The sequence below is a fragment of the Streptomyces sp. NPDC018019 genome (assembly GCF_044327805.1).
In the GTDB taxonomy this organism is placed as follows: domain Bacteria; phylum Actinomycetota; class Actinomycetes; order Streptomycetales; family Streptomycetaceae; genus Streptomyces.
Genome location: NZ_JBIRGD010000026.1, coordinates 1 through 57,671, shown reverse-complemented (window position 1 = coordinate 57,671; position 57,671 = coordinate 1). Strand labels below are relative to the sequence as shown.

Sequence of the window (57,671 nt, the reverse complement as noted above, 5' to 3'; positions counted from 1 at the left end):
CGCCGGTGTCGAGGTCGAAGGTGTAGCGGGCCGCGCCGGTGACCACGTCCTCGGCACCGGGCGCGGGGACGTTACGGCCGACCCCGCGGCCCGCCACCGGGTCCTCGGTGTGCCGGACGCCCCGTACGGCGTCCTCGATGGCCCGGTAGCCGGTGCAGCGGCACAGGTTCCCCTTGAACGCACGCGGCAGATCGGCGCGCAGGCCGTCGTCCAGCGCCGCGGTGGTCATCAAGAAGCCCGCGGTGCAGAACCCGCACTGAAATGCCTGCGCCTCCAGGAACTGCCGCTGCACCGGATGCAGTTGCCCGCTCACCGGGTCCGCCAGCCCCTCCACGGTGGTGACCGAACGCCCCTCGGCCCGTACGGCCGGATACACACAGCTGTGCACCGGAACACCGTTCACGTGCACCGTGCACGCCCCGCAATCCCCGGCATCGCACCCCTTCTTGACGCCGAACCAACCGCGCTCCCGCAGGTAGGTGCGCAGACACTGGCCGGGACGGGGCACGGCATCGGTGACGGTCCCGTTGATCTCGGTACGGTACGGAGGAAGGGGCTGTCGTACGGGTGGGGGCGGGGGCGACGACGGGGGCGGGGCAGGCGCCTCGGCGAACGGTTGCCGCGACGGCGGCGGTGACGCGTGCAGGTGCCATTGCAACTCCCCTCTGATCTCCTCCCCCATCCGATACGTCATGTGCCGCCGCCACTCCGGCAGCCCGTGGACATCGTCGAACCAGCCACTGTCCGGCACCGCCCGTCCGATCGCCGCCCGCAGCGCGCGGGCGTCCGGCAGAGCGCGGAACCGCAGCCGGACCGGCCGTACGGTGGAGGCGGTGATCGTCAGGGTGAACGCGCCGTCCACCGGGTCGAGCGTCCCGATCACCAGCGCGGCCGAGCGCCCGAGCCCGTACAGCGACGTCTGCCGGAACGCCGTACGACGGTCCAGCGCGCGAGACGGCAGCGTGACCGAGCGCAGCAGCTCACCCTCCCTCAGGGCAGTGCGCCCGGCGCCGGTGACAAGGTCGACGACCGGCAGCCGCCGGGCGGCCCCGTCCGGCGCCAGCAGCAGGCAACTGCCGTCTAGCGCCGCCGTGAGGGCGATCAGCGGTCCGGCGGGCAGCGCCAGACAGAGGTTCCCGCCGACGGTGGCCGTGTGCCAGATCTTGAACGAGGCCAGGAAGGCGCGGCAGCACTGCTCGAAGAGCGGCCCCGCCGGCCGCCCCAGGCCCTGTCCGAACCGGGACACCTCGGCGACGGTGCACGTCGCCGCGATCTCCAGCGCCCCGTCCGGCAGCCACCGCAGCGGCTCCCAGCCCATCCGGCCGAGGTCCAGCAGCCGCCGCAGCCCGGGCTGCGGCACGGAGAAGAGATACGTGCCGCCGCCGAGCCAGGCGTCGCCCGGCCGCCGTTCCAAACGTCCCCGGGCGTCCCGGACCTCCCGCACCGTATTCAGGTCCATGGACCGAGTGAAGCAAGCGCGGCCCCCGGGCAGCCGTCGCAACGCACGGAAACCGGCCTCGTTCCACCACGCCCCGCAGCCCGTCACCGCAACCTCCTGCACCTGGCAAGAGCGCGACTACACACCCGTTGCCCTGGCATTTACGATGCGATTCCGCACTCTCACCTGGCGAGTGCGCACGGCCAAGCCCCGGGCCCGGCGCCCGGACGGTACGAGGAGCACGTCCCATGCCGCACACCACCCCGCCGACGCCCGGGAAGGGCTCCGCCCCCGCCGGCCTCGCACGGCTGCTGGCCGCCGTACCCGCCGACGTACGTGCCGTCTTCAGCGCCCGCGCCCTGCGCCCGCTCCTCCCCGAACACGACCGGACCGGAACCCTGCTGCACACCCTGGAAACGTTCCTGCACCACGACGCCTCCTGGTCCCGCACCGCCGCCGCCCTCCACCTCCACGTCAACACCGTCCGCTACCGCATCCAGCGCATCGAACACCTCACCGGCCGCGACCTCACCCGCCTCCCCCACCGCCTCGACCTGCACGCGGCCCTGCTGTGCCGGGCGGGGGCGGCGGACGGTGGCGGGTAAGCGCGGATACACGCGGGGGAGTACGGCGCACACGAGAAGGGCGGGACGGCAACCGCCGTCCCGCCCGCCCGATTCCGGCGTACCGCCCGGATCAGATGTGCAGCAGGTACACGTACTTGCCGCCCGCGCCCGCGTTCAGGTCCTTGTCGTAGCGCTCCCAGGGCTTCGGGGGCTGGTAGTCGCGCTGGTCGGTGAGGGCGACGTCCAGCGCGCTGATCGGCGAGCCCTGCTCGGTGCTGCGCGTGTAGGCGGCGTAGATGTACTCGCCGCCCGCGCCGGCGTTCAGGTCCTTGTTGAGCTTGCGGTAGTTGGGCGGCGGGTTCTCGCCCTTGGTCAGGAAGATGATGTCGGTGATCGGACCGAAGGCCGCGTTGGGCGCGGCGCGGTTGCTGTCGGTCTCGTACGCGAAGTACAGGTACTGGCCGCCGGAACCGGCGTTCAGGTCCTTGTTGATCTTGGTCCAGCCCTCGGGCTCCTGCTCGTCACCTTCGAGGACCATGAGGTTGATGACCGCCATTGCGTGCGTTCCTTTCCCGTAGGCGTACTGAGAAGAGGCGGGCTCACGCTAAGGCTGTCCCCCACGGGACCACATCGGGCGCAACCGGCCAGCGATGCGTTCGAATCGGCATCCGGTCACGGCCGCGCTGAGCTGCTGACCATATGGTTCACCCGGCAAGCAGTGTCGAACACCCGCGCCGCGCGGCACGTGGCCCCCTGACCGGTTCCGGCGCCGCTCCCCTCTCGCATCACCCTGGCCCCCCATGAGCGCACGGTCGGCGCGAAAGCCACCGCCACGGTCCGGCCGGGGGCGGCAGGGGTGCGGCCGGGGATGGGGCCGGGACGGGGCCGGTGCCGCGCGGCGCTCCGGCGGCCGGACCCCGTCGAGGACGGAACCGAGAGACACGGCCTAGTCTCGGCCGTATGGTGTTCGATTCCGCTCATTTCGATCTCCAGCCCTATGCCGGTTTCGCCATGGACTCCTACGTCCGGCGCACCCATTGCAGCTGGGAGGACGCGGGCTGGCAGTCGTTGCTCGTCCAGCGGTTCCACCACGTCCCGGTGGTCGAGAACCTGGAGCTGCCGGCCGCCGCGGACCTGCACCTGATCCTGCCCGTTGCAGGCCGGGCCGCGATGGAGACCCGTACCGGCGGGCGCTGGCACCGCCACACCTGGACGCCGGGCCGGCTCGAACTGGGCGTTCCCGACCGGCCCGCCCTGCGCCGCTACCGCGGCGACGGGCCGTTGCGCAGCGTGCAGGTCCACCTCCCGCGCGGCACCCTCGAACGCACCGCGGCGCAGCTCGGATGCCACCCGGTGGACTACGAGGCCATGGCGGCCTCCGTGGCCGCCGGGGACCCGCTGCTGGTGGAGACGGTCCGCGCCGTCGGCTCGGCGCAGGAGAGCGGCGACCTGTACGCCGAATCCGCGGCCGCCTTCCTGGCCGTGCACCTGCTCACCCGCCACTCCCGGGCCCCGGGCCGGCCGGCGCCCGCACGGGAGGACACACGCGTCCGCGCGGCGATCGCGCTGATGCGCGACCGGCTGGCCGAGCCGCTCACTCTGGCCGACATCGCGGACGAGGTGCACCTGAGCGTCTTCCACTTCGTCCGCGTATTCCGCCGCGCAACAGGGGAAACGCCGCACCGCTACCTCACCCGCCTGCGCATCGGAGAAGCCGAACGACTGCTGCGGGACACCGACCTGCCGCTCGCCCGGATCGCGCCGCTGTGCGGGTTCGCCGACCCCAGCACCCTGTCGACGGCGTTCCTGCGGCACACCGGCGCCCGCCCCTCGGCGTACCGCAATTCCTGACACCACCACGGCAATCCCGGCCATGGGCACGGACGGTGACCGTTCCTAGGGTTTCGTCCATGCCCGAGAACACGGTTCCGTCCCTGCCCGAAGACACGGTATCGCCCACGTCTGAACACACGGCTTCGCCCACGTCCGAGAATGCGCGGATCGAGCCCTACCCCATCCATATTCCCGACCGCGAACTGACACTCCTCCGGACCCGTCTCGACGCGGTCCGGCTGCCCGAGCCCGAAACGGTGCCGGACGCGTCCCAGGGCATCGAACTCGACCGGCTCAGGACGCTGCTGGCGGCCTGGCGCCGGCACGACTGGCGGGCCACGGAAGACCGCTGGAACGCCATTCCCCACTACCGCGCCCGTCTCGACGGCCTGAACATCGCCTTCTGGCACGTACGCTCGCCCGAGCCGACGGCGCTTCCCCTGGTGCTGACCCACGGCTGGCCGGGCTCCGTCCTCGAATTCGAGAGCATCCTCGGACCGCTCACCGACCCCGTGGCCCACGGCGGTTCCGCCGCCGACGCCTTCCACGTGGTCGTACCGGCGCTGCCGGGATTCGGGTTCAGCGAGCGTCCGCGCGAGCGCGGCTGGCAGCCCGCCCGTACGGCGCGCGCGTGGGCCCAGTTGATGTCCGCGCTCGGCTACGAGCGGTTCGGCGCGCACGGCGGTGACTGGGGCGCGTTCGTCAGCACCGAACTGGCCCGCCAGGTGCCCGAGCGCGTGGCCGGTCTGCATCTGACGATGCCGCTCGCCTCTCCCCTGCCCGAGGACCGGAACGCGCCCACCCCGGCGGAACAACGCATGCTGGAGCGTCGCGACACCCACCTCGCGGACGGCTACGGCTTCGGCATGATCATGGCGACGCGCCCCCAGACGCTCGGCTACGCCCTGCTCGACTCCCCCGCCGGCCTCGCGGCCTGGCTCGGGGAGAAGTTCGCCGCCTACTCCGACACCCGGCCGGGGTCCGGCGGCGGGGTGAGCGTGGCGCAGCAGGTGGAGAACATCGCTTTGTACTGGCTGACCGGAACCGGCGCCTCCAGCTCGCGCTGGTACTGGGAGACCATGCGCTGGGTACCCCGCAGCGCCGAAGAGGAGAACGCCCAGCCGGTCACGACGCCCACCGCCTGCTCCCTGTTCCCGGCCGAACCCTGGCCCACCGCCCGGCGCTGGGCCGAGCGCCGCTACCACGACCTGCGCTTCTGGCACGAGATGGACCGCGGCGGCCACTTCCCCGGCCTGGAACAGCCGAACCTGCTGGTCAGCGAAATCCGAGCCGCGTTCCGGCATGCGCGTCACGGGGCGGGTGATCAGGTGCGGTGATGGCCGGCGGGTATGGGGTGTTGGCCGGCCGTTAGCGGAGCGGCAGCCGCGCGCCGGCGCCCCCGGGCAGAGTGGATGACGTACCGAAGAGAAACATCACCAACTGCCCCGGGGGGAACCCGAAATGAGCTCCACCGCCACCCGCACCGCCCGTCGCCGCACCCTGCGTCTCGCCGCCGCGGCCCTGACCGCGGCCGCCGGCCTCGCCCTGACCGCCTGCTCCGGCTCGGACGCCTCCGGCACGAAGGCCGCAGGCCAGGAAGATGCGGGCCTGGCCGCCGTGGAAGCCGGCGGCACGGACCCCAGCCGTACGGGCTCCTCCGCCGACGCCCAGGGCTCCGACATCAGGGCGGACTCCGGCGCCAGGAGCAGCACCGGAACCGGATCCGGCTCCACAGGCAAGCAGCCGAGCGGTTCGCAGGCCGCGCGCGGCGGCACGGCGGGCTCCGGCGTCCAGCGCTGCCACACCTCCGGCCTCAAGGCGGCCTTCGCCATGGGCGAGGACGCAAGGCCGGACCCCGACGCGAGCGGCGGAACGACCACCAGCATCGTGCTGACCAACACCAGCGGCCGCACCTGCACGATCGGCGGCTTCGCAGGCGTGGACCTCAAGCCGGACGCCGGCGGCCCCAGCTGGTCGCCGGCCCGCTCCTCGGCCCGGCACGGCTCGATCACCCTGGGCCCCGGCGACAGCACCGACTTCACCATCAGCCTGGGCATGGCCAAGGAGAACGAAGAAGGCTCCTGGAAGCCCGCCACGGTCGCCGTCACCCCGCCCGACGAGACCGCCTCCCTGACCCTCAAGTGGCCCTGGGGCCCCCTCATCCACCAGGACGGCGCCACCCACCCCGCCACCTTCGTCAACCCCATCGGCTGACGCCCCACTCCGAGCAGCCGGCTAGCGGCCTGCAGCACCTCTGCCGGTTCCTCGCGCCGGGCCGGCGCACCCCGGGACGGGAATCAACGTGAGTCAGAGCCTGTTGCCGAGAGACGTCGCTCCGCAGGCGAGCCAAGGAGACCCGAGTGGACTTGCGCATACCCATGGAAACCGTGACGCTCACAGGCCGAATCAGCAAAAACCTCGTCGTTCAGCGATCGGACCACACAACGATCCGGTACACGGCCGCCGGCCCGGCCGACGGGCCGGCTCTGGTCCTCATCCACGGCTGGGCGTGCGACCGCGGCGACTTCGACGCGGTGACCGGCCATCTGCCTGACGGCTACCGGGTCCTCGCGGTCGACCTCGCCGAGCACGGCGAGTCCCGGTCGACGCGAGAGGTGTGGACCATGGAGGAGTTCGCCCGCGACGTGGCGGCCGTACTGGAGGCGGAGTCGGTGACCACGGCCGTCGTGGCCGGGCACTCCCTTGGCGCGGCGGTCGCCGTCGAAGTCGGCCGGCTGCTTCCCGACGCCGTCTCGCACGTGGTCGCGCTCGACGGGCTGCTCCACCTGTCCATGTTCCCGGCGCAGAGCGAGGAACGGATCAGCACCGTGGTGGGCATGTTCCACGACGACTTCCCCGCGGCGGTGCGCGGCCTCGTCGAAGGGGGTTCGCCGGCCGGGACCGACCCGGCTCTCACGGACGCCTACTTCGAGAAGATGGTCGCGGTGCGGCAGCCCGCGGGCCTGCGCGCCATCGAGGGCCTGGTGCGATGGGACATGGACGCGGTGCTGCGCGAGACGAAGCAGCCGATCACCGTGTTCGCCGTTCGCGACTTGGTGACACAGGAGGCGATCGACCGTTACGGAGACCGCCTCGACATCGTGCTCGTCGACCTGGGCAGTCACCACTTCCCGGTGGAGGCCCCCGAAGCCACGGCGAGGCTCCTGTCCGACGTGATGGGCTGAACGACGGCCTTGGTTCCCCCGCCCCCGAGCCCGGCCGTGTTTGCCCGGCCCGTCCTTACTGCTGAAACCGGTTCAGCACTGCTGAAACCGGTTCAGCGGATTGCGCCGGTCGCCCTCAGGCGTGGACAGCCGTGCCGGGCCGCTCGGCAGCGGACAGCCGTTGCGAGCGACGGGCGAGGATGATCATGACGGCGGGGAAGAGCACGTCACAGACCAGGACCCCGCCGCCGTTGCCCGGAGCGTGATTGCCGTTGGCGAACCACTGGTACACGTGGCCGATCACCGCACCCCAGAGGAACATCCCGGCGCCGAGGCCGATGGTGATGCGCTCACGGGCCGTGGCCGAGGGTGAGGCGGCACGAAAGCCCATGACGGCGAGTCCGAGGTTGGCGAAGGCGATCTCGAACTCGAACGGGCTCCGGTTGAAGCCGATCGTGGCGGCCATCCCGTCCGGGATGGTGATGAACGCGATCGTCAGCCACAGGCTGCCGCAGCCGAGCGCGGCGACGGCCCACCACCGCTGCCAGGTTTCCAGCGCCGCTTGGCGGGAGGGGCTGCGCCGGGTGCGGATCAGCGCACCGATGGCCGCGACCAGCACCCAGATCAGAGGAACAGCGGACTGCGCGACGTAAGAGGTCTCACTCATGCCGCGAGTCTTGCATGGTTAATATTAACCTCGCAAGACTCTGGTACGCTCGACCCATGGACGACGGGCTCGCTGATCTGCTGCATCGCGTGGTGTTCCTGCTCGGGGAGGCCGCGCGGCAGCGCGGCGACGGCTCCACCGGCCTGAGCTACAGCCAGATGCGCTTGCTGGGAACACTGGAGGACCTGCAACCGGTGACCCAGCACCGCCTCGCCCAAGCACTGTCGGTGTCCGACCCGGCGATCAGCCGGGCACTGCGCCCACTGGAGGCAGCCGGACTCGTACAGGTCCGCCCCGACCCCGAACACGGACGGCGACGACTGGTCGAACTCACCGCCGCCGGCCGCGAAGCCTTCCACGAAAGCGGAAAACCGCTCTACGACGAGTTGCGCAACGCCCTGCTCAAGGCCGGCTTCCCCTACGAGCGATACCTGTCCGACACCGTCCGCCTGGTACAGATCCTGGAGGACTGAAACGACGACGGGTGCCATGCGCGACCGGCTCCTGCCGGCGCCACCGGCAGGCCGCTCTCCGGCTCCCCCGCTCGTACAGGTCTTGCGGCCGGGGAGAAAACATCGCGGTGGCCAAGCTGGTCAAGAGCGGTGACTGGCCAAGGATTCCCGTTGTGTGGGCCACGGGCCTGCTGGCGGTCGGATACCTGGCGGCCATCTGGTCGCCGGTCCTCTTCGGTCTCGCCGCGATCACCGTGATTCCCCTGACGCTGTTCATCCCGGCTGTCGCGATGGCCGACCTGGAAGGCCGTGACTCTCCTCTACGGGGCCGGACCATGGTCTGGCTGGGCGAAGTGTCCTTCGCCTTCTACCTCGTGCACCAGACCGTCTTGAGGGCCGGGCACGATCTGCTCGGCCACGACAAGTCCTGGGACGCTTGGACGGCATCCCTGCTCGCCCTGGCCTTCGCAGCTATCACCCTTGTGTTCGCCTGGGCCGTCTACCGGTGGTGGGAGATGCCGGCCATGCGCCTGCTGACCACACGCCGGGCCCGGCCCAGGAGCGCTCGAGTGGACGTAGTCGCCGAGCCCGAGTCCTCGGCGCCGCGCCCCGTCGAGCTGGCCGCCGACAGGAACTAAGCGGACTGCACGCACCGCGCAGACCAGTGCGCACAGCGACAGCACACCCACCAACGGGGCCGAAACAGCCCCGCCCGCAGCGACCAAAGGACCATCGGCATGTTGTCCGTCGACGACACCCCGGCTCTCATCCAATGCTCAGAGCCGACCACTGTGCCGGCACCTGCTATCGCGTCCCCGAAGCGACGCGCCGGGGACCGCGCCCGCCCGGCCGAAACCCGGTCCGCGGCCTGCCTGCAGTCCCATCAGTCCGCACTGGAGCAGGTAGGCATCGAAACCGGATGGCACGTGCTCGACGCGGGGTGCGGCAGTGGTGACTTCTTGCCCTGGTTGGCCGAGCTGGTGGGCCCGCAAGGACAGGTGTCGGCCGTCGACCGGGTCGCGGAGAACACAGCTCTCGCAGCCACGCACCTGCGCCAGTACGCTCCCGAGCACGCCGTTGACGTGCGGCAGGCGACCGTCCTCGACCTCCCCCACGCCGACGGCACGTTCGACGCTGTCTGGTGCGCCGACGTCCTCCAGCACTTGGACGACGGACAACTCGTCCGCGCGGTACAGGAGATGAGCAGGGTCGTGCGGCCCGGTGGCCTGGTGGCCGTCCAGGTTCCGGACGTCACAACGGTCACGGTACGACCCGGTGATCCGTTCGTCTTCACCGACTTCCTCCGCGCGACAGCCCCCTCCTGCGCGTACGCACGGCAGTTGCTGCGTAGCCGTGACATTCACCGCTGGCTGCGCGAGGCCGGACTCGCCTCGGTACGCCAGCACACGACGGTGATCGAGCACCTCGCCCCGCTGGAGCCCGCAGCCCTGCGGTTCTGGACGCGGACCTGTTCCCGCCTCGCCCGGCAGGCGCGCGGCATGGGCAGCGGGTGGGAGCACCGGTGGGCGCCGTTCGCGGATGCCGATGCGGCCGACCATCCGCTGCGTTCCCGGCACGGTTATGTCAGTGAAGGAGCCACGCTCGCCGTCGGAACAGTCTCACCGACAAAGAGAGTTAGGGTTACCTAACTAAGGGGTGATGATATGTTCTTTGTGGAGGTGAGCGATATGCGCGCAGTACCCCGTGCGGCGTTGATCGAAGGCACCATCGAACGGCTGAAGACCGAGATCGTCAGCGGAAGGTGGCCGCTGGGCAGCAAGATCCCCGTCGAGGATGAACTCGCGGAGGAACTACAGGTCGGCCGCAGCACGCTGCGGCAAGCGGTACAGGCTCTGGTCCATGTCGGGTTGCTGGAGACCGCACAGGGCCGGGGAACGTTTGTCCGCGGCACTCACGAGGTCGACACGGTGCTGCACCGGTACCTGGCCGACGCCGAGCTCCGGTACGTCCTCGAAACCCGTCGCGGCCTTGAGGTGGAGGCGGCGGGACTCGCCGCCGAACGCCGCAGCCAGGCGGATCTGGACCACCTGACGGCCGTCTACGAGCGCCAGATGGCCGCTCACCGGGAGGGCAGAGGCGGTGAGTTCAACCGGGCAGCCGTGGAATTCCACACGGCCGTCGTCGAAGCGGCAGACAATCCCGTGCTGTCGCGCCTGTACGCCAGCATGCTCGGCTCCGTGCGGGATTCGGTCCACCTCGGTGGGGTGCGCCGCCCGCAGGAGCATCACGGGGACCCCGGGCACACCCTGATCCTGAAGGCGATCAGCGACAGCGACCCGCAGGCCGCGCGGGAAGCGGCAACCGAGCACGTCGCCACCTTCCTCACCGCGCTCGCACCGACGGACAAGGAGCCGCGATGACGGCCGGCCCCACCTCCTCCCCTTCCGGCGGACCGGAGCCTCTGTTCTCCCGTATCGCCGTGGTGGCGTCGTGCCTGGGCATGCTGGTCATCGGCGCGCTGCTCGCCCTGTACGGGCCGGTGGTCCCCGCGCTGCGCGATCGCTTCGGCTTAGCGGAGTCGACCGCCGGCCTGGCCCTGGCCGCCCAGTCGCTCGGCGCCGTGGTGGGAGTCCTCGGCTTCCACTCCATCCACCGCCGCATCGGCAACCGCGCCCTGCTCACCGCGTCGTACCTGACCATGCTGGCGGGCACTGTCACCTTCGGCCTGTGCGGGGTGTGGCCGCTGATGCTGGTGGCGGCATTCGTCACCGGGCTCGGCCTCGGTGGCGTCGACTTCGCCATCAGCCGCCTGTTCCTCATCGGCCTCGGTGCCCGCGGACCGGCCCTTCTGAATGTCGCTCACGGCTGCTTCGGCCTGGGCACCGTCCTTGCCCCCGCCGCCATCGCAGTCATCGGCCCGGACCGCTACGGTCCCGCATTCATCGCCCTCGGACTGCTGAGCCTGATCCCCTTGGCCTGCGTCCGCGGCATCCGCACCCGGCCGACCCCCGCCGAACTCGCCGAAGCCGCGACCGTCCCCGCGCACCGCGCCGGCGGGCGCCGCCTGGCCACGGTGCTCATCGGCTTCGTCGCCATCTACATGCTGCACTTCGCGGTGCAAAGCGGCATCGGCAACTGGGAACCCACCCATCTGCACGTCCTCGGCCACAGCATGACCACCGCGACCGTCGCGACGTCCATGTACTGGCTGGCCATGACCATCGGCCGCTTCCTGGTCGCACCACTCGCCCGCCGCTGGTCGGCGGCCACGATCGTCACCGCGTCGTGCGCCCTGATGACCGTCAGCGTCCTGCTCGCCCTCGTGCCCGGGCTCGCGCCCTGGGCTTATGCCGCAGCCGGTCTGTGCATCGGTCCCATCTTCCCCAACGGCCTGAACTGGCTGAACCGGTCCGCGCCCGCCGCAGGCAACGCCATGGCCTACGTCATCGCCGCGGCCATGCTCGGCTCCGTCGCCTTCCCGCCCGCCCTGGGCGCGGTCATCCAGAGGCACGGCGTCGGCGCCCTGCCGGCCACCCTGGCCGTCCTGTGCCTGCCCACCCTGGCCATCAGCGCGGCACTCGCCATACGGCTGCACACCACCCGCACCGCAACGGTGGTGCACACGGGTGAAGGCGGCGCAACGCACCGTTTTAGCCGCGCGGCAGCAGGAGACACCCCTCACCCCACAGAAGTCACCCCACAGAAGAAAGGCGCATCATGACCAAGCAGTGGGTAGCCGGATTCCGCAGCGCGGTAATCAGCCCGTACGAGAAGGTCCAGCTCAGTGACCCGCGCGGCTTCCACGACCAGACTGTGCGCCAGGTACTGCACATGGCCGGCGGCGGCGAGCAGATACGGATACGACTCTCCAATCGCTACGGCCGCACTCCCCTGACCGTCGCCGAGGCCAGGGTGGCCGAACGCAAGAACGCCGATGAGATCGTTGCCGAGACCGATGCCGTCTTGCGTTTCGCGGGAGCCGGGCACGTGACGGTCCCGGCAGGTGACGAGGTCGTCAGCGACCCCGTCGACCTGCCCGTGCGGGCCGGCACCGACCTGGTGGTCAGCCTCCACCTGCCGCAAGACACTGGTCTCGCCACCTACTCACACATGCCCGCCGAAACCACCTACGTCGCCGGCGGCAACCAAGCCGGTGTCGCGAGCCTTCCCGGGGCCGAGCAGGTTCACGGCCGGTACTACGTGACCGGTGTCGACGTCCTCACGGCCGAGAACGTGGCGGTCGCCGTCGCGTTCGGGGATTCCTGGTTCGAGGGTGTCGGCACCACCCACGGCGCCAACCAGCGCTCGGTCGACGCGCTCAACCGACGCCTGGAGCGGGGCTGGGCCGTCAACCAGGGCATCGCCGGCAACCGGCTGCTCACCGACGAGATCGGCGAACACGCCCTCGCACGCTTCGAGCGGGACGTACTCTCCGTGCCCGGTGCCACCCACGTCCTGGTGAACTTCGGTATCAACGATCTGGGCCTGCCCGGCATGCTCGGCCTGCCGCCCGCCACCGCCGACGAGCTGATCGCCGGTTTCGCCGAACTGGCCCGTCGCGCGCACGACGCCGAACTGGCGATCCACGCGGCGACCATCGGCCCCTTCGCCGGTGCCGTCTATCCCGGCCACAACACTCCCGAGGGCCTCGCCGCGCGACGCCAGGTCAATGAGTGGATCCGTACCAGCGGCACCTTCGATGCCGTCTTCGACGTCGCCCGCGCCGTGGAGGACCCTGCCCGGCCTGACCACATCCATCCCGCTTTCGACAGCGGAGACGGCATGCACCTCAACGACGCCGGAGCCCGGGCCATGGCCGCAGCCGTCGACCTTGACGCCCTCAGCCTCTGACTTCCCAGACCAGCCCGACCCGCCCGAGCAGAGTCCGTCCGTTCCCGGCCGCAACCGCGCTGATCACCGGTGGCATGCGTCCGGCAGCACTGCAGAAGCAGCAAAGCGGTCGGACCGGAATCGTTCGCGGCCCTACTGACGCTCGCCAACCTGATCCAGCGGTCCTTCGCGCCTCCGTCGTGAAGGACCGCTTTGCGTATGTGCGGACCTACCAGAGATATGGGCTCGGCGGCTGCAGCGGCCCGGCAGGACACCAGCATGCTCCGTGGTGGCGAGCCCTGCCGAGCATAGGAGCGGCTCCGGCCCGCTGCTTGAAGACTCGGTGAGGACCAGGCATCCAGAGGCCGCGGCAACGTGCCGGTGGACTGCGCACCGTGCGGCTCGCCAACTGCCGACTCATGGCGTCCTGGTTGAAGCCTCGGTCACGTATCCATCCAGGCGGCCACTGCTCGTCATGGCCTTCCACGAGATCACGGAAGCGCTCGGCTGCGGAGAGACCGTCGAAGACCTCGGACTCCCGTTTGCCGTTGCGGGCTCTGCCTGCGCGCCGGCGGACGACGCGGGGAGCCTCCCCTCAGTCGCCTTCCTTGGCCTCGATGCACGCATGCCTACTGCCGGAAAGGAAGGCAGTGACCCAATTACGCCGGCCAAAACGTAAGAACAGTCCCTCTGGCCCGCGTTTCCACAGGCCAGAGGGCCTCTCGTCGGGCGGAGCCCAGGGAGTCGAACCCCTGGGCTGCGCGCCTCGGCTCCCAGCAGGGCCCCGGCCTCTCTTCTCGATGCCCTCAAGGATGTGGTGCCCTCGCGTGCGGGGCTGCTCCCGTGCCTGATTCGCGGGTGTTGTCCTTGTCGGTGTGGTACCAGCGTGCACGGAGCCGATCCGAACGCCACGGAAGGCCGGACCTCGGTGCACCCTCGCCATCGGCCGACCGATCGTCGCCCACGCGACGGGAAGACCCCGCCGGCCACCTGTTCGCCAGCCGCCCGGCGTCACCGGCGGCCGCTGGGGCTCCGTCGGCGCCGTAGCTTTCCTCCGACGGCCGTGCCGTCATCGCGGACGGCGGCTTCGCCACCTTCCGGCACTCCCCGGGAGGGGGGCGCAGGCCGGGCACGTCACATCGCCGCTCTCGGCGCCGTGACGGTTACGGCCGTGCTTCTGGCCGCGAGATGGGCGGTACAGGTCCGGGCCGCGTGGAGATCGCGACACGCTCTTGTTCGATCCGGGTGGGGAGTCTTCCGTAACGGCCGTGGGAGCATCGACTACGACTCCCACTCCGGCGCCGCTCCGAAACCCCAGGTCACCAGGGGGCCGGGTGCTCGACCGGGCCACACAGGGCCGCGTTTGCCTCAGCGCGCTGAGGCAAACGTCTCGCGCAACCGGCCTCTCCGACCGCGTTTCCGCAGGTCAGATCGATTTTGCTGGTGGGGCGGGTGGGACTCGAACCTAAACGGGTGGCCCATCTCACCTGCGGTTTCGCCGAGCAATCGGACATATGCATCCGATTCGATCCTGCTCCGCCCGCTCCGATCCCGGCCGCCCCGGAGCGGTGAGGCAATTGCCTCACCAGATTTTGAGTTCCATTCGGAGCCCGCAGCGTTCCGGTCAAGGCGACAGGCCCCCCCGAAGCCCACGCCGCACGCCGCCGACCAGACCGCCACAGAACTGCAGGACCGGCTCTCCCAGCAGCTACGCACAGTAGTCACTCACCGGGCCCGGGCCGCGACCCTACACGGCCCCATTCAGGCAGCACACGTCGCCGAACTTTGACTCCCGCACGTAACGATTCTCAACGCACGGGCAGGCGACACTCTGCGGCGAGGTCATCTCGCCGAGCTTTGCCGACGACGCCGAGCACGACCACCGCGGGGCGAAACCGGCCCCAGACCGGCCAAATACACAGTCCGCATGCGGAGCGGTGCGCACCACACCCCCGACTCGATCACCCAAGCCTTCTGCGCCCTTCAACTCCCCCTCACAAAAGACCGACGACATCGACGACACAGGCCCACCGCCTGCGGGTAGTACCGTGATCAGGTCACTAGGCTTCCACCTCAAACATCCTCTTAGGTAGAAATGCCGGAGTTCTCGAAAGTGAGTAAGAACCTGCGCTCCGCCAGATAAAACTGCTGGTCGCGAACTGTGGTCCCCGCGCGTGCGGGGGTGATCCCGTGAGCGCTCCGGTTTCAGGGTCGAACGCGCCGTGGTCCCCGCGCGTGCGGGGGTGATCCGAGTTCGCGGCCGTCCTGGTGGACAACGCCGTTGTGGTCCCCGCGCGTGCGGGGGTGATCCCGGTCCAGGAAGGCCCACCATGACGACACCGCCGTGGTCCCCGCGCGTGCGGGGGTGATCCCCAGCCCCTCCCGAACCAGCACCCCCAGAGCCTGTGGTCCCCGCGCGTGCGGGGGTGATCCCGCGGCGTCACAGCCGTGCAGAGCATCCGCGACGTGGTCCCCGCGCGTGCGGGGGTGATCCCAACCGGTGGCAGCCCCTGTGTGGGGACCACAGGTGGTCCCCGCGCGTGCGGGGGTGATCCCGTTCATGGCACCTCCCATGGAGTGATCGGAGGGTGGTCCCCGCGCGTGCGGGGGTGATCCCTTCTTCGGTCCGTGGGAGCGTGCGGAGGAGTAGTGGTCCCCGCGCGTGCGGGGGTGATCCCCTCCAGCAGTGGGGACGGACGCTGGCGACGTTGTGGTCCCCGCGCGTGCGGGGGTGATCCCTGAGGCCCGATGTCTCCGTGGACGAGCTCGCCGTGGTCCCCGCGCGTGCGGGGGTGATCCCGGCGGCGGGCACTCCTACGCGACGGGCGGTGCGTGGTCCCCGCGCGTGCGGGGGTGATCCCGCAGCATCCTCCGCGTCCTTGACGTACGCCGAGTGGTCCCCGTGCGTGCGGGGGTGATCCCAACGACGAGCGCCAGGACCAGAGCCAGCACGCGTGGTCCCCGCGCGTGCGGGGGTGATCCCTCGTCCGCCTCGATGGCGTTGTCGTACCGCCGGTGGTCCCCGCGCGTGCGGGGGTGATCCCGCCTCCGCCTCACGTTCAGCGGCTCGGGCCCGGTGGTCCCCGCGCGTGCGGGGGTGATCCCGGCCTGGGCCACGGCGCCGTCGGCATGCTCAAGTGGTCCCCGCGCGTGCGGGGGTGATCCCGTTGAGGCGTCCGGCCGTCTCTGCGATCGTCAGTGGTCCCCGCGCGTGCGGGGGTGATCCTGTCGGCGGCTTCAACTTCCGGTACGTGCCGTAGTGGTCCCCGCGCGTGCGGGGGTGATCCCGGGCCGCTGGCGACCAAGAAGTCCAGCGCCGCGTGGTCCCCGCGCGTGCGGGGGTGATCCCCCCCATGACCGCCCGACACGTACGCCCCTCCAGTGGTCCCCGCGCGTGCGGGGGTGATCCCGCCGGTGCTGCTGTTGGGAGTTCCGCCGTCGTGTGGTCCCCGCGCGTGCGGGGGTGATCCCTACGCGGTGCCGACGCCGAACCACGGCGCTCAGTGGTCCCCGCGCGTGCGGGGGTGATCCCTGCACCTCATTGCGGCCGGCCCCGGAACAGGTGTGGTCCCCGCGCGTGCGGGGGTGATCCCCGTCCGTTGTTGGGGTTGCGCGGCGTCACACTGTGGTCCCCGCGCGTGCGGGGGTGATCCCGGCAACGCGCCGGCGCCGCCGCGGCGGAGGGGGTGGTCCCCGCACGTGCGGGGGATGGTCCCGGGCGCTACCTTCGGACCCGTTCGAGCCCTCCATCGAGCGTGCGGGGGTGGTCCCCTTTCGTCTTGATCGCTACGGTGCCGATGTCCGTGGTCCCCGCGCGTGCGGGGGTGACCCCTGGGAACCGCTGGCGTCTGCGTTCTCCCCGCACTTGCGGGGCTCAGGCTGGGCTAGGCAGGCTGCCTGTCTCGCCCAGTGGGTAGCGCGGCCACTTCCTACAACTGGGAACCACTTGATTCTGCAACACCCCAATCCAACTAGGGAGTTGACCCGCCGACGTCGATCGGCCTACTGTCTCGTCTGCAGAAGCTCTTCGGGCTGCATCGCAGCCCTTGCGCAAAAGAGCCGAGTCCGCTGATCCACCTCGGTGCAACGAGGCAGCCGGACTCGGCTCTTCACTAACAGTCACGACAACCGTTAGAACATGGAGATCCTACCTGTGGAGAATGCTTCCGCAAAGCCCTTAGGCCCGCCTCTCGCCCCGAAAGAAGCGCTACTCACGCTGATCGCCGCGTTCCCCGCCACCCCCTCAACCATCGGGCCCTGGGTATGGGGAGCTGCCGTAATCGTGATCGTGGTGGTTTTGCTGGCGTAGCTGTATCTGCCGGTACGGCTCTACACAGCTGAACGATCTACTTGCCCGGCGCCGTTACCCAAAGGCGCCGGGTCTCGGCGACCGATGCAGGACTTCGCGTCTGGGGTCGTACGCACCTTGTAGGTGGCTTCATCACCCTCCCGAGGAAACGCGCTGGAAGTGGGATTAGCCGTGGTCGATAAACTTGTGGGTGCCAGCCGGTCGTCTGACGAAGGTCCGTTTGCGTGCCTGTCCTCTGCTGCCCGCAAGGCCTGGGCCAAGCATGACCAGAAGTCCCAGGGGTGGCTTCCCTTGTGGAGGCACATGGCCGATGCTGGTGCAGTTGCCGGGAAGTTGTGGGATACATGGCTGGCGGGCAACGTCAGACGCCTGGTGTCTGAGGCCCTTCCTGCTGGGGAGACAGACGCGCGACGGCTCGTTGCCTTTCTCGGTAGCGTCCATGACATCGGCAAAGCCACGCCCGCCTTCGCCTGTCAGGTGGAGCCTCTCGCCGACGCCATGCGAACCGCCGGGCTCGATATGCCTTCCGTTGTGGAGTACGGAGAGGATCGGCGGCTGGCGCCGCACGGCCTGGCAGGCCAGTTGCTCCTGCAGGAGTGGATGGCAGAACGGTTCGGCATGAACTCCCGTACCTCCGGCCAGTTCGCGGTGGTGGCGGGCGGGCATCATGGGACACCGCCCGAACATCAGCAGATTCACGACCTCCAGCTTCGTTCGCGACTGTTGCGGCATCCCGGGCCGAGTGATGCGATATGGCGGCGCGTCCACTTCGAGTTGATGGATGCGTGTGCCGAATTCGCTGGTGTAGCGGACAGGTTCGAGGAGTGGCGGTCGGTCCGGTTGCCGCAGCCGGTACAGGTGGCCCTGACGGCTGTTGTCATTCTCGCTGACTGGATCGCCAGCGCTCCTGAGCTCTTCCCCTACGATCCGTTGTCCTGGCAGCCAGCCGGTCCGGTCGGCGAGGCACGCCGGCTGAGGGCCGCGTGGCAGGGCCTGGATCTTCCGGGCCCCTGGACGCCGCAGGTACCGGAGCAGGCCGCGGAAGCACTGTTCGCGCAGCGGTTCGCTCTGCCCGAGGGTGCGCGCATCAGGCCCGTTCAGGAGGAAGCGGTGCGGATGGCGCGGTCGATGTCGGCGGCGGGGTTGCTGATGATCGAGGCGCCGATGGGTGAGGGTAAGACGGAGGCCGCCTTCGCTGCCGCGGAGATTCTGGCGGCGCGGACCGGGGCGGGCGGCTGTCTGGTGGCACTGCCTACCCGGGCCACGGGGGATGCCATGTTCCCGCGTCTGCTGGCGTGGCTGGACAGGCTGCCGCTGGACGGCCCCCGCTCTGTCGTTCTGGCGCATGCCAAGGCTGCGCTCAACGACGTGTGGGCGGGCATGATGCGCAGAGAGCGGCGGGCGATTGCCGCCGTCGAGCTGGACGGGCCCGACCGGGTCGGTGCCGAGCGTGCTGCCGAGCGCGCCGAGCCCGCCGGGCTTCATGCTCATCGGTGGCTGCGTGGCCGTAAGAAGGCGCTGCTGGCCTCTTTCGCGGTGGGCACCGTTGATCAGGTGCTGTTCGCGGGGCTGAAGAGCCGGCACTTGGCGCTGCGGCATCTGGCGGTGGCAGGCAAGGTCGTCATTATCGATGAAGTCCATGCCTATGACGCGTATATGAGCCGCTATCTCGACCGTGTGCTGGAGTGGCTCGCCGCCTACCGGGTTCCGGTCGTGCTGCTCTCGGCCACCTTGCCGGCGGATCGCAGGCGGGCGCTGGCCGCCGCGTACGCGGGGGCTCCGGTGGACGCAGACGGGCTGGGGCCGGAGGCGGTGCCCGATGACGCCTACCCGCTGATCACCACGGTGGCCCCGGGCGACACACCCAGAGTGGCGCGGCCCGCGGCGGCCTCTGGTCGCCGTACGGACGTGCACCTGGAACGGTTGGAGGACGACCCTGTCCTGCTGGCCGACCGGCTGGCAGCGGAGCTGGCGGACGGGGGCTGTGCGCTGGTGGTGCGCAATACCGTTGATCGGGTGCTGGAGGCGGCCGATGTGCTGCGGGAGCGGTTCGGGGACGGTGCGGTGACCGTGGCGCATTCGCGCTTTCTGGCTGCCGACCGGGCCGCTAAGGACACGGAGTTGCGGGAGCGGTTCGGTCCCGGCGGCGACCGGCCGGCGGGGCCGCACGTGGTGGTGGCCAGTCAGGTGGTCGAGCAGTCGCTGGATGTGGATTTCGACCTGCTGGTGACCGATCTCGCGCCCGTCGACCTGTTGTTGCAGCGCATGGGGCGTCTGCACCGCCACCCGCGAGTGCGGCCACCGCGCCTGGCCCATGCCCGGTGCCTGGTGACCGGCGTGGCCGACTGGTCATCCACTCCCCCGCAGCCGGTCCAAGGCTCGGTATCCATCTACGGGGAGCACCTCCTGCTGCGCACACTGGCGGTCCTGGGTCCGTATCTCGGCGGCGTTCCGCTGGTGCTGCCGGACCACATCAGCCCGCTGGTCCAAGAAGTCTACGGGAGCACCGAGGTCGGTCCTTCTGAGTGGGCCGGGAGACTGGCTGATGCCCGCGCGGAACATCTTCACCTCCTTGAGAAGAAACGCGAAGCGGCCGGCGACTTCCTTCTGGGGCCGGTGCGGCGGGCGGGGCGGCCGGTGATCGGCTGGCTGGAGGCCAATGCCGGGGACGCGGACGACAGCCGGGCGGGGCGTGCGCAGGTGCGCGACAGCCCGGAGAGCCTGGAGGTTCTGGTCGTCCAGCGGCTGCGGGACGGCCGACTGGTCACCGTGCCGTGGCTGGACGGCGGGCGGGGCGGTCTGGATCTGCCCACTGATTTCCTGCCGAGCCGGCGCGCTGCCGAGGCCGCCGCGGCGAGTGCGATCACGCTGCCCTGGCAGTTCTGTAAGCCCTGGGTGATCGACCGGACGATTGAGGAGCTGGAACGCTTCCGGGTGGACGCCTGGCAGGTGAAGGAATGCCCGTGGCTGGCTGGGGAGTTGTTCCTCGTTCTCGATGAGGATTGTCAGACCCGTCTGTCAGGCTTCGTTCTCAGCTACAGCAAGGACGACGGGCTGCGGGTGCTGCCCTCGACCGCACGCGGGCGCGGAACGGTCGAAGCAGGAACCCCGCCTGGGGACGGAGAAGATCGTGGGCGAGCAGCGGACAGCGAGGTTACGAGCCCTGCGTCGGGACCGACGCCAGTGGCCGTGCCCGAGGGGGCCTCTTGTCAGACGGCGTCAGCCGATCCTTCGAGCACGCGGAAGCGCGCAGAGGAGGCGGGCCCACTGATGTCGCGAACCGCTCAGGCTGACGCTGCGGCGCCGCCGTCCTTCGATCTGGTCACCCGCCCGTGGCTGCCGGTACAGCGCCTGGACGGCAGCACCGAGGAGCTGTCACTGCGGGACCTCTTCGCGCAGACCCGCGAGCTGCGGCGGCTTGTAGGGGACGTGCCCACACAGGAGTTGGCTCTGCTGCGACTGCTGCTCGCTGTGGTGCACGATGCCCTGGACGGCCCGGCGGACCTGGAGGGCTGGGAGGAGCTGTGGCAGGCGGACGCCCCCTTCGCCCCGGTGCTGGACTACCTTCGCCGCTACGGAAACCGCTTCGACCTTCTGCACCCCGAGCGGCCGTTCTTCCAGGTGAGCGGGCTGCGTACGGAGAAGGACGAGATCGCCTCGCTGAACCGGCTGGTCGCCGACGTCCCCAACGGCGATCCGTTCTTCGCCATGCGCCGGCCGGGCGTGGACCGGCTCTCGTACGCCGAGGCGGCCCGGTGGCTGGTGCACGCCCACGCTTACGACACTTCCGGTATCAAGTCCGCCATGGCCGGGGACGGCCGGGCCAAAGCCGGCAAGGTTTACCCTCTGGGCGTGGGATCGGCCGGCACTCTGGGCGGGATCTTCGCCGAGGGAGCGAACCTTCACGAGACGCTGCTGCTGAACCTCATCGCCCTCGACGAGGGCATCGTCGAGATGGCGGACCACGCGGGCACGGGCGGTGAAGACCGGCCGGCGTGGCGGCGGGAGCAGCCGTTCGGTCCGGGGCCGCGCGGGGCGGCCTCGGATATCAGTCGGCCGGACGGGCTGCGGGATCTGTACACCTGGCAGTCCCGCCGTATCCGGCTGCACGCCGAGGACGGTGCCGTCACGGGAGTGGTCCTGGGCTATGGCGATCCGCTGGCGATGTCGGCGCCGTGGAAGCTGGAGCCCATGTCGGGGTGGCGGCGCAGCCCGGCGCAGGAGAAGAAGCAGGGCCGTCCGCTGGTGTACATGCCGCAGCAGCACGATCCGAGCCGGGCGGCCTGGCGGGGCCTGGACAGCCTGCTGCGCACCCGCCGTGCCGCCACGGACGACAGCGGGCGGGGGGTGCCCGTATCGCTGCCGTCCGGGGTCGTGCGCTGGTCTTCGATGCTGACCACCGAGGGCGTCCTTGATCCGCGGGCGCTGATCCGGTTGCGGCTGATCGGTGCCGTGTACGGCACGCAGCAGTCCGTCGTGGACGAGATCGTGGATGACTCGGTGGTCCTGCCTGCGGTGCTCCTGCACCAGGAGCACGCGGCGTTTTGTACCGCGGCGGTCGACGCGGTCGCCGACGCGGATGAAGCCGTACGCGCCCTGGGCCACCTTGCCGGGAATCTGGCGCGTGCCGCCGGGACGGATGCGGCCCCCGCCACGCAGACCGCCCGCGACCTCGGCTTCGGGACGCTGGATGGTCCCTACCGGCAGTGGCTGGCCACGTTGGCCACGTACTCCGATCCGCAGGAGGCCCGCAAGCAGTGGCGGGCCACGGTGCGCCGCCGCATCCTCCGGCTCGGCCGGGACCTGCTCAATTCCGCTGGCCCGGCCGCATCGGAGGGTCGCGTCACCGAGCTTCCCGGGTACGGCCCGACCTGGGTCAATGACGCCGTCGCGGAGACCTGGTTCCACCGCCGGTTGAACAAGGTCCTGCCCGACGCAGTGGTGCGGCCGGGCAGTGCGCAGGCCACAGGCCGCCTCGCCTCGTCACCCGAAACCGCCCCCACCACCACGCCGGCGCTGGCACCTGCATCCCTGCGCCGCGATGACCAGACGGAGCCCGCCTTATGACCACCGGCCCGCAGCCACGCACAGACCGCCGAACGGAAAGCTCCAAGCGCACGCACCGAAGTACCTACCAGCGGAGCGCCCCAGAGGTGGCCACGGCTCGCTGCATCGGCCGGCTTCAGCATCTCTACCGCCAGGATGTGCCGGTTGCCGTCGCGATTCTGGCGCGGCTGCGTCGGGCTGCCGGCCGGACCGTGCACGAGACCCCGGACATCTGGGGCATCGACGGTTTGGAGGACCTCGCGCGGGTCTGGGAAAAGCGACGGGAAGCGAACGGGGCCGACCCGGCAGGCAGCGAAGCACCGCCGGAGCTGCTCTCTCAGCACGCACGGCACCAGCGTGAGGGGAGCACGCGGGCCGAGGAAGACGCCGTTCATGTGGCGGTCACGCTGTGGGCGCTGCATCAGCAGTCCGTACGGGATGCGGCCATGTACGAGCCCGGCTGGAGCCTGGGACGTGCGGTTCGCGCCCTGGCCCGAGGTGGTGGGGACGCCGGCCCCGCCGCTGACGGCGAGCCGGAGCCGGACCGGCAGCAAGCCCGTTCCGCTCCTCGTCTGGATGATGAACTCAACGAGACGCTGCGCAAGCGCTTCGTCCGTATCGGCACCTCGACCTCGTTTGACATGCTCGCCGTGCGCCTGCGCGAAGTCGTTCTGCTGCTGCGCACCGCACGTATCCCGCTCGACTACGCCCGGCTCGCCGATCAGTTGTGCCGCTGGCAGAACGAGGATCTGCGGGCGAGCGTCCGCCGCACCTGGGGACGGGAGCTGTACCTGTCCTACAGCCGGCAGGCCCGGCCGGGCGGTGAAGGCGAGGACAGCGCCGAAGACACACCGCCCCTCTCCGAGACCGACGAGCCCGACCCCGGCCTCTGAGCCACCGGAGGGGAGTGGCCGATGCGTCGCGTCGCCATGTCCCACCGGCACCAGCACCGCCACCTTCAGCACACGGCCCACGCCTCGCCGCGGAAGCCCGTACCCGACCCACTTACCAGCCCAGAACGGAAGACCTTGATGAGCCGCACGATCGTCGACATCCACATCCTCCAGACCGTCCCGCCGAGCAACCTCAACCGCGACGACACCGGAACCCCCAAATCCGCCCTGTATGGCGGTGTACGGCGGGCACGGGTCTCCAGCCAGGCGTGGAAGCGGGCCACCCGCAAAGCCTTCAACGACCTGCTGCCCCCCTCGGAGCTGGGTGTGCGCACCAAGAAGGTCGCCGAGGTGCTGGCCGAGCGGATCACCGCCCTGGCCCCGGCGACAGATCCGGCCCACGCCGTCGGCCTGGCCGCCGAGATGCTCCAGGCGGCGACCGGCTCCAAGATCGAAGTGCCCAAGCGCAAGAGGAAGGACGACCAGGCCGAGGGAGAAGCAACGAACGGCGCGGCGCCGGAGTCCTCGTACCTGATGTTCCTCAGCACCCGCCAGCTCGACGCATTGGCCGCCCTGGCCATCGAACTGGATGCCGGCGACGGCCTCAAGAGCTTCCAGGCGGCGCTGAAGAAGAAGGAGAACAAGACGGCGGCCCAGCAGGCGGTCGACACCCGGCACTCGGTGGACATCGCGCTGTTCGGCCGGATGGTCGCCGACTCCACCGACCTGAACGTGGAGGCCGCCACCCAGGTCGCCCACGCGATCAGCGTGCACAAGTCCGAGATCGAATCGGACTACTACACCGCCGTTGACGACAAGAACACCGACGCCGAGATGGGCGCCGGAATGATCGGCTCCATCGACTTCAACTCCGCCACCCTCTACCGCTACGCGGCCGTCGACGTCGACGAGCTGCACCGCACCCTGGGCACCGGCCTCCGCTCCGACGAGGCGCCGTCGACTCCCGCGCAGAAGGCCGTGGCCGCCTTCCTCGAAGGGTTCATCACCTCGCTGCCCACCGGGAAGATCAACACGTTCGGCAACCACACCCTGCCGTCCGCGGTGATCGTCAAGCTCCGCACCCGCCGCCCCGTCAGCTTCGTCGGCGCCTTCGAACAGCCGGTACCGCAGGGCGCGAACGGCGGCTTCCTGGAGGAAGCCTGCAAGCGCCTGGGAAGCTACGTGCCGCAGCTGGAGAAGGCGTTCGGTGTGCCGGACGGCGAGCAGGGCTGGGTCCTGCGGGTGGGCGAGGAAACCCAGGCCCTCAAGGACCTCGGTACCAGCGTCACGCTGGCGGAACTGGTCAAGGACGTGGAGGCCGCCGTCGCGGGGCGTCTGGAGTCCGGCGTATGAGCGTGCTGCTCCTGCGGCTCGCCGGCCCGCTGCAAGCCTGGGGCTCCGCGGCCCGCTTCGCGCGCCGCAGCACCGAAAACGCCCCGACGAAAAGCGGCGTGCTCGGCCTGCTCGCCGCGGCCCAGGGCCGCCCGCGCCAGGCGGACCTCTCCGACCTGGCCGCGCTGCGCTTCGGCGTACGCATCGACCAGCCCGGCTCCCGGCTGCGCGACTTCCACACCGCCCACCACGCCGACTCCGGCAAGGCCATGCCGCTGTCCGAACGCTTCTACCTGGCCGACGCCGTCTTCGTCGCCGGCCTCGAAGGCGACCCGAGGCTGCTGCACCAGCTCTATGAAGCGCTGCTGTGCCCCCGCTTCCTGCCCTACCTCGGCCGCCGCTCCTGCCCCCCGTCCCAGCGGCTCGACATGGGCCCGCCGCAGGAGGCCCCCCTGGAAGAGGCCCTGCACCGCGCCGAATGGCAGGCATCGGACTGGTACGTGCTACAGCTCCAGCACACCGCCGGACACGACGCCACGCCCGGGCCGGAAGTCCTGGACGTGCTCCTCGACTGCCCGCCCGGAGATGTCCCCGACTTCTCCCTGCGGGACACCCCCGTGAGCTACGACCCGCGCCACCGCCGCTACGCGCTGCGCGGCGTCCGCAGCACACAGGCCACCGCCGTGCGCCCCGACACGCCCCCGGCCCACGAACCGACCACCGGCCTCACCCCCCTCCCCTTTGAATCACCAGCGACGCCCCCGCCTCCGAGGACCACCTGATGTACCTGACCCGCTTCCGTGTCAACACCGGCCGCACCGAGGCCCGCCGGCTGCTCGGCTCCCCCCACCTGATGCACGGCGCCGTCAACATGGCCTTCCCCGACCGCCCGCCCCGCGACGGACAGGGCCCCCGCATCCTGTGGCGCGTGGACCGCACCTCCCCGGCGGAAACCACCCTGTTCATCGTCAGCCCCACCCGCCCGGACCTGACCCACCTCGTCAAACAAGCCGGCTGGCCCACCCTGGAAACCCCCGGCTGGACCACCTTCGCCTACGGCGAGTTCCTCGACGCCCTGGCGGCCGGGGACACCTGGGGCTTCCGGCTGACCGCCAACCCCGTCCACCACATCCGCCTGCCCCAGGACACCCCGGGCGCCCGCACCAAACGCGCCGCACACGTCACCCCCCGCCACCAGATGCAGTGGCTGCTCCAGCGCCAGGAGAAAGCAGGCTTCGAAATAGTGCCCAAGCCCGCCGACCGCCAACTGACCGAGCACAGCGACGCCTACGAGCTGATCGTCCGCGACCAGCAGCCGCTCCAGTTCCGCCGCCCCCCGGCCAAACAGGCCGGACAGGACGTCCGCTTCACCCGGGTCACCTTCGACGGCCGGCTGCGCATCACCGATCTCGTCGCCTTCCGCCGCACCCTCACCCACGGCCTGGGCAAGTCCAAGGCCTACGGCTGCGGCCTGATGACACTGGCCGCGGCAGGCGGCCGATGAGCACCGTCAGCCGCCGCAGCACCTCCACACCCCGCGAACTGGCCCGGGTCGGCGACCGGCTCTCCTTCATCTACCTGGAACGGTGCACCGTGCACCGCGACGACAACGCCATCACCGCCACCGACACCGACGGCACCACCCACATCCCGGCCGCCACCATCGGCACCCTCCTGCTGGGCCCCGGCACCCGCATCACCCACCAGGCCATGTCCGTCCTCGGCGAATGCGGCGCCGGCGTGGTCTGGGCCGGCGAGCACGGCGTGCGCTTCTACGCCGGCGGCCGCGCCCTGACCCGCTCCTCGGCCCTGGCCGAAGCCCACGCCAGCGCCTGGGCCAACCGGCGCACCCGGCTGGAAGTCGCCCGCGCCATGTACCGCCTGCGCTTTCCCGACGAAGACCCTACTGGCCGCACCCGCCAGGACCTGCTGTCCATGGAAGGCCGCCGCCTCAAAGACTGCTACCGCCGCGAATCCGCCCGCACCGGCGTCCCCTGGATCCGCCGCGACTACCACCGCGACAACTTCGCCGCCGGCGACGCCCCCAACCAGGCCGTCACCGCCGCCGCCCAGTGCATGTACGGCATCGCCCACGCCGTCGTCACCGCCCTGGGCTGCTCCCCCGCCCTCGGCTTCGTCCACTCCGGCCACGAACGCTCCTTCGTCCTGGACATCGCCGACCTCTACAAAACCGACACCGCCATCCCCGCCGCCTTCGACGCCGCCGCCGACGGCCTCGACGACGTGGCCTCCCGCACCCGCCGAGCCCTGCGCAACCGCATCAACAACACCAACCTCCTCAACCGCTGCGTCAACGACATCAAAACCCTCCTCCACCACAACGACGACACCCCAAACGACCAGGACCGCGTGACCCTGCAATCCGACGGCGATGCCCACCTGGAAAGCGGCCGCAACTACGGCGACGAGGTGCTGTGGTGACCGTCATCATCCTCGCCAACTGCCCCGCCGGCCTGCGCGGCTTCCTCACCCGCTGGCTCCTGGAAATCTCCCCCGGCGTCTTCCTCGGCTCCCCCACCGCCCGCATCCGCGACCTCCTGTGGGACGAAGTCCGCCAGTACGCCAACCAAGGCCGCGCCCTCCTCGTCCACCAGACCGACACCGAACAAGGCTTCACCTTCCGCACCCACCACCACGCCTGGCACCCCACCGACCACGAAGGACTCACCCTCCTCCACCGACCAGCCCCCCGAACCACCCCACCGGAAACCGGCCGCCCACCCCAGCCCCCGAAACAGAACTGGAGCAAAGCCGCCCAACGCCGCAAATACGGCCGCCGATAATGGCCCCACACCCTCCACGAGCGGAGCCGCCTGCCGATGCCTGAACAAATGCCGGGTATGCCGGAATCTTTGAAAGTAAGCAAAAACCACTGCCCCGCCTGACAAAGCCGCTGGTCACGACCTGTGGTCCCCGCGCGTGCGGGGCTGTTCCCAAGGGAATCTGTACACCGTGTCCGGGAGGGGGGTGGTCCCCGCGCGTGCGGGGCTGTTCCCGGGCCGCGACCGAGGCCGAGCGGCGGGCGGCAGTGGTCCCCGCGCGTGCGGGGCTGTTCCCGGCCGCAGCGAGCCGAAACCGCCGCGGCTGGAGTGGTCCCCGCGCGTGCGGGGCTGTTCCCATCAGCGCGGCGACGGGCGGCGGCGGGCTGGAGTGGTCCCCGCGCGTGCGGGGCTGTTCCCCAGGCAGCCGACCCATCAACTTCGCTTCGAATGTGGTCCCCGCGCGTGCGGGGCTGTTCCCCTGGTGGCCTGAGACGCCCGCCGATGACCGCGGTGGTCCCCGCGCGTGCGGGGCTGTTCCCCACTTGGCTGAAACCTCCGTGCAGCTTGCTGCGTGGTCCCCGCGCGTGCGGGGCTGTTCCCTCGCCTACCTCACCGGGTCCGTCATGGTCGATGTGGTCCCCGCGCGTGCGGGGCTGTTCCCGAGGCCGTGACCGTTGGGGCAACGGTCACAGAGTGGTCCCCGCGCGTGCGGGGCTGTTCCCGGCCGCCTGCGGCCGGGCCGGCGCCCGGTGGTGTGGTCCCCGCGCGTGCGGGGCTGTTCCCGGCAGGGGTCCACCAGACGTGACCTGAGGAGGGGTGGTCCCCGCGCGTGCGGGGCTGTTCCCATCCCCTCCTCGGAGGTGATGGGGTTGGGCCGGGTGGTCCCCGCGCGTGCGGGGCTGTTCCCACCCGGTCCTGGAGAACACGATGAACAGCCCAGTGGTCCCCGCGCGTGCGGGGCTGTTCCCGGCCGTCCCAAGGTGGCCGGGTCCACGATCCGGTGGTCCCCGCGCGTGCGGGGCTGTTCCCGAGCGGAAGTGCGTCGGTGGACGCTGACCACTGTGGTCCCCGCGCGTGCGGGGCTGTTCCCGGTGTCCGCATGGGGGTGATGATGACGGCGCCGGTGGTCCCCGCGCGTGCGGGGCTGTTCCCTGCGCGAGGCCGCCGAGGGCCTGCCCCTCACCGTGGTCCCCGCGCGTGCGGGGCTGTTCCCGCGGGCCGGGCCTGGCGCGACGCGAAGAAGACGTGGTCCCCGCGCGTGCGGGGCTGTTCCCCACCGCGCGGAGGCCGGAGGCCGGTCCGGGGCGTGGTCCCCGCGCGTGCGGGGCTGTTCCCTCCCTGAACTCCTTCCAGTTCGGCCGCAGGGTGTGGTCCCCGCGCGTGCGGGGCTGTTCCCACTTGGCGGGTGAACGCGTCGCGCGCGGCCTGGTGGTCCCCGCGCGTGCGGGGCTGTTCCCCGCCGCGTCTTCGCGGGCGGACTCGACACTTCGTGGTCCCCGCGCGTGCGGGGCTGTTCCCAGCGCCTTCCGTGTCGGCTCATGCTCCCGCGCGTGGTCCCCGCGCGTGCGGGGCTGTTCCCGTCGGCGCGGACCTGGCAGAGAAGGCCGCCCGGTGGTCCCCGCGCGTGCGGGGCTGTTCCCGAGAGGTGGACGTGCGACCGGGGCCGGGGCCAGTGGTCCCCGCGCGTGCGGGGCTGTTCCCTCCAGGGTCATGACCCAGTGGTGCGAGCCCTGGTGGTCCCCGCGCGTGCGGGGCTGTTCCCCGGCGGTGGCACGCATGAGTGCGACATCCAAAGTGGTCCCCGCGCGTGCGGGGCTGTTCCCGGCCCCAGACAATCCGGAGGTTCGGATGAGGCGTGGTCCCCGCGCGTGCGGGGCTGTTCCCCCACCACAAAATGCCGGGCGCTGGTGTCAGTTGTGGTCCCCGCGCGTGCGGGGCTGTTCCCTCGGCGTGCAGATTGCGCAGGCCCTGCTGCTCGTGGTCCCCGCGCGTGCGGGGCTGTTCCCGACGCAACGCTGCACACTGCACCACACGTTGGGTGGTCCCCGCGCGTGCGGGGCTGTTCCCTGCTGGCCGCCGTTCTCGCGCCACGAGCTGATGTGGTCCCCGCGCGTGCGGGGCTGTTCCCTCACCTTGCCGGGCAGTGGTCCAGGTGGCCGGGTGGTCCCCGCGCGTGCGGGGCTGTTCCCGGCGGCGGGCACTCCTACGCGACGGGCGGTGCGTGGTCCCCGCGCGTGCGGGGCTGTTCCCGTGACGCTGACGCTGCACAGCCTCTTCCACCCGTGGTCCCCGCGCGTGCGGGGCTGTTCCTCCTGAAGACGACCGGCAGCGTCGCGCAGACCGGTGGTCCCCGCGCGTGCGGGGCTGTTCCCGCCACCGAGCGGATCACACCGCCGTGGATCTCGTGGTCCCCGCGCGTGCGGGGCTGTTCCCTTCTCGACGCGTGGAATCGCTGACCTGATGGCGTGGTCCCCGCGCGTGCGGGGCTGTTCCCCGCCTGAGCCTGCGCGGCGGCGGAGAGATGCTGTGGTCCCCGCGCGTGCGGGGCTGTTCCCGCCCTGATGTGGCCGCTGGCCGTCGGCTGGTCGTGGTCCCCGCGCGTGCGGGGCTGTTCCCGCGGCCAGACACATGGCCGCCCTCGACGCGGGCGCCGTGGTGGTCCCCGCGCGTGCGGGGCTGTTCCCCCTTCAGCCTGCGCGCGGCGGACCACGTCGGGGTGGTCCCCGCGCGTGCGGGGCTGTTCCCTCCTCGAAATCCTCGATACTCGGCTGAGTGGAGTGGTCCCCGCGCGTGCGGGGCTGTTCCCCGCCACCCGCACGGGTGGGATCAGGCCGGATTGTGGTCCCCGCGCGTGCGGGGCTGTTCCCGACCGGGCACTTCCCAGGTAGCGGGCGGCACGGTGGTCCCCGCGCGTGCGGGGCTGTTCCCCGGCGCCAGAGCCCACTTCCGACCAGCGGGTGGTGGTCCCCGCGCGTGCGGGGCTGTTCCCTCGCCCAGGTGGCCGAACTCGTTGTACACAGGGTGGTCCCCGCGCGTGCGGGGCTGTTCCCATGTGGCTGGCGCTGTCGCAGCGGATGGACACGTGGTCCCCGCGCGTGCGGGGCTGTTCCCGACAAGCTGATCCCGTGGTCAGTCAAAGAAGAGTGGTCCCCGCGCGTGCGGGGCTGTTCCCGGGGCGACCGTCACGTACGGTCGCTGGCCCTGGTGGTCCCCGCGCGTGCGGGGCTGTTCCCTCACCTGGTCCATGGGCACTGGCCCTGCTGGAGTGGTCCCCGCGCGTGCGGGGCTGTTCCCCTGTGGGACACAGCCCGTGGTAAGCCACGGGCAGTGGTCCCCGCGCGTGCGGGGCTGTTCCGTAGGGGACCGGCCGAAGGTGCCGGCGGGTGGGGTGGTCCCCGCGCGTGCGGGGCTGTTCCCGGTCGGGCTGGGTTCTCCGGGGTTGTCACCTGGTGGTCCCCGCGCGTGCGGGGCTGTTCCCGCGTGTGGAACCCGGACCTGGCCCGCCTGGTCGTGGTCCCCGCGCGTGCGGGGCTGTTCCTCACGGGCTTGTGTCAGTGGTGCGGGATAGCCTGTGGTCCCCGCGCGTGCGGGGCTGTTCCCGCGGGGAGTGCCCGACGTGCGCCGGCCGCACCGTGGTCCCCGCGCGTGCGGGGCTGTTCCCCGTCGCCGCGATCTCCGCCGCCGGGTACCGCGGTGGTCCCCGCGCGTGCGGGGCTGTTCCCGCCCGCCGCGGCATGACCACGGTCGCCGACCAGTGGTCCCCGCGCGTGCGGGGCTGTTCCCCCGGTCATCATGGCGAGCGCCGCGCGCCACCTGTGGTCCCCGCGCGTGCGGGGCTGTTCCCGCGATCCTCGCCGGATTCGCCCGGTGCGTGGAGTGGTCCCCGCGCGTGCGGGGCTGTTCCCGAAGCGCGCCGGAGCTGGGGTTTGGGCCACCTGTGGTCCCCGCGCGTGCGGGGCTGTTCCCGGGCCGAAGCTCGGGGACACCCCATCGAAGGGGTGGTCCCCGCGCGTGCGGGGCTGTTCCCACCTGGTAGCCCTGGCCCCACTCGGTCGTGGTGTGGTCCCCGCGCGTGCGGGGCTGTTCCCGGCAAGCCCCGGACGGAAGAGGCCAGCAGGCCGTGGTCCCCGCGCGTGCGGGGCTGTTCCCACGCGGTGGGTGATGTGCTCGCTGATCTCGGTGTGGTCCCCGCGCGTGCGGGGCTGTTCCCTCCGGCGCCCCGGCGCGCGAAGAAGAAGGAGGGTGGTCCCCACGCGTGCGGGGCTGTTCCCCCTCTGGCTTTGGCCCGGTCCTCTTCCGTCGGGTGGTCCCCGCGCGTGCGGGGCTGTTCCCCGGTTCCCGTCCGGCCGCTGCGTGCTCGTCCGGTGGTCCCCGCGCGTGCGGGGCTGTTCCCGCCTGCCCGGAGTGCGGGGCCGACGGCGACCCGTGGTCCCCGCGCGTGCGGGGCTGTTCCCCCGCTTCCCCCATGGACGCACCCCAGGCCCCAGTGGTCCCCGCGCGTGCGGGGCTGTTCCCTTCCGCGAGGACTGGGAGTACACGCCTTCTCAGTGGTCCCCGCGCGTGCGGGGCTGTTCCCGTGGACCAGTCGGCGGTCTGCGCGAGCCAGATGTGGTCCCCGCGCGTGCGGGGCTGTTCCCCGGATCAGCCCGCACAGTTTCCCGTCGAGTAGGTGGTCCCCGCGCGTGCGGGGCTGTTCCCCCTCCGGTTCGGTATAGGGGAATGATCTGCACGTGGTCCCCGCGCGTGCGGGGCTGTTCCCTGATCGTCGGCAAGCACCGCAACGGCCCGACGGTGGTCCCCGCGCGTGCGGGGCTGTTCCCGCAATGACGGTCGCCAGGATGCGGGCGGCGGCGTGGTCCCCGCGCGTGCGGGGCTGTTCCCTCCCAGCGTGAGGCCGCCGTTGAGGCTGCCGAGTGGTCCCCGCGCGTGCGGGGCTGTTCCCGCCGTCTTCGTGGACTCGCCTTGGGCGAGCCGGTGGTCCCCGCGCGTGCGGGGCTGTTCCCCGGCCACGCCCGTGCGCGCCGGGCAGGCCCTGGTGGTCCCCGCGCGTGCGGGGCTGTTCCCATCAGTGTGCCGATCACTGCCACCGGCGGGGAGTGGTCCCCGCGCGTGCGGGGCTGTTCCCCCGAAGATGAACATCCCGAATACCAGCAGGTAGTGGTCCCCGCGCGTGCGGGGCTGTTCCCATGACGCCCTTTGAGGTCCTGGGCAGGATCGGGTGGTCCCCGCGCGTGCGGGGCTGTTCCCGGGAGGTGGCCGTGGCGGACCAAGCGACGCCGGTGGTCCCCGCGCGTGCGGGGTTGTTCCCGAAACCTCGGAGTAGCACCGTGGACCACCAGCGTGGTCCCCGCGCGTGCGGGGCTGTTCCCAAGTACGGCGTCCGCACGCTGGACGTGATTCGGTGGTCCCCGCGCATGCAGGGCTGTTCCCCACTCGTACTCGCGATCCGGGCCGGTGTTCATGTGGTCCCCGCGCGTGCGGGGGTGATCCCGCCAGCCCGAAGATGAAGGCCCGGCTGGACACGTGGTCCCCGCGCATGCGGGGATGATCCCACATTCAGCTCGGGCCGGAGCCCAGGCCCGTTGTGGTCCCCGCGCGTGCGGGGTGATCCCGGTACGGTCCCGGCCCTGATCCACGATCACCGGTGGTCCCCGCGCGTGCGGGGTGATCCCGGTACGGTCCCGGCCCTGATCCACGATCACCGGTGGTCCCCGCGCGTGCGGGGGGTGATCCCCGGATGCGCATCGAGCACGTGCCCGATGGCCCACGTGGTCCTGGCGCGGGCTTGGGCTCATGCCGGACCTCCTCATCGAGGGTCGGCCCGTCATGGTCCGCGCATGTGGCGCCTTGACACCTCCCGCGCGACAGCCCGCCGGCTGAGGTGTCCCTCAAGGCCACGCTCCGACCTGCACGACGCTTCAACCTCTCACCCGGCCCGACGAACCAGCGAGCGGATCGTCCCAGCCTGTGAGGCGTAGGCGGCAGGCAAGCACTACCCCTTACTGAAAGCAGGATGTGCGCCAGGGGTCGGTGGGCTGGGTGGCCTCATGACATAGGGCTGCCAACGGTCGCGCCAGCGTCGAAGTCGTTGGTTCGACACAACATTCGAAAGTCGCCCGCCCCGCCCCTAGACCGTGGTCCCCGCGCGTGCGGGGGTGATCCCGCGAGCTGTACGGAGGTCTCGGCAAGGTGGTGGTGGTCCCCGCGCGTGCGGGGGTGATCCAGACGGCAAGAGCCCGGGAGCGGGTGGATACGAGTGGTCCCCGCGCGTGCGGGGGTGGTCCCATCGCGTCGGCCAGGGCTTCACTCGGGCCCATGTGGTCCCCGCGCGTGCGGGGGTGATCCCCTCGGCTTTCGTCGCGGGGGGGCGGCCGGCCGTGGTCCCCGCGCGTGCGGGGCTGTTCCCTCGCCGACCGGGTCCGGGGCTCGGCTTCTCTGGTGGTCCCCGCGCGTGCGGGGCTGTTCCCGCCTCTCTCTGGCCCGCATCACGAGTCCAGGGGTGGTCCCCGCGCGTGCAGGGCTGTTCCCTACTTGCGGCCGGTGATCAGGTTGTCCAGGATATGGTCCCCACACGCAGGGGCGGTTCCGGACGGCCCTGAAAAGGGGAGCCGAGCAACCTGTGATCCCAGCGCATGCGCAAGCATCATCCCGTTTTACTGAGCAAGGCATCCGGCAAGGCTCAGTTGGGCTTGGTTGCCTTATGACATAGGGCAACCGACGGTGACCGTCTACAAAGTCACGCCCTCGTGGGCACCAGTCTGCGGCAGGTTCTGCCCGGCCCGCACCTGCCCGGAAATGCCCGCTTTCCGGGCAGCCCAGTGCTCCCACGGCGGAAACAGACCGCGCCAGCCCGAGAGTGGTGCGACGACGGTCAGCTCCAGCTGCGCCAAGCAATACAGGCCAGCAGAGGAAGTCCGGTCACCACGAGATGGGTGATGCTTGTCTTCCAGAACCGGAACAGGGCAGCGAGCGCACAACCCCCGCCGGCGAACAGCGTGGTGATGACGAGAATGTCGTGCTGGTAGGTGTCACGCTGGTGCACGTCACGGGCATCCGGAGCACCGATACTCAGCCCGGACAATACGTACGAGGAAGCCAGCATCGCCATGATCACCAGGTCGACGACGGCCACGACGACAGCTACCGGAACGTCGCTTTGTCGGGATTCTTTCACGCTTCCATCATCCTGTATGAAAAGGCCGAGGTCTGAGTGAAGATACTCACCTACTCAGACCCCGGCTGGTTATCGGTTGTCAGTCCTTACCCTGAAGCGTGTGCTCCAGGCTGTCTGCATACAGCCGGGCACCCGCGGGCTTGGGGTGGAACGACTGCATCGACGCATTCGGAAGGTCTGCGTCCGCCTTCGACCGTCCAGTCATCACGATGCCATGCACGGTCTCAGGGCTCCCGCAGATCGTCTTGCCATCGAATTCGTCACGCGGATCGGAGAACACCGCCCATGAACCGGCGTCCTGCGCTGCCCCCTTCATTTCCGCCGCAAGATTGTCCGCCATGACGTTGAGCCACTCGCCCTCCGACTTCTCCATGTTCATGACGCAGGTACCCGGATACGTTGTTCCCTTCGCCGTGGACAACAGACGCGGGTAGCCCATGAGGACAACCTTCGCCTTCGGCGCCCTGGCGTGAATGGCGTTGAGCGTTTTCACGATCTGGGGACGTACAGAGTTGTGCAACCACTTCGGCGCCCAGTCCTCCAGCGGCCCGGTTTTCCCTGCGGCGTCATTGCCGTTGGTCGGATCGACGTTGTCCATGTCGTTGGCGTTGCAGTTCAACCACTTCGGGAAAACACACAACTTGACGATGTCCGAGAACCGGGCGTCGTTGCCGCCGATGCTCATCGTGACCAGAGTGGTGTTGTTGTCGAGGTAACCGGAGTCGATCTGCGGAGCCTCGCCGGACTGCTCCTGGAACATGTCGTAGGTGCGGGCGCCGGAGCAGGCCACGAAGTGGTAGTCCATCTGCGGGTCGAAGCTGTCGGCCATCTCACCGATGGACTTCGAGTAGCCGGGCAGGGATGCCTGCCGCGACCAGGCCAGCTTCGAGCGATGGCACTTGTCCGTGCTCGTCTTGCTCAGCTTGTTGTAGTAGTCGGTTTCCGGGAAGTAGTCCTTGCCACCCGGTGCTGTGGAACCCTCGCCGGAGGAGTAGGAGTCGCCCATGGCGACGACGGAGTTCTTCGGCTTGCCGGAAAGAGGCTGGAAGGCTATCGAGCCCCAGGCGATGTCCTCGTCCGCGGTCCCGTCCTTCGTCACGTTCGACAGCTCGACCTGCGGAGTCCCCGTGAAGTGGAACGCACCGAGGCTGACCCACCCGCCGGCCCGTTGGAGCACGTGGCGCTTTGGACTGTTGGTGTCGGAGTTGCGGACGACGTAGGCGGCCTGCCGGGTCTGTGCGCCGGTGTCGGGCAGGTGCACCAGCACCCGTGCCCAGTCCAGCTTGTGGCCCAGTGTCCACTGCCCGTTGATCGTCATCCGGTTGCCCTCGCCCCCGAGATTGTCCTCGTTACGGGTGTGGGAGTACCAGAAGTGGCCGCCATGGCCACCGCCGACCGAATGCAGATCGGCCTTCGCCTCGTACTGCTTGTCCATATCGGGGTAGAACGTGAACTGGAACGATCCCTTGGAGGACGCCTTGCCGCAGCTGGACCACGTATCTGTGCCGTCAGGGATGGAGGTGACGACCTCGGCGCCCTTCGGGGCGGGGCCGCACACCGGTTCACCGTTCTTCAGCCGGTGGCCGTTGCCGGGCTCGTCGCGCAGCGTTTTGTACTTGATGTTCTCGTGCCCGCACGTCTTGTCGCAGTCGGGTTTCCAGGTGGCGTTCTCCTGATTCCACCAGAACTGCCGGTAGCAGGCTTCGTCAGGGCACTCGGCCGGAGATTTCGGGTCGCAACCGTTCTTCTTGTTGCAGAAGGTGTCCAGCGGCGGGCTGACGCGGGTCCGGTAGGTGACATCGGTCCACCAGGCGGGCTGGAAGCCGGCGGAGGAGAACCCGGACTCGCCCTCCCAGTCCTGACGGCCGTCCGTGCCGTAGGAGAAACCGGTGTCGATGGACCAGGCGGCCCAGCCCATCACCTTTTCCTCGTAAGGCCAGTACTGCGGGTGTGCCGCATCACGGATGTGGTCCCTGCCGAGGCTGACATCCATGAAGGGGTGGTCCCACGCGCCCTTCTTGTACATGGGGTTGGCGGGGTTGTTGTACCAGCCCAGGCCCCAGTGGCCGCCGTTCTTTGCAGAGTCCGACTTGGGGTTGAAGCCGAGGTTGTAGTTCCAGGCTGCGGTGAACCAGTTCTCCACGCGGGAGGGGTCGTCGTTGTTGACCGTAATCTTCTGGCCGTCCGTGTGGACCTCGTTCCACTTGTCGGCGAGGATCTTCATGGAGGCGGCGATGTTGGAGGCGTAGTCGATCGCGATCAGCTTCTGCACCTTCGGGTCGGTGCTGCTCGTCTCTCCCTCCTTCTCATGCCCCGCCAGGCGCATGCCGTCGGTGACCTGACCCACTCCGTAACCGCAGTCGGACTTCTTCCAGTTGATGCGCCAGTAGCCCAGCAGGGTGTCCTTGACGTTGTGGCCGTAGTAGCCGTCCACGGCGGCCAACGGGTTGCCCATCTGGCCGGGGATCGCGCCGGATTCGGCCTGCCACAGGTTGGACTCCTGCGCCAGGATGCCGAGCAGGACGTTGGCGGGTATCCGGCCGCCGCCCTTCAGCTTCGGCAGCGGGAACATCTTCTGCGGGTCGATCGTGCCGAGGCCGGCCTGGCTGCGGTAGCCGCCCTGGCGGAGCCACTGGCTGTGCAGCTCGCCGCGGACAGCCATGTCCACTGCCCACTCGACCTGGTTCGGCGTCGGCTGCAGCGCCTGCGCGCTCATGTCGTTGCGGGAGACGGAGCACCAGCGGTCGGTGTCCCGGGGATCGTGGGAGACGGACGCGGCCGCACTCGTCATCACCCGCGGCTGGGTGGCACCGGTCAAGGCAGGCGAGAGACCGTTTCGGGTGTTCGGCTGCGTCGCGGCGACCCGCTGCTCGACCTTCTTTCCGGTCGTCGTGGCGGTCGAGGTGACCGTGAGCGGGGTGTCCTGGTCCGCTGTCCCGGGGGCTTTGCCGGAACGGGCACGCACGCCCGCCTCGGGTTCGTTGGCTTTGTCGAAGCCCTTCCCGGCCCCCTGGATACGGGTCAGCCCGGCGCGGATACCGGGGGTGAGGACCGGGTTGACGGCGAGGCGGCCGTGGGAGGAGACGTCTGTGTCGGCCGGCGCTTCGACCTTGGTGACGCCGCTCCCCTCTACCTTGACGTCCGTGGGGCGACCGGTGAGGAAGGCACGGCCCTGCTCGCCGGGTACGAGGTCGAGGTCGCCGAGACGTCCGGTGGCGACCGTGCGCGGCTTGCCATGGCCGTCGTAGACCTTTACCTGGGCCGTCTTGGTGTCCTTGCGGTCCACGAAGCCGACCCGGTCACCCGTCATGGGGCGGATGTCGAAGGGGATGCTGTCGCCGGTGGCGAGCCGGCGGGTCTTGCCCTGACCGTTGATGTGGACGAGATCGCGGCCGAGGCCGGCGACCACGCCGTCCTTGACCGGGGCCGCCGAGGACACCTGCCCTTGCAGCTCGCCCGTCGTGGCGACCGTTTTTCCGGCCGTGTCCACGGTGATCACCTGCGTCTTCACCTTCGACGCGTCGTTCATGTCGCGGTACTGGGTGAAGGCGGCGGTGTGCGTGGTGGTGTTGCAGGTGGGGTCGAAGTAGGCGAGGGTGCCGGTGAACGGCAGCTTCGTCACATCGCCCGTCTTGGTGTTCACGATCGCCGTGAACGCGCCGCCCTGCATCAAGTCGGGCTTGTTCGTGAACGCGCGGGGTGCGTACACGGCCGCGACGTGGTCGCGGTCCATGACGCACTGGTTGCCGATCCATGAATCGGCGGGCATGCCGGGCTCCGAGAGGGCCGCGACCGTCTTCCAGTCGTACGCCTTCGACTCGTCGGCGACGAGAATCCGGTAGGCCTTCGCGTCAGCCGCGCTGGTCACGGCCCGGTCCTGGCTCTTTTTCCAACCCTTGCCCAGGTTGGCGTCCGGGCTTGTCACACGAGAGGAGCGGGGCTCGTCGGACGACTTCGGGTCAGCGACCGCGTCGCCAGCGGTGAGGGTTGGAGGTTGAGGTTCTGCGGCGAGTGCCTGCGACACCAGGGGTCCGCTCGCGACCAGCATGGCCGTAGTAATGAGCAGCGGTGTGCGCAGACGCTTCGACACGCGGTGGTGCCGTATCAAAACGTTCCTTGATTAGTTGACTTGTTCGTGAATACGTCGACCGCAGTCATCGTGAGGTCGACGTGCGAGCTGTGCTGTATGAGGGCACAGCGGGCCCGCTCCTTCCGGAAATCAGAGTCCGGACGGTGAGCGGGAGCTTGATGGGGAGACAGCCGGCCATCGGGCTGAGGTCGCCGTTGGTGGCTGGGTGCCGCCGTCATTGGCCGGAGGCACACCGTGCTCGTCAGGGCACTGACTCGCGAACCGGGGCCGCAACAGGAGACCTCCGGTGGTCGGTGGTCGAGAACAGATCAGCGTCGCAGCGCCTCGGCCGGGGGAATGCGGGCGGCACGCCAGGCGGGGTAGATGCCGGCCAGCAGACCGGTGATCAGTCCCAATACCGGCGCGGACGCAACCGCGAGCGGGTCAATCACTGGCGTCCACTGCCGCAGGGCGGAGACGGCCACAACGGTTACGGTGCCCAAGGAGGTGCCGACCAGGCCGCCGAGCAGCCCGAGCGCGGTGGATTCGGAGAGGAACTGGGTGGTGATGTGGATGCCACGGGCCCCCAGGGCACGGCGCAGTCCGATTTCGCCGGTGCGTTCCATGACGGCGACCAAGGTGGTGTTGGCGATGCCGACGGTGCCGATCACCAGGCACACGCCGGCCAGGAGAAGGAAGAGCTGTCCCAGGTCGCTGCCGACAGCCGAGCGCAGAGCCTTGGGACTGGGCGGCGCGAGGGCCCGGAAGTACTCGGGGTGTTCGGGGCGCAACGCTGTGGGGGCTTCGTCGGCGATCTGCTGGGCCGCGCCGAGGCGGGTGGCGATGAGCATCGCGGCGCGTTCGTCGGTGGGCGGCCCCCAGATGTGCTCGGCCGTAGAGCGGGGAATCAAGACGGACATGAGCAGTTCGGGTTTGCGTTCGATGTCGTCGATGATGCCGATGACGGTGAAAGCGGTGTCCCCGATGAAGACCGCGGGCCGGGTCTGCAACGTGGTGATGCCCAGGCGGGCGGCTGTCGTGGCGCCGATGACCGCGACCTTCTCGTGCCGGCGTTCATGGAAGGTGTCAAAGGCGCGGCCCTGGACGAAGGACGGGTGAGCGGCTCGTAGAACGCCGGGAGAAGAGGCGACGACCTGGGCCTGCGTGTCGTCACCTTGGGCGTGACTGGGTGATGAGCGCACGCTTTGGGTGCGGTCGAGGCGCACTTTCCAGTACACGCCGGCTGCGGTGACGCCATTGAGCCGGGCGATACGCGCATCGGCGTCGACGGGGAAGGCGAGCGGGACACGGCTGGGGTCGGGGCCGCCCATGTCCTGGACGGAGACTTCGGTGGCGGTGAGTTTGTTGAACCGGGAATCGATCTGGGAGGCCGCGGTGCCGGTGAGGCCGATCACCGCGATGAAGGAGCCCACACCCAGCACTGTTCCCAGGGCGGTCAGGGCCGAGCGAGCCGGACGTTGCAAGACGCCGGCCAGGGCTTCGGAGACCGCGTCGCGGAAAGACAGGGATGAGCGACGGGAACGGCGCCTTCTTGTACCGGCTTCCGATGCCTCGGTGGGCGGGAGCGTTTCGTTCACGGGGCGGTCCTGGCACAGGGGGTGTCGGTGAGGATGCCGTCGTGGATGGTGACAGTGCGCTGCCCTCGGCGGGCGACATCCGGATCGTGGGTGATGACGACGATGGTCATTCCGTCGTGGTGAAGGGTGTCGAGCAGGTTCAGGATGGAGGCGGCCGTCTCGGAGTCGAGGTTGCCGGTGGGCTCGTCGCACAGCAGCAAGGAGGGACTGGAGGCCACGGCTCGGGCAATGGCGACGCGCTGGCGTTCCCCGCCGGAGAGCCGGGTCGGCAGCGCGTCCACCCGGTGCGCCAAGCCCACGCGGTGCAGGGCACGCTGGGCGCGGGCACGGCGTCGACGGCGCGGGACGCGCTGGTAGAGCATCGCCAGCTCTACATTTTCGAGGGCGCTTCGGTGGGGCAGCAGGTGGAATGCCTGGAAAACGAAACCGATGCGCATCCCGCGCAGGCTGGTGCGCCAGGTGTCGTTGATGGTGCTGGTGTCGATGCCGTCGAGCAGGTAGCTGCCTGTCGTGGGCAGGTCCAGCAGCCCGGCAATGTTCAGGAAAGTGGACTTGCCCGACCCGGAGGGCCCGACGACCGTGACGTACTCGCCCCGCTCAATCCGCAGGTCGCATGTCTGAAGTGCTTCCACCGGCGGTGGCCCGGGGTAGGTCAGTCCTACGCGGCGGAACTCGACCACTGGGGGTGGCCCGCCGCGATCTCCCGCTGTCACCGCGGCTGTCCTTCCTCGGAACGCCGGGTGTCGACGCCCACCACGACCTGGTCGCCCTCGGTGAGCCGGGCGCCGTCGGCGGGGGTGACCTCGACGAAGCCATCGCCTGACATGCCCGTGCGGACCTCGACCCGCCGGTTGCTGTTGTTGGGCTCTTTCACCGTGACCGTCGTGCGGCCGTCCGCACCGGTGGAGATGGCCGAGGACGGTACGGCCAGCACCTTGGCACGGGAGGAGGCCGCCGAGATCGTCAGGCGCACCTCCTGGCCCGCCATGGTGGCCGGGAGCCGACCGCCTGGTTTGACCTTGACGACGTATTCGTCGGCTCCTGCCTTGTCGTTCTCGCCACTCTTGTTCTTCTTCGTCTTGGGCACCTGGGCTACGGAGACCACGGTGCCGGTCGCCCGTTCGCCGGTGGTCTCGGCCAGGATCTCCACCTTCTGCCCCGGGTGGATGAGTCCCTTTTCGTGCAGGCCGACGCTGCCGCTGACCAGCAGGTCGCCGGCGGAGATGGTCATGAGGACGCCGCTGGCCTCCGCTCCCACCTCAGCGGTGACCGAGTCGGCCCGCGCGGGCAGGGAGTTGAGGAAGACCACTTCGGACATCGCCACCATGGGGTGCGTCGGGGGTGCCGCGGGCGTCGGGGGCTTTTTGCCCTCCGCCTCCTTGTTCTCGGCAACCGGACGCGGCGTGTAGCCCAGCGCGGCATACAGACCTCGCACCGCACGCTCGGTGCCGGCACCGAAGTGCCCGGGCCTGTCCGGGTTGGTGGGGTGGCCGACCGAAGCGAGCGCGTGCTGCAACTGCTGCACGTCCTGGCCGTCGTCGCCAGGCTTGAGGTCGCGGTAGGCCGGCAGCGCGCCGGGAAGCGCGAACACTGGGCGCCCTGAGACCTCCAGCAGTACGCGGCCGAACGCCACAGGCTCCCCGGCCTTTGCCTTCACCTTGGTCACCACCGAGCGTCCCGCGCCATCACCTCCTGGGCCCGCCGAGGACACCTGCACGCTCTGCGAAGCCGTAACCTGACCACGCGTCACCACGGTCTCGGCCAGCACCTTGCGCTCAGCCGCGGCAGTGAGCACATCGGCAGGCGGTGCCGCTGTGTCCGCCGCCACCTGCGCCGGAGACTTGATCCAAGCAGCCGCAGCCATCCCCGCGGCTCCGAGCAGAACGGCGCCGCCGCACACAGCTGCCAGCACGCGTCGCCGGCGGCGCAGCGCTGACCGTGCGGGGGCAGAACTTTCCGACGTCTGCTCGGTGTCGCCCTTGCCGGACGCGGCGGGCAATTGCTGGGTGTCCGTGTCTGGAGCGGTCATGCCTTTACTTCGTCCCGCCCAGCACACGTGCCGCCTTCTTAATGGTGTCGTCCAGGCTCTTCCTGGCCTCAACGAGTTCTTCGATGTTCTTGTCGATGGCCTGGTTTTGAAGTTCGGATTCAGCATCGAACCAGATCTTCGCGACGTGCGTCCGATTGCGGCAGACGATATCGGCTGTCGCCGTGGCGATCTCCAGCTCTGTGACCTCCGGACCGGAGAACCGGGAGTCATCGCTGGCGTCCAGCGGCTCCTTGTAGTTATAGCCGTGTTCCTTCATGCACGAAGACCACGCTGCGAACGCCTCGACCACCTTGCTCTCGCGCTTTGAGCGGGTAAAAGCGTCGTTGGCGATCCCCTGCGCCTTGGCTGTGCGCTCCAGGGCGCCGTCCGAGATCTTGTGATTCGCCTGGCCGACACAGCCGCCCTTGGGGACAGCTTTCCCGCCGACCTCCGCGACTCCCCCGTTCAGCGCCTTCTCCTTGGCTCCCTCCTCGGCGGCGTCCTCCACCGCGCCTTGGCTCATGGCGCGGTCGTAAGCGGCTTGTTCGGCGGCATCCGGCTTGTACCCACGTTTCTTCGCCAAGACGGCGTCGTGTATGCCGTAACGCCAGTCGGTCAGCGTCTTGGGGCCGAGTTTCGGGAGGTCGGGGGCGGGCCGCCAGTTGAAGCCGAGGTCCTTCATGCAGTCGCCGACCAGAAGCGTCCTTGCCTTCTTTACCTGCTGCTCATCATCGTCCGTAGGCAGATAAGCCTCGATCGGAAGCGTCCACGTCGCGGGATCGGCTGCGACGAAGTTCTTCTTCGGCAGTGGGGGCCGGTCCGCCGAGCCGGCCTCGCCGTATTCAGAATGTCCGCACCCAGTGGCCGCCAGGGCCACCAGCAACGCCGGAAATATTTTCCGTGCGCCTGAGTTCTTCACAGCTTCCCTCTTCAGCATTGCGCTCCCGCGATCACTGCACCGCGAGCGAACCGGGCGGTCGTCCCGCGATCAATCGCCCACCGTGGCGGCCGGAGCAGGACGCTCCGGCCGCCACAGGTCGGCCTCTAACTCAGCTCCACCTAAAGGAAGCGTTGTTGTTGTAGGTGTTCTTCAGGCGAGACATGAAGCTTCCCGCACCCAGGCGGTCAGATGCACCCTTGTAGCCGCTGTTGAAGTACACCGTGGCGGAGTACTTTGAGTGGGTATTCGAAGCGGAAGCAGCATTGTTCTTGACAGACTTCCCCGCTCCGGTTCCCCCGGGGCAGAACCTCAGCGGATTCCCCCCATCCGGATCTCCGACACCGATGTAAACGTGCCCGAAGTCATAGACCGCGTAGCCGATATTACGGTACGCACCCGTGTGCCCGGAGTTATAGAAAAGGTGGAACTTGAAATCCGAGCCGCCGGGGGACTTGTCGCACGTTTCCATGCTTTGGAGATTCGCTGCTTCATTGCTGCCAGCGTAGGCAGCGGGCGCACCCAGCCCCCCGACAATCGCGGCACCAATCGCACCACAAATCGCCAAACGGATATTCCGCTTAGAGTTTTTCACTGTGAATCTTTTCTGCGATTTTCAACATAGCGAGCAGCCGCAAGGAGGGCGAGTTGCCCCGTGTACGCAAACTCGTTTCATCTCGACTGTGCGCGATGGAAACGGGCAGGCCGAAGCGTGCCCGTCGGGAAATGGCGTACGCGAACCCCCCGCCCTTCACCCCGATGTACGCCGAGAGTGCGACTGCGGCCCCGTGGTCGGCAGGGCCGCAGACGATCTTAGGTGAGGGCAACATTCGTCCCAACCGGGCAATACGCGCATGCTCCTTCAAAATGGACGAAATATCGATACTGCAACATGGGGCTCGTCACGGTTGCACCACTTTTGACTACAAACGCGCAACGGCGCGGTCACGAACTGATGCACCCCTAGGTCCGTCCACACGGCCGCCCAGGTCAGGGCCCAGAGCCGGTGCGCGCACAGCGGGCGGCAGCTACGGGAACAGAGAAGGGGCTTCCGGCCAGTTGGCAAAACGACAGCTCCGTGACTGACCACCAAACGTTCGGAGTCGGCATCGAACGCTTCGAGCGGCTCCACGCGTCGACCACCCTGGTGGAGGACGGCCGAAGCCCAACCCACCTGCAGGAGCACCGGGCGGACCTGCCACTCGCCTCTGCCCGACGCGTGCCTGGCCACCCTCGCCGGGCAAGGGCGGACACTCACACCCATCTGGCCTCCCGGGAACTGGCGGACGCGCTCCGGGAGGCAGCAGGGCAGGGCTTCGGCTGAGGGCCCGCCGCAGACAGCTACGCCAACGGTCGGCGCGTCGGGGTGGCAACCTCCCCTCCGGACTGCTCGCCCGACGGCAGGGGCGCCATCCGGTCCACTGGATGGCCGGGGCGCTACGCAGGGTTATGGGGTCGGGGTGGCCACTCAAATTCGTACGGTCGCCAACTGGGCTTCGGACAGTACGGCGAACGGAGCGAGGCACGCTTGTGCTCTACCCTCCAGCCGTAGATAGCGCGCTCCACCTTCCGGGGCTGCGGCCGCCCCACTTCCCACGCCAGCTCCCGAAGCGGAGCTCGCCGACCGTCCAAGCCATTCGATCGCGCATCAATCGCTGATGTCCCCGTACACATTGCTTCACTAGGCTTCGCACTGTTTACAAAGCTTGTCTAGTGAGCGGGGCGATCAATGCAGGAACGCGCGGTCAAGACGCGGGAAGCCATCCTCCTGTCTGCTGCCGAGGTGATTGACGAGTTCGGGTTCAGAGGCGCGAGCATCAAGAAGATCATCGAACGCGCCGGTGTGACCCCGGGAGCGATGTATTTCCACTTCCCATCAAAGGAAGCCTTGGCACATGCCGTAATGCTCGAACAGGGCACCGGGCTGGAACTCCCCGCCGGAGAGGACGGCCTGCAACGGCTGATCGACACCACGCTGTACCTCGCCGGGGAACTGCAGACTAACCCCAAGCTCCGCGCCGGCGTCCGACTCGCCATCGAGCAGGGTGAGTTCGGCCTTCAGGACGACACTCCGTATCAGCACTGGATTCAAGAGTTTGCCGCGCAGCTTCACGCCGCGCACCGCAAGGGTGAGCTCCTGCCGGAGACCAACGTGGATGATCTTGCTTGGATGCTGGTCAGCTCGTACTCCGGTACGCAGTTGCTTTCCCAGATCTCCGTGGGTCGGGCCGATCTGCACATGCGGGTGATCACCCTGTGGCACTTCCTGCTGCCGGGTATCGCGAAGCCCAGTGTCAGAAAACGTCTGACGTTCCGCAGATAGCCGGGGTCTCGACAGGCTGGTCCGGCCCAGAGACGCGCCCTCGGTTTCACCTTTCGGCCTGCCTGGTCGATGATCGTAACTATGAACGATCCTCATCAGGACCATGTGGCTGTCGGCGAGCTTCGGACCCAAGAAATCCGTCCGGGCGTGCATGCCTTTATCCAGGGGGACGGCTCTTGGGGGTGGTCCAATGCGGGGCTGGTCCACGACGGCGGCGAGGCTCTGCTGATCGACACGTTCTTCACGCTTCCGCAGACTCGGCGGCTCCTGTCCGCAGTCGCGTCGGCGGCGCCGGGCGCGCGAGTGACCACTGTGGTCAACACGCATCTGAACGGGGATCACTGCCACGGGAACCAGCTCGTAGAGGGCGCGCGCACCATCACCTCGGCCTGCGGGGCTTTCGAAGTCGGGCACGAAGTGCCGGCCGCGACGTACGAGTGGTTGCAAAGCCACCCGCCCGAGGGCGCCTCGGGCGGGTACGTCACGCGTCATTTCGGCGGTTTCGACTTCTCCGGCATCCAGCTCACGCCTCCGGACGTGACCTTCAACGAACGGTTCGATCTTGAGGTGGGGCGGACTGCCGTCGAGCTCCTGGAACTGGGGCCGGCGCATACGCACGGCGATGTGGCAGTGCACGTCCCCGACGCCTCGACCGTCTTCTGCGGGGACCTGCTCTTCCAGGGAGATCACCCGGTGGTGTGGTCGGGGCCGCTGCTCGGGTGGGCGGATGCCTGTGAGCGGCTCCTCGCCACAGGAGCGACTACGTTCGTTCCCGGGCACGGTCCGGTGGCTGGCCGAGCGGACGTGGAGGGGTTCGCCGAGTACCTGCTCGACATTCACGAACAGGCATCCGCAGCGGCCGATGCCGGCCTCCCAGTGGAGGATGCCACCGCCCAGCTCAAGCTGGACGCGTACGGCGATCTGCGACTGCCGGAGCGGACGCTGACGGCCGTAGCGGCCGTATACCGCGAACGCGGGCTCCCGGCCCCGGCGGCACCTTTGGAGCTGCTGGGGCCGATGGCTCGGCTATCGGAGTTGTTCCCTCACTCCTGATCCGCTCAGCCATCGCACCGAAACAGCCGTTGGAGAATTACTGTCGCGTGCCTCAGGCCCCAGGAACGACCTAGTTGAAGTCGGAATCATCCGGCTGGGCAGCCCCTATATAACGGTGGCCGGCTGTGTGTACCGTCCCGGGCATGGAGCTGACTCCCACGGCCGTTCTCATGGCCACACTTACCGCTGTCCTGGTCACGGCAGTTGCCCACCCTGATGAGCACATGAGGAACCGAGCGCTGCTGGTCCTGCGAGCGATCTTCGGGAGGCACCACTGAAGTCTTGCTTCATCCACCTTCGATCCGGGGCGTTGCAATGGTTTAGCAGGCTCGCAGAGCGACTCCTTAGCGGCAGTGCCTCCGGGCTCCAGCAACACAGAGGGTTGCTGGAGCCACCCCACCACCGATGCTGGTTCCCTACCCCTGGCCCCCTTGGGGGACGAGGGTGATGAAGCGCATGTCCATGTTCCGCATGGGAGCCATGGCCATGATCTTCACCGGCATGACCTTGTTCTGGTCAGGAAGGCGGATTCCGCGGACGTGCCCGTCGGGGTGCCGGATCGTTTCCTTTTGATCCCACAGTTCGCGGGCCACGTCGTTCCCGTTCAGGATGTCGTCCCTGAGCTGCTGAAGCCCCTTGTTGTCGGGGTGGAGGGTGAGGACTACGCGGATCTGGGCCAGGAAGGGTCGGGCCCAGTCTTCCTTCCAGTTGACGAGCTGCTCTTGTGCCTCGGGGTACAGGAACGCGAGCCGCATCATGTTGCGTTCGTATGGCAGCCAGGGGAACCACTCGTCCAAGATCGGGTTCCAGGCGATGATGTCCCAGCAGACGTTGCTCAGGTAGGCCGGGTAAGGGGCCATCTGGTTGAGCATCAACCGCATGTCGGCGTCCGCAGCACCGGCATCGTCAGCTACATGAACCGGCGGCGGAGCGTATCCCTTGGCGAGCTGGAAAAGCATGATCTTTTCGGTTTCCGACAGCCTGAGCGTCATGGCCAGACGCTGAAGGAACCTTTCGGAGAACTCAGCCTTCGTGCCCTTTTCCAGAGCGCGGTACCAGGTGAGGCCCACCCCGGTCAGGTGCGCGACCTCGGCCTGCGTGAGTCCCGGCTTCAGACGCCTGCGCGAGGTATCGACACCGGCGATACGACGCGGATCGAGCCTTTCCCGCCAGAAGACCAGCAAGGCGCCGAGGTCGTCGGGGTCGTCGCCTCCAACGGGGAGAGTTCGGTCACATTCATTCACAGCTACACCAGCCATTTGTTCGCCTGCATGCTGAAGCGTGGGTCCCCTCAACTCCTTCGCACAGCGAGAGCGCCAGTCTGATCAACTGGCGTTAAAGCAGGTCAAGCGTTCGGTTTCTCTGACAGGGCTTCACATTCGAGTCTTTACCCGAGGAAGTCGTGACCAAAGTCCCTATGCGGTTCAACTTTCGTCACCCTCACTGTCATCACTACAGGTGACGACAGTACGGGCGCATCATGGCCAACGTCGAACTGAGAGACATATGCGTTCGATGAACTTGGTCACTATATACGGAGGATTACTCACTTATGTCCCGCTCTGTACTCGTCACTGGCGGTAACCGGGGGATCGGGCTCGCGGTCGCGCGGGCCTTTGCTGACAACGGCGACCGGGTTGCGGTGACGTACCGCAGCGGAGAACCCCCGGAGGGGCTGATGGGCGTCCGGTGCGATGTCACGGATCCCGCCCAGGTCGACGCCGCGTTCAAGGAGATCGAGGAGGCGCACGGTGACGTGGAGGTGCTCGTGGCGAACGCGGGCGTCACCCGTGACGGCCTTCTCGTCCGGATGAGCGAAGAGGATTTCGACGCGGTCCTGGAGACCAACCTCAAGGGTGCCTTCCGCGTCGCCAAGCGCGCGACGCTCAAGATGATGAGGGCCCGCCAGGGGCGGATCATCCTGATCTCCTCCGCGGTGGCGCTGGCCGGCGAGGTCGGTCAGTCGAACTACGCCGCTTCCAAGGCGGGCCTCGTGGGCTTCGGCCGGTCGCTCGCCCGGGAACTCGGTGCGCGGAACATCACCGTCAACATCGTCGCCCCTGGGCTGACGGCCACGGACATGACGGCCAGCCTGCCCGAAGAGCGGTTCCAGCACATCGTCAACCAGGTGCCGCTGCGCAGGGCCGCAGAGCCGCACGAGATCGCTCACGCGGTCCAGTTCCTGGCCAGCCCGAACGCCTCGTACATCACTGGTGCCGTGCTCCCGGTCGACGGCGGCGTCGCAATGGGCCACTGACCGCCTCGGAGTCTCGGCCCTGGCCTAGTGGCGGTTGCGGTTCGCGTTGATCTTTGCGCGCCATTGGGCTTCCGAGGCGGCATGGGCTCGGACGAGCTGATCGAGCGGGACTTCGTAGATCTCGTGCAGGATCAGGCCCCACTCGTCCCGCAGCCGGCCGGTGCCCTGCTCCAGTTCGGAGACGTCCGAAGGCTGCACGCCCAGGCGCGTGGCCACGTCCTCTTGGCGGAGGCCGGCGCGAGTGCGCAGCGTCGCCAGATCGGCGTCTTCGCCGAGTGGCTCCAGAAGCCGGGACCGCGGCACACCGAGCACGGCCACGAGGGCGGAAAAGAGCCGGGGGCTCGGGGCCCCCTTCCCGGTCTCCCAACGGCCCACGGTGCCCGGAGTGGTTCCCACCGCCTTCGCGATGTCGCCCTGAGACAGCTTGGCCTCGCTGCGTGCGGCTCGGAGCCCGGCGGGACTGAAGTCTCGAACGCTCTTCACCGGGTCAGTATCTCAACCATGTACATGGCCTACCTCACGGCCATCACGGGAAGGAAATGATGGGTCGCAAATGATGGTAGAGTGATCGTGTCGACGCACCGCCAGCCCTGGCGGATCGACACCAAGCGGGAAGGAGCTCTTCACGGAGCCCGGAACGCGTTCGGCTCGCTGACAGGAGCGGGAACTCCAGGTCAACGAGCCGAACAAGGGAGAAACCTCCCAAAGCAACAGTGCAGACCGCCATCGGCGTAGGAAACCTCGCGGTCAGCACCGGCACGGCGATGACTGGACTTGGCCCTGTCATCGCTCCATCACAGCCAGGATCAACCTGTCTGCTCAAGGAGTGATTGTCGCATGGCACCCCCCGCAGAAGCACGTACTGCGGAAGATCCAACTACGTTCCCCGCCCCTGAGCTGCAAGGACTCGCTTCTGTCCTGCGCCTGCTGGCCGGGACCGAGAACCTCGAAACCCTCTTGGGCCGTCTGCCGAGCACCCCCGACCCCCGGCTGCACGTCGGGTACGAGGAAGCCGCCGCCCGGCTGGGCATCCCGGAGAAATGGCTGCGCGAGCGGATCGGGACCCTGCCCCACCGCAAGATGGGCCGGTACGTGCAGTTCACCGCCGAAGACCTCAAAGCAATTTCCGACATGCACTTCGTCGGGCCTTCTTCGGATACCGCGTCTAGCAAGGGTTCGAGCGCCACGCTGACAGCCCTTCGCCCTTCCTCCCGGTCGCGCACCCGCGCCTGAATCTTTTTCGAGCGCTCGCACCCTTTGCAGGGTCGCCGGGTGCAACTCGATCGCCAGGAGACATTACCAATGGTCAACGCCATTGAGTTCCAATCACTCCCCCAGCCTCGTCGCAGAACCAACGCACCGGCCATGCGATTCACTGCCGCAGCGGAAATGCTCAAGGCCCGGCCCGGCCAATGGGCCCGGGTACAGAAACGTGAGAAGCGCGCGCGTGCGGCTACGGCCGCTTACCAGATAAATCGGGGGCTACTTGCCGCTTTCCGTCCGGCAGGGTCCTTCGAAGCCGCCTCCCGCACCGTCGACGGCGAGTATTTGGTGTATGCGCGTTACGTCGGCCACGTGCAGGAATCGAAAACCACAGGTGAGCGGCGGCAGATACACGATGCTCACTGAGATAGACGTCATCGTGGACGCGGCACGCAACGGGCAGTGGTCTCCCCTGCTCGATGCTGCGGATCATACGCACAGCAAGGAATGGGCCGAACAGGCGGCTTGTGCCAGCGAGGAGCCCGAGCAGTTCTTCCCGCAGGGTGACGCCCCTGGTAAGAGCCCGGACGTTGTCCGCGGGGCACGAAAAGGCGAACTGATCCGCCCCTTGCTACTTTGCGCTCACTGCCCAACTCCTGTAGCTGCACGTTGCCTACTCGAAGCGCTGGAACTGGGTTCCGAATACGGAATCCGGGCAGGGCTTTTGGCCTCGGAACGAACAGACATTCATCACGCGTGGAACAACCGCGTTGACGCCGAAAAGATTTCAGCGGCTCTGCGCGGGAACACTGCGGCCCTATCCCCCGCAGAGGAGCGCGAAATCGTCACGGCACTGTCGAACAACCCACAGCTCAGCCGTAAGCACGCTGCCCGCGCCATGGGAATCAAATACTCCTACCTGATGCAGCTCATACGGGACGAGCGTAAGCGGCAGGCTCCTCCGAGGATGACAGATGGCCCTCACTCCATCGCCGCTTAAAAGCACCGCGCCGCTACGGCTTCTTGCCGCCATACCTCCAGGGCCGAACCATGCAAAAGAACACCCCGGCCAACCCACCACGCACACCTCTGCGTGACCGCATTCTTTCGTTGGCCCCCTCCGCAGCACTTATACGCATCACCCCCGCTTACAGGGCAGCAGAAACGATTACGCGTCTATATGGATGCGACTTCTATGCACTCCTCACCGACCGCGCAACCGGTCGGGAAGTATCTCGACTTGTACGTACAAATTTTCCCTCTGCTGACTGGCGCGACCCCCATGACTTCCATGTAGAAACCACGTCGCTATACCTGGCACCCGAACCTACACAGCTCGGGTTCGTTCCGGAAGATGACCAAACCTTCGGCTTGAAGGACAGCCGCTTCGTAGCGAGATTGGGCGGCTGATGGCAATGACGGTATCCGACAAGGTTTGGCAGAACTCTCGATCCCGCAATGGCGCACGCCTGGTCTTGCTCGCTCTGGCGTACATGGCGGACGACTCCGGGCAGGCGAGGCTGCCCGTACGGAGGATCGCTGAGCTGACCCGGCTGACCCCGCGAGCCATCAGCAAGTGCCTGGCGGACCTCGCGGCGTTGGGAGAAATCTCGTACGAGCGGGGCGGCGGCGTAGACAACCCCAACAGCTACTCGATCTCCCTGCTTGGCCCTGGCACCTCCCAAGCGGCCGGCTCCGGCACCACGGAAAACGGAACTCTGATGCAGCCCGTGAGCGAAGAGGGAACAAAATTCCCTGAAGATCATTCCCAAAGTGGGAACTCTGAGGCTGAGAGCAGGAACTCTGAGTCACCCAAAATGGAAGTTTCTTCCTCGCACGCGCATGGTGGTAATACTCCCTACGGGAGTATTACCACCACCAAAAGCCAGCAAGCTCCCAAGCCTGGCCCTGTGCCGCCGAAGGGCGAAGTCGACGTACCGGAGTCCGCACGGGAACTCGTAGCTGCCCTGGAACGCAGCGGCATGATCGTGGGCTGGCGCCTCTCAGAGGCGGAGTGGGCCCGGGTAACAGCTCTCGTGGCCCGGTGGGGGGTTCCCACGCTGGTCGAGATCATCGCGCGCCGCTGGGACGCGAATCGTCCGCCTCAGTCCGCCCGCTACCTGCTGCGCATCTGGGCTGATCTGCCCTCGCAGGCTCCCTCCGCTTCGGCGGGCAAAGTCGTGCCGCTTCGTCGCGCGGCCGGGTGGCAGCCGTACCGCAATCCGTCCCAGCCCGCCGCGTACGAGAACGGATTCTGATCGTGCCTGCACCACAACGCGTAGCCGGTACCGGCGCCGTAGCCCGGCTAGAACAGATCATCGAAAGGCGAAAGGTGCGACTGGTGCCCGACTCAGAGATGCCCTCGGATGCGCCCGAAGGCCCTGGGGACGCCCACTGGCACCGGCGCGCTCGTGCGGAGGCCGCGCTGAAGCGCTGGGAGACTGCCACCCCGCCCCGCTTCCGGCGTGCTGAGGCCACTGTCCCGGCGGTAACGGCGTGGGCGGACCGTGTGATCGAGGACCCGTCGACGGCCGGTGCCCTCTTGCTGACCGGTCCGACGGGCACCGGGAAGACACACCAGGCGTATGGAGCGCTGAAGCGCGTCGCGGCGTCCGGCCCGGCCACGTACGAGCTGATCGGTACGAACAGCGCGGACATGTACGGAAGCCTGCGGCCTTCTGAGGTCGTCGGCAGCTCAGAGAGGCAACTGGATCGGCTGTCGAGGGTCCGTCTCCTGCTCGTGGACGACTTCGGGACGGCCAAGACGTCCGAATGGGTAGAGGAGATCACGTACAGGCTGATCAACTACCGGTACAACCACTGCCTTCCGACGGTCCTCACGTCCAACCTGCCGGCCCGGGACGACAACGGCCCCGACCTGACCGACTTCGTCGGGGACCGGATCGCCAGCCGACTCGCCCAGATGGTGACCGTGGTCCCCATGGTGGGCGAAGACCTCCGCCGAGCGGGGGTGGCGTGATGCCGGCCCGCTACTGCGGCGTGTCCGTCAGGCGGTCCCCCGCTCCGGGCCGAGCCGTTTTCGTCGGCCGGGGGCTGTACGGGAACCCGTTCCGCGTCGGCGATCCGAGCCCGGCCTCCGGCGGTCCCATGACCGCTCAGGAAGCCGTCGACCTGTACGAAGCGATCTTCGCGGGGCCGATCGGCCGGTGCTACGCACGAACGTTCGCCCGCACGCTGCACGGCCGGGACCTGGTGTGTACCTGCCCGCTGGACGCTCCCTGCCACGCCGACTTCCTTCTCCAGCTCGCCAATCCCATGCCGGCGCGTCGCTTCTTCGACCTCGGCCTGTGTTCTTCGGAAGGACCCTCCTGATGCTTCACCCGATCACGTTCGCTGCGGCCAGGCGGCTGTCGGTGGAGGAACACAGGCGCCAGCAAGCACGGGAGCATGCCTGTCGTTCTTGGGAGAACTGGTGCGTCAAGGCTGCCTCGGCGTACTCCCGACAGGTGCTCGGCGAGGACGCCACGAGCCTGCCGTGGGAACCGGTCGGCGTCCTCCCCAGTGACACCCAGCTCCAGGCCATCGCGTCTCTGGGCGCCGCCGCGGAGCAGCGGTTTGCGCTGCATTACCACCGTGGTGAGGAGGAGGACGAGACGCTGACGCTGCATACGGCCTGCCTGTCGTGCACCAGCCAGCGCGCGGAAGCAGTGACGTCGCTCGGGCAGCTGGGCCTGCTGCTTTCGCGGACCCGCTTGTGGCCGTCGATCGCCCCGCACAACGGGAATCACGAGGGGGGCGTGTTCGGGTGACCGAGACACACATAGCCGCCTCGGCGACCACCGCCGAAAGCCCCCGGGCGCACAAACGGTTCGGCCACATGACCGCCTGGGATGCTGCCGCGATCTGTCTCCTGGGCGCTGCCGGGTTCGCCTTCTCCTACGATGCGCTGCGACAAGTGGCAGTCGCGATCCACGCCAGAGAACAGCTGTCTTACCTCTTCCCTGTCTTCGTGGACGGCTTCATTGCCTACGGTGTGCGCGCCCTGGTCCTGCTCCGCCATCGCGACTTCGGTGCTCGTCTGTATGCATGGATTTTGTTTTCTGCGGCCACCGGCGCCAGCCTCTGGGCCAACGCCCTTCACGCGATCACACTGAACCACGGTCCGCGGTCCGGCCCGTCCGCGTTGCGCCTCGGAGACTCGGTCGTGGGCGTCCTGTCCACCCTGGCGCCGCTCGCCCTGGCCGGGGCAGTCCACCTGTTCATTCTGATGACGCGGACCGTTGAGTCTCCCGTCCGGGACCGTGTCCCGGACGCTTCCGGACCGGTCCCGGACGGTGCCCCGACTGACCTCCAAAAGGATGCTGCAGAACGCGTCGGGGCCTCGTCGCCGGACCCCACCGGCATGTCGGCAGGGGCGGCGGACCGGCCACTTGTGGCCGAAGACGGACCAGCGGCGGACGCACCGGACCGGGCAGCCGAAGCCTCCGACGCGCCCTCGCAGGAACGTTCTGCGAGCGCAGCGGCGAGTTCCTCGGCGGCCGGGTTCCACCCGATGGGAACTGGCGACATGCACGGCGGTCCGCTCTCGCCGATCGAAGGCCCCGCCGCGGACGGTCGTGATGCGTCAACGGACGACTCGGCAGACATCACAGCGCCCGAAAGGCAGGACATGCCGGCGGCGGGTGGGCTGGGAGAGCAGGCCCCGGACCGAAGCGGACCGGCAAACCGAGAGGCCGTCGACGAGGAGCTGGAGGAGCTGCTCCCTATCGCCCGCGAAGCCGTTGAGAAGGCCGGGCGAATCAGCCGCACCGTGGTCGCCAGCGCGGTCCGGGACCACCAGCCGATCAGCAACGAGCGTATCGGAGAGCTGCTGACCATCCTTCGGACCAAGCCGGACGAGAAGCACTCCGCTCAGGAGGCTGCGGTCTCCGCCCTGTGGTGATCAGGGTGGAGCGATGACGCGCGCAGGGCCGCCGTGCCGGGGTGCCCCGGCACGGCGGCCCTGCGTAGGTGTTGAGCGAGAGTGAAGGGCCGTGTGCCTCCGTACGGAAGACGCGCGAACAGATACTCAGGACGGAAAAGGACCACTGGCTTATGAGGTGGCGTAAGCGCCGCGAGACCGGCGAGGAGGCTCTCGTCGCAGGGCAGCGGGCGGCTGACGAATTGGCGGCTGCTCTTCGCTCCGGTGCCTGCATGCCGTCGGTGCAGGCCCCCGGCCTGTTGCTGGACCCAGGCGAGGACGTCCATGCGGACGTTATGTGCGGAACGGCTCGCTTCTATGGAACGGAGGTGGCCTACCCGCAGGGCCGGGTTGGCTACTTCGAAGACCATCCGACGTTCGGTCGCCGGTGGGTGGACAACCGGAAGTTGGAAGCCCGCCGTCGCCGGGACGCGGAGACCGACGCTCAAGAACGGTGGCGCGACCACACCACCGCTCGCGTCGTGCTGACCTCACAGGGCTTCCGCCTGCGGCCGACGCCGCACGGAACTGAGTGGCTCCCCTTCGATCACGTCCTGCTCACGGGCATGGCGCCTGGCCCGGCCTGCGGACAAGTGGTGCTGTCCTACAGCACATGCGCGCCCCTCCAACTGACTGGAGTGGCGGTGCCTCGGCTCGTGGTCGTGCTGGAGAGCCTGCTCGGCGCCTCCGGCCGAGGGGACTGACTCACCGGCACAACAGCTAGGTGCTGTGGCGAAGGTTCACCGGGTTGCTCCGCAGACGGTGCTCCTATCAGTCGGTTGGACGTGACAAGCTGCTTTTGAACTTAGGGTTGGGCTCTGCGGGTGCGATTGGGGGGCTCGTGGTGGCAGATCAGCGCCGTGCAGGTTCGGGCAGGTGAGTGCAGAAGTGGTCATGCTGGTGCCCGCGCCGGTTGAGGTGAACGCGGTGCCGGAATCCGGTTCGTGTTTGAGACCCGGTGGGGTGAATCAAGCAGTGCCCGCTGGTGCTTGGCCTCTCGTGACTGCTTGGCTTGCCCTGCTGATTGACACCGTCGGACACTTTCGAGGAGATGCGATATGAGTGCGATCGTCCGCAAGCTGAGCGACGCCACCTACCCGGGGTTCGAGGAGTTCAAGGCGTACTTCCAGTCCTGCGCGGGCGCGTTTCCGGACTTCAATGATGCCGTTCTCGTCAAGAACGACACCATGATTCAATTCAATGGCGGGGCCAAGGCGGTGACCGACGTCCTGAACAAGCCCGAGTTCCGACACCTGTGGACGCTCCTGCCCGCCGGTATGGACGCCTTCACGGCGTTCGCCCAACTCCATGTACTCAACCACGCGGAAGTCCTGGGCCTGGGCGACACTACCGGCACCTATACGATCAAGGTGCACTCCTTCCCCAGGATTCTGGAACACCAAAACGAGGCACAGCTCACCCAGGATCACCGGGTGCACCTGGAGGCGGTAGGCGACTCCGAGTACATCGATGTGACTGTCTGCCTGTGAGGGCGGTCAATGCCCACAGGGCACGGCATTGACTGGTGCGGGTGCCCGGATGTCTCCGGGCACCCGCACCAGTCAGGCGCTCGCCGTCGGCGGGGAGGTGCTCAACGACCAGCAGGGCCAGGGCCCAGCCGCCGCCGCGATTGTGCCGGGCGAACTCGGCGATGTCGGCCTCCAGGCCGTCATCCGTCTCCTCGACGTTGTGCGGCATCACACGGCCACCGCCTCGTAGCCGAGCCACTCGCCTAACGTGCCTCACACACATCGGCCGAGAGCAAGATCTTGTGGACCTCCCATGCCACCTGGGCCGCCCGCCGCTCGGCCGGCCACCGGGAAGCCACCCACCGGTAGGCCTTCACCGTCGACAGCGACAGCCCCACATCTTCAGCGAAGATCCGCAGTGACTCCTCTACCCGCTGGCCGTCCTCGCTCACCCGAAGATGCCCGCCATGCGAGCGGACCGGCTCGATCCCCAGCGCCGCGTCGCCCACAGCCCACTGGCCTGAAGAAACGGCTTCCACGTGGCCGAGCGATCGGGCCACTGACTCGTGGTACCGGCTCGCGGCAACACTCCCGACAGGCGACTCAGGCACGGCGGATCACCACCCACCAGCAGGACACGAGTTCGCGGCACACCGCCAGCGAAACGGACTCCGTCCCGCCACTACCCGCAGAGTCCGCACCTACCAGCACTGATCACCACAGACGACCGGAAAACCACCAAACGGACACGCCAAGTCACCCGCAAACGACCCCTCCTCGGCCACTACCGACCGAACCGGAACCAAACCCGACCCGCACCCCAACCACCCCTCAAACCAGGGGGCTTACAAGCAGGTTCTGAAGGGTCGAGCAGACCGCGTCGGCGGAAACGCCACTAGAACTAGCCCTCTGGGTAGAAGAGGAACAGCGTGCAGCCGGTGGCGGTCGAGGGTACGTGCCACGACCCGGCCGGGGCGTGCAGGAATGTGCCGGCTGGGTAGTCGCGTGCTCCGTCGTTGAAGGTGCCGGCGACCACGTAGACCTCCTCCGGGCCCGGCTCGTGGACATCGCGGTGCGGCCAGGAGCTACCCGCCTCCATCTCCAGCACGTTGGCGTGCGCGCCGGCCGGCCCCCGCCACAAGGGGCGCAGCCGGATCCCGGGGAACAGCTCACGGGCCGGGGATTCGTCGACAGAGACGGAGGTGTAACCCTCCTGCGCGAGGATTTCAGGGTGCATGTCTGCAACAGTGCCGTGCGCGGGCCGCGGCGGACAGAGACTGTGATGACGCCATGGGGTACTTTCCTGCCATGCATCGCGTGGTGGCTCTGGTACGGCCGGTGCAGTCGGTCTTCGAGCTCGGCTG

46 protein-coding genes, 1 pseudogene and 2 CRISPR repeat arrays (1 of these 49 running past the window's edge) are annotated in these 57,671 nt (G+C 68.8%); of the genes and pseudogenes, 32 read left to right on the top strand and 15 right to left on the bottom strand.

Annotated features, from left to right (window positions below):
- Positions 1 to 532, bottom strand: the start of a protein-coding gene (locus tag ACH4FX_RS33230; protein ID WP_398485220.1) for a molybdopterin-dependent oxidoreductase. It extends 2,177 nt beyond the left edge of the window; the window shows 532 of its 2,709 coding nt (coding positions 1-532); the start codon lies at positions 530 to 532; its stop codon lies beyond the left edge, outside the window.
- A 123-nt stretch (positions 533 to 655) separates the two neighbouring features.
- Positions 656 to 1,459, bottom strand: a pseudogene (locus ACH4FX_RS33225) (FAD binding domain-containing protein); the annotation flags it as partial.
- Positions 1,460 to 1,686: 227 nt separating this feature from the next.
- On the opposite strand from ACH4FX_RS33225, the gene ACH4FX_RS33220 reads away from it, so the two are divergent.
- A complete protein-coding gene (locus tag ACH4FX_RS33220) occupies positions 1,687 to 2,043 on the top strand; it encodes a PucR family transcriptional regulator (RefSeq protein ID WP_398485153.1) in 357 nt (118 codons plus the stop codon).
- Positions 2,044 to 2,134: 91 nt separating this feature from the next.
- Here the strand turns inward: ACH4FX_RS33220 and ACH4FX_RS33215 are convergent, their stop codons facing one another.
- Complete coding sequence (locus ACH4FX_RS33215; protein ID WP_398485152.1) at positions 2,135 to 2,560, bottom strand: hypothetical protein; 426 nt, start codon at positions 2,558 to 2,560, stop codon at positions 2,135 to 2,137.
- A 404-nt stretch (positions 2,561 to 2,964) separates the two neighbouring features.
- Between ACH4FX_RS33215 and ACH4FX_RS33210 the strand changes: the two genes are divergently transcribed.
- The 4 genes from ACH4FX_RS33210 (at position 2,965) to ACH4FX_RS33195 (ending at position 7,022) form a co-directional block, all read left to right on the top strand.
- Positions 2,965 to 3,855, top strand: coding sequence for a helix-turn-helix domain-containing protein (locus tag ACH4FX_RS33210; RefSeq protein WP_398485151.1), 891 nt, complete (start codon positions 2,965 to 2,967; stop codon positions 3,853 to 3,855).
- A gap of 59 nt (positions 3,856 to 3,914) precedes the next feature.
- Entirely contained in the window at positions 3,915 to 5,174 is a 1,260-nt protein-coding gene (locus ACH4FX_RS33205) for an epoxide hydrolase family protein (RefSeq protein WP_398485150.1), read from the top strand.
- Positions 5,175 to 5,298: 124 nt separating this feature from the next.
- Positions 5,299 to 6,051, top strand: coding sequence for a DUF4232 domain-containing protein (locus ACH4FX_RS33200; RefSeq protein ID WP_398485149.1), 753 nt, complete (start codon positions 5,299 to 5,301; stop codon positions 6,049 to 6,051).
- A 146-nt stretch (positions 6,052 to 6,197) separates the two neighbouring features.
- Positions 6,198 to 7,022, top strand: coding sequence for an alpha/beta fold hydrolase (locus tag ACH4FX_RS33195; RefSeq protein WP_398485148.1), 825 nt, complete (start codon positions 6,198 to 6,200; stop codon positions 7,020 to 7,022).
- A gap of 115 nt (positions 7,023 to 7,137) precedes the next feature.
- Here ACH4FX_RS33195 and ACH4FX_RS33190 read toward each other — a convergent pair whose 3' ends face one another.
- The gene (locus ACH4FX_RS33190; protein WP_398485147.1) at positions 7,138 to 7,668 is read right to left on the bottom strand and encodes a DUF6790 family protein; all 531 of its coding nucleotides are present in this window, start codon (positions 7,666 to 7,668) and stop codon (positions 7,138 to 7,140) included.
- A 56-nt stretch (positions 7,669 to 7,724) separates the two neighbouring features.
- On the opposite strand from ACH4FX_RS33190, the gene ACH4FX_RS33185 reads away from it, so the two are divergent.
- The 13 genes from ACH4FX_RS33185 to cas2e all read left to right on the top strand — a co-directional run bounded on the left by ACH4FX_RS33185 (position 7,725) and on the right by cas2e (position 27,295).
- Complete coding sequence (locus tag ACH4FX_RS33185; protein WP_398485146.1) at positions 7,725 to 8,141, top strand: MarR family winged helix-turn-helix transcriptional regulator; 417 nt, start codon at positions 7,725 to 7,727, stop codon at positions 8,139 to 8,141.
- 107 nt (positions 8,142 to 8,248) lie between these two features.
- The gene (locus tag ACH4FX_RS33180) at positions 8,249 to 8,758 is read left to right on the top strand and encodes an acyltransferase family protein (RefSeq protein WP_398485145.1); all 510 of its coding nucleotides are present in this window, start codon (positions 8,249 to 8,251) and stop codon (positions 8,756 to 8,758) included.
- A gap of 99 nt (positions 8,759 to 8,857) precedes the next feature.
- Complete coding sequence (locus ACH4FX_RS33175) at positions 8,858 to 9,769, top strand: class I SAM-dependent methyltransferase (RefSeq protein ID WP_398485144.1); 912 nt, start codon at positions 8,858 to 8,860, stop codon at positions 9,767 to 9,769.
- Positions 9,770 to 9,784: 15 nt separating this feature from the next.
- On the top strand, positions 9,785 to 10,501 hold the full coding sequence (locus ACH4FX_RS33170; protein ID WP_398485143.1) for a FadR/GntR family transcriptional regulator: 717 nt from the start codon (positions 9,785 to 9,787) through the stop codon (positions 10,499 to 10,501).
- Positions 10,498 to 11,802, top strand: a complete 1,305-nt coding sequence (locus tag ACH4FX_RS33165; protein WP_398485142.1) for an MFS transporter — start codon at positions 10,498 to 10,500, stop codon at positions 11,800 to 11,802. The genes ACH4FX_RS33170 and ACH4FX_RS33165 overlap by 4 nt, the downstream gene beginning before the upstream one ends.
- On the top strand, positions 11,799 to 12,932 hold the full coding sequence (locus tag ACH4FX_RS33160) for a GDSL-type esterase/lipase family protein (RefSeq protein WP_398485141.1): 1,134 nt from the start codon (positions 11,799 to 11,801) through the stop codon (positions 12,930 to 12,932). Before ACH4FX_RS33165 ends, ACH4FX_RS33160 begins: the two co-directional genes overlap by 4 nt.
- A 2,140-nt stretch (positions 12,933 to 15,072) precedes the next feature.
- Positions 15,073 to 16,743: a CRISPR direct-repeat array (repeat unit 29 nt; unit sequence GTGGTCCCCGCGCGTGCGGGGGTGATCCC).
- A 663-nt stretch (positions 16,744 to 17,406) separates the two neighbouring features.
- Positions 17,407 to 22,287, top strand: a complete 4,881-nt coding sequence (gene casA / locus ACH4FX_RS33155; RefSeq protein WP_398485219.1) for a type I-E CRISPR-associated protein Cse1/CasA — start codon at positions 17,407 to 17,409, stop codon at positions 22,285 to 22,287.
- An 86-nt stretch (positions 22,288 to 22,373) separates the two neighbouring features.
- Positions 22,374 to 23,159: a type I-E CRISPR-associated protein Cse2/CasB gene (casB, locus tag ACH4FX_RS33150; RefSeq protein ID WP_398485140.1), complete on the top strand. Its 786-nt coding sequence runs from the start codon at positions 22,374 to 22,376 to the stop codon at positions 23,157 to 23,159.
- A gap of 138 nt (positions 23,160 to 23,297) precedes the next feature.
- Complete coding sequence (gene cas7e / locus ACH4FX_RS33145; RefSeq protein ID WP_398485139.1) at positions 23,298 to 24,512, top strand: type I-E CRISPR-associated protein Cas7/Cse4/CasC; 1,215 nt, start codon at positions 23,298 to 23,300, stop codon at positions 24,510 to 24,512.
- A complete protein-coding gene (gene cas5e / locus ACH4FX_RS33140; RefSeq protein WP_398485138.1) occupies positions 24,509 to 25,273 on the top strand; it encodes a type I-E CRISPR-associated protein Cas5/CasD in 765 nt (254 codons plus the stop codon). The genes cas7e and cas5e overlap by 4 nt, the downstream gene beginning before the upstream one ends.
- The gene (gene cas6e, locus ACH4FX_RS33135; protein ID WP_398485137.1) at positions 25,273 to 25,995 is read left to right on the top strand and encodes a type I-E CRISPR-associated protein Cas6/Cse3/CasE; all 723 of its coding nucleotides are present in this window, start codon (positions 25,273 to 25,275) and stop codon (positions 25,993 to 25,995) included. The genes cas5e and cas6e overlap by 1 nt, the downstream gene beginning before the upstream one ends.
- Entirely contained in the window at positions 25,992 to 26,933 is a 942-nt protein-coding gene (cas1e, locus tag ACH4FX_RS33130) for a type I-E CRISPR-associated endonuclease Cas1e (protein WP_398485136.1), read from the top strand. Before cas6e ends, cas1e begins: the two co-directional genes overlap by 4 nt.
- Positions 26,930 to 27,295, top strand: a complete 366-nt coding sequence (gene cas2e / locus ACH4FX_RS33125) for a type I-E CRISPR-associated endoribonuclease Cas2e (RefSeq protein WP_398485135.1) — start codon at positions 26,930 to 26,932, stop codon at positions 27,293 to 27,295. Before cas1e ends, cas2e begins: the two co-directional genes overlap by 4 nt.
- 123 nt (positions 27,296 to 27,418) lie before the next feature.
- Positions 27,419 to 33,071: direct repeats of the CRISPR family, unit length 29 nt; unit sequence GTGGTCCCCGCGCGTGCGGGGCTGTTCCC.
- Between the two features lie 1,074 nt (positions 33,072 to 34,145).
- Here cas2e and ACH4FX_RS33120 read toward each other — a convergent pair.
- The 7 genes from ACH4FX_RS33120 to ACH4FX_RS33090 form a co-directional block, all read right to left on the bottom strand.
- Positions 34,146 to 34,448 carry a hypothetical protein gene (locus tag ACH4FX_RS33120; RefSeq protein WP_398485134.1) on the bottom strand — a complete coding sequence of 101 codons (303 nt, stop codon included), beginning with the start codon at positions 34,446 to 34,448 and terminating at the stop codon, positions 34,146 to 34,148.
- Positions 34,449 to 34,527: 79 nt separating this feature from the next.
- Positions 34,528 to 38,316: an SGNH/GDSL hydrolase family protein gene (locus ACH4FX_RS33115; protein WP_398485133.1), complete on the bottom strand. Its 3,789-nt coding sequence runs from the start codon at positions 38,314 to 38,316 to the stop codon at positions 34,528 to 34,530.
- 530 nt (positions 38,317 to 38,846) lie between these two features.
- A complete protein-coding gene (locus ACH4FX_RS33110) occupies positions 38,847 to 40,043 on the bottom strand; it encodes an ABC transporter permease (RefSeq protein WP_398485218.1) in 1,197 nt (398 codons plus the stop codon).
- A gap of 68 nt (positions 40,044 to 40,111) precedes the next feature.
- Positions 40,112 to 40,828 carry an ABC transporter ATP-binding protein gene (locus ACH4FX_RS33105; protein ID WP_398485132.1) on the bottom strand — a complete coding sequence of 239 codons (717 nt, stop codon included), beginning with the start codon at positions 40,826 to 40,828 and terminating at the stop codon, positions 40,112 to 40,114.
- Entirely contained in the window at positions 40,825 to 42,171 is a 1,347-nt protein-coding gene (locus ACH4FX_RS33100) for a hypothetical protein (RefSeq protein WP_398485131.1), read from the bottom strand. The genes ACH4FX_RS33105 and ACH4FX_RS33100 overlap by 4 nt, the downstream gene beginning before the upstream one ends.
- Positions 42,149 to 43,081 (bottom strand): hypothetical protein, encoded by a 933-nt coding sequence (locus ACH4FX_RS33095; protein WP_398485130.1) that lies wholly within the window; start codon positions 43,079 to 43,081, stop codon positions 42,149 to 42,151. The genes ACH4FX_RS33100 and ACH4FX_RS33095 overlap by 23 nt, the downstream gene beginning before the upstream one ends.
- 112 nt (positions 43,082 to 43,193) lie before the next feature.
- Positions 43,194 to 43,676, bottom strand: coding sequence for a hypothetical protein (locus tag ACH4FX_RS33090; protein ID WP_398485129.1), 483 nt, complete (start codon positions 43,674 to 43,676; stop codon positions 43,194 to 43,196).
- Between the two features lie 1,134 nt (positions 43,677 to 44,810).
- Between ACH4FX_RS33090 and ACH4FX_RS33085 the strand changes: the two genes are divergently transcribed.
- Both ACH4FX_RS33085 and ACH4FX_RS33080 read left to right on the top strand, forming a co-directional pair.
- On the top strand, positions 44,811 to 45,404 hold the full coding sequence (locus ACH4FX_RS33085) for a ScbR family autoregulator-binding transcription factor (protein ID WP_398485128.1): 594 nt from the start codon (positions 44,811 to 44,813) through the stop codon (positions 45,402 to 45,404).
- A gap of 81 nt (positions 45,405 to 45,485) precedes the next feature.
- Complete coding sequence (locus ACH4FX_RS33080) at positions 45,486 to 46,457, top strand: MBL fold metallo-hydrolase (protein ID WP_398485127.1); 972 nt, start codon at positions 45,486 to 45,488, stop codon at positions 46,455 to 46,457.
- A gap of 416 nt (positions 46,458 to 46,873) precedes the next feature.
- On the opposite strand, the gene ACH4FX_RS33075 is transcribed toward ACH4FX_RS33080, so the two are convergent.
- Positions 46,874 to 47,716, bottom strand: a complete 843-nt coding sequence (locus tag ACH4FX_RS33075; RefSeq protein ID WP_398485126.1) for a helix-turn-helix domain-containing protein — start codon at positions 47,714 to 47,716, stop codon at positions 46,874 to 46,876.
- 293 nt (positions 47,717 to 48,009) lie between these two features.
- On the opposite strand from ACH4FX_RS33075, the gene ACH4FX_RS33070 reads away from it, so the two are divergent.
- Complete coding sequence (locus ACH4FX_RS33070) at positions 48,010 to 48,714, top strand: beta-ketoacyl-ACP reductase (protein WP_398485125.1); 705 nt, start codon at positions 48,010 to 48,012, stop codon at positions 48,712 to 48,714.
- 24 nt (positions 48,715 to 48,738) lie between these two features.
- Here ACH4FX_RS33070 and ACH4FX_RS33065 read toward each other — a convergent pair whose 3' ends face one another.
- Positions 48,739 to 49,197 (bottom strand): helix-turn-helix domain-containing protein, encoded by a 459-nt coding sequence (locus tag ACH4FX_RS33065; RefSeq protein ID WP_398485124.1) that lies wholly within the window; start codon positions 49,195 to 49,197, stop codon positions 48,739 to 48,741.
- Positions 49,198 to 49,551: 354 nt separating this feature from the next.
- On the opposite strand from ACH4FX_RS33065, the gene ACH4FX_RS33060 reads away from it, so the two are divergent.
- The 11 genes from ACH4FX_RS33060 (at position 49,552) to ACH4FX_RS33010 (ending at position 56,557) form a co-directional block, all read left to right on the top strand.
- Positions 49,552 to 49,947: a helix-turn-helix domain-containing protein gene (locus ACH4FX_RS33060; RefSeq protein ID WP_398485123.1), complete on the top strand. Its 396-nt coding sequence runs from the start codon at positions 49,552 to 49,554 to the stop codon at positions 49,945 to 49,947.
- Between the two features lie 69 nt (positions 49,948 to 50,016).
- Entirely contained in the window at positions 50,017 to 50,343 is a 327-nt protein-coding gene (locus ACH4FX_RS33055; RefSeq protein WP_398485122.1) for a hypothetical protein, read from the top strand.
- Entirely contained in the window at positions 50,333 to 50,917 is a 585-nt protein-coding gene (locus tag ACH4FX_RS33050; RefSeq protein WP_398485121.1) for a WhiB family transcriptional regulator, read from the top strand. The genes ACH4FX_RS33055 and ACH4FX_RS33050 overlap by 11 nt, the downstream gene beginning before the upstream one ends.
- A gap of 415 nt (positions 50,918 to 51,332) precedes the next feature.
- On the top strand, positions 51,333 to 52,175 hold the full coding sequence (locus ACH4FX_RS33045) for a hypothetical protein (RefSeq protein ID WP_398485120.1): 843 nt from the start codon (positions 51,333 to 51,335) through the stop codon (positions 52,173 to 52,175).
- 83 nt (positions 52,176 to 52,258) lie between these two features.
- Positions 52,259 to 52,897, top strand: a complete 639-nt coding sequence (locus tag ACH4FX_RS33040; RefSeq protein ID WP_398485119.1) for an ATP-binding protein — start codon at positions 52,259 to 52,261, stop codon at positions 52,895 to 52,897.
- Positions 52,897 to 53,250, top strand: a complete 354-nt coding sequence (locus ACH4FX_RS33035; RefSeq protein WP_398485118.1) for a DUF4326 domain-containing protein — start codon at positions 52,897 to 52,899, stop codon at positions 53,248 to 53,250. The genes ACH4FX_RS33040 and ACH4FX_RS33035 overlap by 1 nt, the downstream gene beginning before the upstream one ends.
- Positions 53,250 to 53,687, top strand: a complete 438-nt coding sequence (locus tag ACH4FX_RS33030) for a DUF6195 family protein (protein ID WP_398485117.1) — start codon at positions 53,250 to 53,252, stop codon at positions 53,685 to 53,687. The genes ACH4FX_RS33035 and ACH4FX_RS33030 overlap by 1 nt, the downstream gene beginning before the upstream one ends.
- The gene (locus ACH4FX_RS33025) at positions 53,684 to 54,820 is read left to right on the top strand and encodes a DUF2637 domain-containing protein (RefSeq protein WP_398485116.1); all 1,137 of its coding nucleotides are present in this window, start codon (positions 53,684 to 53,686) and stop codon (positions 54,818 to 54,820) included. Before ACH4FX_RS33030 ends, ACH4FX_RS33025 begins: the two co-directional genes overlap by 4 nt.
- Positions 54,821 to 55,071: 251 nt before the next feature.
- Positions 55,072 to 55,542, top strand: coding sequence for a hypothetical protein (locus ACH4FX_RS33020; protein ID WP_398485115.1), 471 nt, complete (start codon positions 55,072 to 55,074; stop codon positions 55,540 to 55,542).
- A 354-nt stretch (positions 55,543 to 55,896) separates the two neighbouring features.
- Entirely contained in the window at positions 55,897 to 56,328 is a 432-nt protein-coding gene (locus tag ACH4FX_RS33015; protein WP_398485114.1) for a hypothetical protein, read from the top strand.
- A gap of 49 nt (positions 56,329 to 56,377) precedes the next feature.
- Positions 56,378 to 56,557 (top strand): hypothetical protein, encoded by a 180-nt coding sequence (locus ACH4FX_RS33010; protein WP_398485113.1) that lies wholly within the window; start codon positions 56,378 to 56,380, stop codon positions 56,555 to 56,557.
- Positions 56,558 to 56,570: 13 nt separating this feature from the next.
- Here the strand turns inward: ACH4FX_RS33010 and ACH4FX_RS33005 are convergent, their stop codons facing one another.
- Both ACH4FX_RS33005 and ACH4FX_RS33000 read right to left on the bottom strand, forming a co-directional pair.
- On the bottom strand, positions 56,571 to 56,867 hold the full coding sequence (locus tag ACH4FX_RS33005; protein ID WP_398485112.1) for a hypothetical protein: 297 nt from the start codon (positions 56,865 to 56,867) through the stop codon (positions 56,571 to 56,573).
- A 341-nt stretch (positions 56,868 to 57,208) separates the two neighbouring features.
- The gene (locus ACH4FX_RS33000) at positions 57,209 to 57,544 is read right to left on the bottom strand and encodes a cupin domain-containing protein (protein WP_398485111.1); all 336 of its coding nucleotides are present in this window, start codon (positions 57,542 to 57,544) and stop codon (positions 57,209 to 57,211) included.
- Between the last annotated feature and the right edge of the window lie 127 nt (positions 57,545 to 57,671).

Coding starts and splice junctions, on each gene's coding strand:
- ACH4FX_RS33220 (WP_398485153.1), top strand. CDS start 1,687: ATGCCGCACACCACCCCGCCGACGCCCGGGAAGGGCTCCGCCCCCGCC.
- ACH4FX_RS33215 (WP_398485152.1), bottom strand. CDS start 2,560: ATGGCGGTCATCAACCTCATGGTCCTCGAAGGTGACGAGCAGGAGCCC.
- ACH4FX_RS33210 (WP_398485151.1), top strand. CDS start 2,965: ATGGTGTTCGATTCCGCTCATTTCGATCTCCAGCCCTATGCCGGTTTC.
- ACH4FX_RS33205 (WP_398485150.1), top strand. CDS start 3,915: ATGCCCGAGAACACGGTTCCGTCCCTGCCCGAAGACACGGTATCGCCC.
- ACH4FX_RS33200 (WP_398485149.1), top strand. CDS start 5,299: ATGAGCTCCACCGCCACCCGCACCGCCCGTCGCCGCACCCTGCGTCTC.
- ACH4FX_RS33190 (WP_398485147.1), bottom strand. CDS start 7,668: ATGAGTGAGACCTCTTACGTCGCGCAGTCCGCTGTTCCTCTGATCTGG.
- ACH4FX_RS33185 (WP_398485146.1), top strand. CDS start 7,725: ATGGACGACGGGCTCGCTGATCTGCTGCATCGCGTGGTGTTCCTGCTC.
- ACH4FX_RS33175 (WP_398485144.1), top strand. CDS start 8,858: ATGTTGTCCGTCGACGACACCCCGGCTCTCATCCAATGCTCAGAGCCG.
- ACH4FX_RS33170 (WP_398485143.1), top strand. CDS start 9,785: ATGTTCTTTGTGGAGGTGAGCGATATGCGCGCAGTACCCCGTGCGGCG.
- ACH4FX_RS33165 (WP_398485142.1), top strand. CDS start 10,498: ATGACGGCCGGCCCCACCTCCTCCCCTTCCGGCGGACCGGAGCCTCTG.
- ACH4FX_RS33160 (WP_398485141.1), top strand. CDS start 11,799: ATGACCAAGCAGTGGGTAGCCGGATTCCGCAGCGCGGTAATCAGCCCG.
- cas7e (WP_398485139.1), top strand. CDS start 23,298: ATGAGCCGCACGATCGTCGACATCCACATCCTCCAGACCGTCCCGCCG.
- cas5e (WP_398485138.1), top strand. CDS start 24,509: ATGAGCGTGCTGCTCCTGCGGCTCGCCGGCCCGCTGCAAGCCTGGGGC.
- cas6e (WP_398485137.1), top strand. CDS start 25,273: ATGTACCTGACCCGCTTCCGTGTCAACACCGGCCGCACCGAGGCCCGC.
- cas1e (WP_398485136.1), top strand. CDS start 25,992: ATGAGCACCGTCAGCCGCCGCAGCACCTCCACACCCCGCGAACTGGCC.
- ACH4FX_RS33095 (WP_398485130.1), bottom strand. CDS start 43,081: ATGCTGAAGAGGGAAGCTGTGAAGAACTCAGGCGCACGGAAAATATTT.
- ACH4FX_RS33085 (WP_398485128.1), top strand. CDS start 44,811: ATGCAGGAACGCGCGGTCAAGACGCGGGAAGCCATCCTCCTGTCTGCT.
- ACH4FX_RS33080 (WP_398485127.1), top strand. CDS start 45,486: ATGAACGATCCTCATCAGGACCATGTGGCTGTCGGCGAGCTTCGGACC.
- ACH4FX_RS33075 (WP_398485126.1), bottom strand. CDS start 47,716: ATGGCTGGTGTAGCTGTGAATGAATGTGACCGAACTCTCCCCGTTGGA.
- ACH4FX_RS33070 (WP_398485125.1), top strand. CDS start 48,010: ATGTCCCGCTCTGTACTCGTCACTGGCGGTAACCGGGGGATCGGGCTC.
- ACH4FX_RS33060 (WP_398485123.1), top strand. CDS start 49,552: ATGGCACCCCCCGCAGAAGCACGTACTGCGGAAGATCCAACTACGTTC.
- ACH4FX_RS33055 (WP_398485122.1), top strand. CDS start 50,017: ATGGTCAACGCCATTGAGTTCCAATCACTCCCCCAGCCTCGTCGCAGA.
- ACH4FX_RS33050 (WP_398485121.1), top strand. CDS start 50,333: ATGCTCACTGAGATAGACGTCATCGTGGACGCGGCACGCAACGGGCAG.
- ACH4FX_RS33045 (WP_398485120.1), top strand. CDS start 51,333: ATGACGGTATCCGACAAGGTTTGGCAGAACTCTCGATCCCGCAATGGC.
- ACH4FX_RS33035 (WP_398485118.1), top strand. CDS start 52,897: ATGCCGGCCCGCTACTGCGGCGTGTCCGTCAGGCGGTCCCCCGCTCCG.
- ACH4FX_RS33030 (WP_398485117.1), top strand. CDS start 53,250: ATGCTTCACCCGATCACGTTCGCTGCGGCCAGGCGGCTGTCGGTGGAG.
- ACH4FX_RS33020 (WP_398485115.1), top strand. CDS start 55,072: ATGCCGTCGGTGCAGGCCCCCGGCCTGTTGCTGGACCCAGGCGAGGAC.
- ACH4FX_RS33015 (WP_398485114.1), top strand. CDS start 55,897: ATGAGTGCGATCGTCCGCAAGCTGAGCGACGCCACCTACCCGGGGTTC.
- ACH4FX_RS33010 (WP_398485113.1), top strand. CDS start 56,378: ATGTCTCCGGGCACCCGCACCAGTCAGGCGCTCGCCGTCGGCGGGGAG.
- ACH4FX_RS33000 (WP_398485111.1), bottom strand. CDS start 57,544: ATGCACCCTGAAATCCTCGCGCAGGAGGGTTACACCTCCGTCTCTGTC.